Origin of the sequence: Delftia deserti (assembly GCF_042653485.1) — a bacterium.
GTDB lineage: Bacteria > Pseudomonadota > Gammaproteobacteria > Burkholderiales > Burkholderiaceae_C > Comamonas > Comamonas acidovorans.
The window spans coordinates 5,674,903-5,732,573 of record NZ_JBHSIH010000001.1 but is presented as its reverse complement, the minus strand read 5'-3'; the positions used below and the strand labels follow the sequence as shown (position 1 = coordinate 5,732,573).

At 68.1% G+C, this 57,671-nt stretch carries 46 protein-coding genes (2 of these 46 only partly in view); 27 read left to right on the top strand and 19 right to left on the bottom strand.

The annotated features are described in order from the left end of the window. The 4 genes from ACFPFG_RS27050 to ACFPFG_RS27035 all read left to right on the top strand — a co-directional run. Positions 1–1,185, top strand: the 3' portion of a protein-coding gene (locus ACFPFG_RS27050) for a GGDEF domain-containing protein (protein ID WP_380108981.1). The gene continues 414 nt to the left of window position 1, outside the view; 1,185 of the gene's 1,599 nt are visible here — the last part of the coding sequence; its start codon lies off the left edge, out of view; the stop codon is at positions 1,183–1,185. 60 nt (positions 1,186–1,245) lie between these two features. Further along, positions 1,246–2,880 (top strand): alkaline phosphatase D family protein, encoded by a 1,635-nt coding sequence (locus ACFPFG_RS27045; RefSeq protein WP_380108980.1) that lies wholly within the window; start codon positions 1,246–1,248, stop codon positions 2,878–2,880. A gap of 137 nt (positions 2,881–3,017) precedes the next feature. Further along, positions 3,018–4,247, top strand: a complete 1,230-nt coding sequence (gltS, locus tag ACFPFG_RS27040; RefSeq protein WP_380108979.1) for a sodium/glutamate symporter — start codon at positions 3,018–3,020, stop codon at positions 4,245–4,247. 23 nt (positions 4,248–4,270) lie between these two features. Continuing rightward, positions 4,271–5,884, top strand: a complete 1,614-nt coding sequence (locus tag ACFPFG_RS27035) for a phospholipase D family protein (RefSeq protein ID WP_380108977.1) — start codon at positions 4,271–4,273, stop codon at positions 5,882–5,884. Between the two features lie 16 nt (positions 5,885–5,900). Here the strand turns inward: ACFPFG_RS27035 and ACFPFG_RS27030 are convergent, their stop codons facing one another. Next, the gene (locus ACFPFG_RS27030) at positions 5,901–7,223 is read right to left on the bottom strand and encodes an NAD(P)/FAD-dependent oxidoreductase (protein WP_183021620.1); all 1,323 of its coding nucleotides are present in this window, start codon (positions 7,221–7,223) and stop codon (positions 5,901–5,903) included. A gap of 397 nt (positions 7,224–7,620) precedes the next feature. Between ACFPFG_RS27030 and ACFPFG_RS27025 the strand changes: the two genes are divergently transcribed. From ACFPFG_RS27025 to ACFPFG_RS27015, 3 genes are read left to right on the top strand one after another with little or no spacing between them, the layout of a single operon-like run. Next, positions 7,621–7,896: a ParD-like family protein gene (locus ACFPFG_RS27025; RefSeq protein ID WP_183021621.1), complete on the top strand. Its 276-nt coding sequence runs from the start codon at positions 7,621–7,623 to the stop codon at positions 7,894–7,896. Then, complete coding sequence (gene map / locus ACFPFG_RS27020; RefSeq protein WP_046240831.1) at positions 7,893–8,699, top strand: type I methionyl aminopeptidase; 807 nt, start codon at positions 7,893–7,895, stop codon at positions 8,697–8,699. The genes ACFPFG_RS27025 and map overlap by 4 nt, the downstream gene beginning before the upstream one ends. Before the next feature lie 2 nt (positions 8,700–8,701). Next, positions 8,702–9,037, top strand: a complete 336-nt coding sequence (locus ACFPFG_RS27015) for an SMR family transporter (RefSeq protein ID WP_183021623.1) — start codon at positions 8,702–8,704, stop codon at positions 9,035–9,037. Between the two features lie 51 nt (positions 9,038–9,088). Here ACFPFG_RS27015 and ACFPFG_RS27010 read toward each other — a convergent pair whose 3' ends face one another. After that, positions 9,089–10,735 (bottom strand): acyl-CoA synthetase, encoded by a 1,647-nt coding sequence (locus tag ACFPFG_RS27010; protein WP_183021624.1) that lies wholly within the window; start codon positions 10,733–10,735, stop codon positions 9,089–9,091. Positions 10,736–11,371: 636 nt separating this feature from the next. Here ACFPFG_RS27010 and ACFPFG_RS27005 point away from each other — a divergent pair. Next, positions 11,372–12,397: a cytochrome-c peroxidase gene (locus tag ACFPFG_RS27005; protein ID WP_374623569.1), complete on the top strand. Its 1,026-nt coding sequence runs from the start codon at positions 11,372–11,374 to the stop codon at positions 12,395–12,397. A 16-nt stretch (positions 12,398–12,413) separates the two neighbouring features. Here the strand turns inward: ACFPFG_RS27005 and ACFPFG_RS27000 are convergent, their stop codons facing one another. Continuing rightward, entirely contained in the window at positions 12,414–13,886 is a 1,473-nt protein-coding gene (locus ACFPFG_RS27000; RefSeq protein ID WP_183021626.1) for a hypothetical protein, read from the bottom strand. A gap of 3 nt (positions 13,887–13,889) precedes the next feature. After that, positions 13,890–15,227, bottom strand: coding sequence for an SPFH domain-containing protein (locus ACFPFG_RS26995; protein ID WP_380108973.1), 1,338 nt, complete (start codon positions 15,225–15,227; stop codon positions 13,890–13,892). Positions 15,228–15,493: 266 nt separating this feature from the next. On the opposite strand from ACFPFG_RS26995, the gene ACFPFG_RS26990 reads away from it, so the two are divergent. The 5 genes from ACFPFG_RS26990 to ACFPFG_RS26970 all read left to right on the top strand — a co-directional run bounded on the left by ACFPFG_RS26990 (position 15,494) and on the right by ACFPFG_RS26970 (position 24,617). Then, positions 15,494–16,219, top strand: coding sequence for a response regulator transcription factor (locus tag ACFPFG_RS26990; protein ID WP_012206841.1), 726 nt, complete (start codon positions 15,494–15,496; stop codon positions 16,217–16,219). After that, the gene (locus tag ACFPFG_RS26985) at positions 16,216–18,432 is read left to right on the top strand and encodes a sensor histidine kinase (RefSeq protein WP_380108971.1); all 2,217 of its coding nucleotides are present in this window, start codon (positions 16,216–16,218) and stop codon (positions 18,430–18,432) included. The genes ACFPFG_RS26990 and ACFPFG_RS26985 overlap by 4 nt, the downstream gene beginning before the upstream one ends. Before the next feature lie 68 nt (positions 18,433–18,500). After that, on the top strand, positions 18,501–20,507 hold the full coding sequence (gene dnaG / locus ACFPFG_RS26980) for a DNA primase (RefSeq protein WP_374623560.1): 2,007 nt from the start codon (positions 18,501–18,503) through the stop codon (positions 20,505–20,507). A gap of 263 nt (positions 20,508–20,770) precedes the next feature. After that, positions 20,771–23,212, top strand: coding sequence for an RNA polymerase sigma factor RpoD (rpoD, locus tag ACFPFG_RS26975; RefSeq protein ID WP_183021630.1), 2,442 nt, complete (start codon positions 20,771–20,773; stop codon positions 23,210–23,212). Between the two features lie 134 nt (positions 23,213–23,346). Continuing rightward, a protein-coding gene (locus ACFPFG_RS26970; RefSeq protein ID WP_380106692.1) for an IS3 family transposase occupies positions 23,347–24,617 on the top strand; the annotation gives its coding sequence in 2 pieces (ribosomal slippage) (positions 23,347–23,706 and positions 23,709–24,617; 1,269 coding nt in all). Positions 24,618–24,648: 31 nt separating this feature from the next. Here the strand turns inward: ACFPFG_RS26970 and ACFPFG_RS26965 are convergent. The 3 genes from ACFPFG_RS26965 to pdxR are packed head-to-tail and all read right to left on the bottom strand — an operon-like array spanning position 24,649 to position 27,408. Then, positions 24,649–25,152: a GNAT family N-acetyltransferase gene (locus tag ACFPFG_RS26965; RefSeq protein WP_183020858.1), complete on the bottom strand. Its 504-nt coding sequence runs from the start codon at positions 25,150–25,152 to the stop codon at positions 24,649–24,651. Between the two features lie 34 nt (positions 25,153–25,186). Continuing rightward, positions 25,187–25,873, bottom strand: a complete 687-nt coding sequence (locus ACFPFG_RS26960; RefSeq protein WP_183020859.1) for a class I SAM-dependent methyltransferase — start codon at positions 25,871–25,873, stop codon at positions 25,187–25,189. Positions 25,874–25,878: 5 nt separating this feature from the next. Continuing rightward, positions 25,879–27,408, bottom strand: a complete 1,530-nt coding sequence (gene pdxR, locus ACFPFG_RS26955) for a MocR-like pyridoxine biosynthesis transcription factor PdxR (RefSeq protein WP_380108968.1) — start codon at positions 27,406–27,408, stop codon at positions 25,879–25,881. 127 nt (positions 27,409–27,535) lie between these two features. Here pdxR and gabT point away from each other — a divergent pair, with 127 nt between their 5' ends. The 3 genes from gabT (at position 27,536) to ACFPFG_RS26940 (ending at position 31,416) form a co-directional block, all read left to right on the top strand. Continuing rightward, the gene (gene gabT / locus ACFPFG_RS26950; protein ID WP_183020861.1) at positions 27,536–28,846 is read left to right on the top strand and encodes a 4-aminobutyrate--2-oxoglutarate transaminase; all 1,311 of its coding nucleotides are present in this window, start codon (positions 27,536–27,538) and stop codon (positions 28,844–28,846) included. Positions 28,847–28,875: 29 nt separating this feature from the next. Then, entirely contained in the window at positions 28,876–30,333 is a 1,458-nt protein-coding gene (locus ACFPFG_RS26945) for an NAD-dependent succinate-semialdehyde dehydrogenase (protein WP_183020862.1), read from the top strand. Between the two features lie 105 nt (positions 30,334–30,438). Continuing rightward, positions 30,439–31,416: a ketopantoate reductase family protein gene (locus ACFPFG_RS26940; protein WP_380108966.1), complete on the top strand. Its 978-nt coding sequence runs from the start codon at positions 30,439–30,441 to the stop codon at positions 31,414–31,416. Here ACFPFG_RS26940 and ACFPFG_RS26935 read toward each other — a convergent pair. From ACFPFG_RS26935 to ACFPFG_RS26910, 6 genes are all read right to left on the bottom strand, one after another. Next, complete coding sequence (locus tag ACFPFG_RS26935; RefSeq protein WP_380108964.1) at positions 31,404–33,584, bottom strand: TonB-dependent receptor domain-containing protein; 2,181 nt, start codon at positions 33,582–33,584, stop codon at positions 31,404–31,406. The genes ACFPFG_RS26940 and ACFPFG_RS26935 overlap by 13 nt on opposite strands. A 212-nt stretch (positions 33,585–33,796) precedes the next feature. After that, positions 33,797–35,182: a sulfite reductase subunit alpha gene (locus ACFPFG_RS26930; protein ID WP_380108962.1), complete on the bottom strand. Its 1,386-nt coding sequence runs from the start codon at positions 35,180–35,182 to the stop codon at positions 33,797–33,799. Between the two features lie 43 nt (positions 35,183–35,225). Continuing rightward, positions 35,226–36,302, bottom strand: a complete 1,077-nt coding sequence (locus ACFPFG_RS26925) for an FAD:protein FMN transferase (protein WP_312373185.1) — start codon at positions 36,300–36,302, stop codon at positions 35,226–35,228. Between the two features lie 17 nt (positions 36,303–36,319). Further along, entirely contained in the window at positions 36,320–37,138 is an 819-nt protein-coding gene (locus ACFPFG_RS26920; RefSeq protein WP_012206854.1) for a DUF4198 domain-containing protein, read from the bottom strand. A 172-nt stretch (positions 37,139–37,310) separates the two neighbouring features. Continuing rightward, complete coding sequence (locus ACFPFG_RS26915; protein ID WP_183020869.1) at positions 37,311–37,838, bottom strand: DUF2271 domain-containing protein; 528 nt, start codon at positions 37,836–37,838, stop codon at positions 37,311–37,313. A gap of 20 nt (positions 37,839–37,858) precedes the next feature. Further along, positions 37,859–38,497, bottom strand: coding sequence for a PepSY-associated TM helix domain-containing protein (locus ACFPFG_RS26910; RefSeq protein ID WP_380108959.1), 639 nt, complete (start codon positions 38,495–38,497; stop codon positions 37,859–37,861). Positions 38,498–38,687: 190 nt separating this feature from the next. Here ACFPFG_RS26910 and ACFPFG_RS26905 point away from each other — a divergent pair, with 190 nt between their 5' ends. The 9 genes from ACFPFG_RS26905 to ACFPFG_RS26865 all read left to right on the top strand — a co-directional run bounded on the left by ACFPFG_RS26905 (position 38,688) and on the right by ACFPFG_RS26865 (position 49,435). Then, positions 38,688–39,239, top strand: a complete 552-nt coding sequence (locus ACFPFG_RS26905) for a sigma-70 family RNA polymerase sigma factor (RefSeq protein WP_183020871.1) — start codon at positions 38,688–38,690, stop codon at positions 39,237–39,239. Continuing rightward, positions 39,236–40,267 carry a FecR domain-containing protein gene (locus tag ACFPFG_RS26900; protein WP_380108957.1) on the top strand — a complete coding sequence of 344 codons (1,032 nt, stop codon included), beginning with the start codon at positions 39,236–39,238 and terminating at the stop codon, positions 40,265–40,267. Before ACFPFG_RS26905 ends, ACFPFG_RS26900 begins: the two co-directional genes overlap by 4 nt. Positions 40,268–40,393: 126 nt before the next feature. Continuing rightward, positions 40,394–42,910, top strand: coding sequence for a TonB-dependent siderophore receptor (locus tag ACFPFG_RS26895; RefSeq protein ID WP_380108955.1), 2,517 nt, complete (start codon positions 40,394–40,396; stop codon positions 42,908–42,910). A gap of 66 nt (positions 42,911–42,976) precedes the next feature. Continuing rightward, positions 42,977–43,528, top strand: a complete 552-nt coding sequence (locus ACFPFG_RS26890) for a sigma-70 family RNA polymerase sigma factor (protein WP_183020874.1) — start codon at positions 42,977–42,979, stop codon at positions 43,526–43,528. A 4-nt stretch (positions 43,529–43,532) separates the two neighbouring features. After that, positions 43,533–44,546 (top strand): DUF4880 domain-containing protein, encoded by a 1,014-nt coding sequence (locus ACFPFG_RS26885; RefSeq protein ID WP_183020875.1) that lies wholly within the window; start codon positions 43,533–43,535, stop codon positions 44,544–44,546. A 127-nt stretch (positions 44,547–44,673) separates the two neighbouring features. Beyond that, on the top strand, positions 44,674–47,235 hold the full coding sequence (locus ACFPFG_RS26880; protein WP_380108952.1) for a TonB-dependent siderophore receptor: 2,562 nt from the start codon (positions 44,674–44,676) through the stop codon (positions 47,233–47,235). Positions 47,236–47,373: 138 nt separating this feature from the next. Next, positions 47,374–48,447: a Bug family tripartite tricarboxylate transporter substrate binding protein gene (locus ACFPFG_RS26875; protein WP_183020877.1), complete on the top strand. Its 1,074-nt coding sequence runs from the start codon at positions 47,374–47,376 to the stop codon at positions 48,445–48,447. A gap of 220 nt (positions 48,448–48,667) precedes the next feature. Then, positions 48,668–48,973 carry a winged helix-turn-helix transcriptional regulator gene (locus ACFPFG_RS26870; protein WP_012206858.1) on the top strand — a complete coding sequence of 102 codons (306 nt, stop codon included), beginning with the start codon at positions 48,668–48,670 and terminating at the stop codon, positions 48,971–48,973. Between the two features lie 108 nt (positions 48,974–49,081). After that, positions 49,082–49,435, top strand: coding sequence for an FKBP-type peptidyl-prolyl cis-trans isomerase (locus ACFPFG_RS26865; protein WP_012206859.1), 354 nt, complete (start codon positions 49,082–49,084; stop codon positions 49,433–49,435). A gap of 106 nt (positions 49,436–49,541) precedes the next feature. Here the strand turns inward: ACFPFG_RS26865 and ACFPFG_RS26860 are convergent, their stop codons facing one another. The 4 genes from ACFPFG_RS26860 to ppsA all read right to left on the bottom strand — a co-directional run bounded on the left by ACFPFG_RS26860 (position 49,542) and on the right by ppsA (position 55,124). Further along, positions 49,542–50,066: a hypothetical protein gene (locus ACFPFG_RS26860; protein ID WP_183020878.1), complete on the bottom strand. Its 525-nt coding sequence runs from the start codon at positions 50,064–50,066 to the stop codon at positions 49,542–49,544. A 186-nt stretch (positions 50,067–50,252) separates the two neighbouring features. Further along, positions 50,253–52,343, bottom strand: a complete 2,091-nt coding sequence (locus ACFPFG_RS26855; protein WP_312373154.1) for a VC_2705 family sodium/solute symporter — start codon at positions 52,341–52,343, stop codon at positions 50,253–50,255. Next, on the bottom strand, positions 52,336–52,716 hold the full coding sequence (locus tag ACFPFG_RS26850) for a DUF4212 domain-containing protein (RefSeq protein ID WP_012206862.1): 381 nt from the start codon (positions 52,714–52,716) through the stop codon (positions 52,336–52,338). The genes ACFPFG_RS26855 and ACFPFG_RS26850 overlap by 8 nt, the downstream gene beginning before the upstream one ends. A 17-nt stretch (positions 52,717–52,733) precedes the next feature. Further along, positions 52,734–55,124: a phosphoenolpyruvate synthase gene (ppsA, locus tag ACFPFG_RS26845; protein WP_183020880.1), complete on the bottom strand. Its 2,391-nt coding sequence runs from the start codon at positions 55,122–55,124 to the stop codon at positions 52,734–52,736. A gap of 209 nt (positions 55,125–55,333) precedes the next feature. Between ppsA and ppsR the strand changes: the two genes are divergently transcribed. After that, positions 55,334–56,155 (top strand): posphoenolpyruvate synthetase regulatory kinase/phosphorylase PpsR, encoded by an 822-nt coding sequence (ppsR, locus tag ACFPFG_RS26840; RefSeq protein ID WP_012206864.1) that lies wholly within the window; start codon positions 55,334–55,336, stop codon positions 56,153–56,155. Between the two features lie 15 nt (positions 56,156–56,170). Here ppsR and ACFPFG_RS26835 read toward each other — a convergent pair whose 3' ends face one another. Beyond that, on the bottom strand, positions 56,171–57,115 hold the full coding sequence (locus tag ACFPFG_RS26835; RefSeq protein ID WP_380108947.1) for a LysR family transcriptional regulator: 945 nt from the start codon (positions 57,113–57,115) through the stop codon (positions 56,171–56,173). Positions 57,116–57,259: 144 nt separating this feature from the next. Here ACFPFG_RS26835 and ACFPFG_RS26830 point away from each other — a divergent pair, with 144 nt between their 5' ends. Next, complete coding sequence (locus ACFPFG_RS26830) at positions 57,260–57,541, top strand: DUF2798 domain-containing protein (protein ID WP_380108945.1); 282 nt, start codon at positions 57,260–57,262, stop codon at positions 57,539–57,541. A 48-nt stretch (positions 57,542–57,589) separates the two neighbouring features. On the opposite strand, the gene ACFPFG_RS26825 is transcribed toward ACFPFG_RS26830, so the two are convergent. Further along, positions 57,590–57,671: the final stretch of a hemin-degrading factor gene (locus ACFPFG_RS26825; protein ID WP_197955535.1), read on the bottom strand. It continues 1,043 nt past the right edge of the window; only the last 82 of its 1,125 coding nucleotides appear in the window; its start codon lies off the right edge, out of view — the gene reads right to left on this strand; it ends in the stop codon at positions 57,590–57,592.

Genomic DNA, 57,671 nt, shown 5'->3' with positions numbered 1-57,671 from the left:
GACGCCAAAACCGGGCAACTGCACCAGCAGTTGATGGAGCAACTGCAGTCGCCGCCCGTGGATGCCAAGGCCCTGGCGCGGCGCCTGCACGACCAGCACTACCCGCTGACGTTCTCCATCGCCGACCAGCTTCAGGTCCTGCAGCTGATGCAGGAGTTGCTGCAGACCCTGGTGCAGCACCTGGCCCAGGACCCCACGCATGGCAGCTGGCTGGTGCAGCAGCTCACGGCCATCGAGCAGGCCATCACCCCGCCGCTGTCGCCCGCGCCCCTGGCCGATGCACGGCGCGAGCTGCAGACCGTGATCCACCGGCGCCTGCAGTTGCAGGACGGCATGGCCGCCGCGCAGCAGGCGCTCAGGGACATGCTGGGCGGCTTCGTCCAGCACCTGGCGCAGATCACGAGCAGCAACGAAACGCTGGGCACCCGCATGGAAGAGGCGGCACGCCAGCTGGACGGCATCCAGCGCCTGGAAGACGCAGCCCCGCTGCTGCAGCAGGTGCTGGAGGCCACGCGCACCATGGCCGCCGGCAGCCGCGTGGCCCAGGAGGAGCTGCAGGCGCTGCGCACCCATGTCGATGCCTGCGAGGCCCGCATCGAAACACTGCAGCAGGAGCTGGACGAGGCCGCGCGCCGCGCACGCCACGACCCGCTGACCGGCCAGCTCAACCGCCTGGGCGTGAGCGAGGCGCTGGACCGCGAGGTGGCACGCGCACAGCGCCATGGCCAGCCGCTGAGCGTTGCCCTGGTCGATATGGACGGCATGCAGGCCCTCAATGCCGAACTGGGGCATGCCATGGGCGATGCCGCGCTGGTGCATGTGGCCCAGCTGGCACGCCAGGGACTGCGGCCGGAAGACGTGGTGGGCCGCTACGAAGGCCAGGCCTTCGTGCTGCTGCTGCCACAGACCCCGGAGACGGCGGGCGCCCAGGCACTGCAGCGCCTTCTGCAGTTGCTGGAGCAGGCGCCTTTGTCCGCATCTGCGCAGACCCCAGGCCAGCCCGCGCCCCGGCCCCTGAGCTTCAGCGCGGGCGTGGCCCAGTTGCAAAGCCACGAAAACGGCATGGACGTGCTGCGCCGCGCCGACACCGCCATGCTGCAGGCCAAGGAGCGCGGCAAGCGCTGCATTGCCACGGCATCAGGCGCACAATGGCAGTCAGTTGGAAATGCAGGCACCGGCCTTTGATCCACCCCAGGCCAAGCCCCGTCTTTCCCCGCTTTTTTGCGCCACCTGCCCCGAACCGCCATGCACCTGCCCTTCAGCGCCTCCGTCCCTGCACCGCGGCGCCAGTTTCTGGTCGGCTCGGGCCTGGCCACGGCGCTGGGCCAGTTGCCTGCCTGGGCCCGGCTGGGCGAACGGCCTGCGCACAACCCCTTCACGCTGGGCGTGGCCAGCGGCGACCCCGAACCCGACAACGTGCTGCTGTGGACGCGGCTGACGCCGCCGCTGGCCCAGCTGGGCGAGACCGACACCACGGCCATGCCTGCGCTCAAGATCCGCTGGGAGCTGGCGCACGACCCGCTGTTCCGCCAGATCGTGCGCAGCGGCGAGGCCATGGCCCGGCCTGAATGGGGCCACGGCGTGCATGTGCAGGTGGGAGGACTGGCGCCCGACCGCTGGTACCACTACCGCTTCATGCTGGGACAGGCGGTCAGCGGCACGGGCCGCTGCCGCACGGCGCCCGCCCCCGGCAGCATGCCGCAGCGCCTGCGCCTGGCCTATGCCTCCTGCCAGCGCTGGGAGCACGGCTACTACGCAGCCTGGCGCCAGGTGGTGCAGGACGCGCCGGACCTGGTGATCTTCCTGGGCGACTACATCTACGAATACGCCACGCCCGCCATGACGCTGGGCCTGGCACGCACGCACAACCTGCGCGCCGCGCAGACCCTGCAGGACTACCGCGACCGCTACGCGCTGCACAAGAGCGACCCGCTGCTGCAGGCCGCGCACGCCCTGTGCAACTGGTCCGTGGGCTGGGACGACCATGAGGTGGAGAACAACTACGCGGGCGACCAGGGCCAGGGCGATGCCGCGCGTTTCCTGGCCCGGCGCATGGCCGCCTGGCAGGCCTTCTACGAAAACATGCCGCTGCGCGCCAGTGCGCTGACGGGCGCCGGGGCATCGCATGGCGGCGGCGGCCTGCAGCTGTACCGCAGCCTGCAATGGGGCCGGCTGGCCCGGCTGCATCTGCTGGACGGCCGCCAGTACCGCAGCGCCCAGGCCTGCCGTGCCGAGGGCGAGGCAGACAAGGGCAGCGTGCGCCCTGCGCAATGTGCGGCCCTGTCGGACACGGCGCGCAGCTTCCTGGGCTGGACCCAGGAGCAGTGGCTGTACCGCCAATTGGCCGAGGACGCCCGCCACCAGGGCAGCGAGGGGCCGCGCTGGAGCATCCTGGCCCAGCCCACCTTGCTGTCCGCGCACCGGCCGCCCTCGGGATCGCAGGCCACGGACAGCTGGGACGGCTACCCGGCCGCGCGCCAGCGCCTGGTGCGCCACCTCACGCCGGGCGCCCAGCCCACGCCGCGCAACAGCGTGCTGCTGGGCGGCGACCTGCACCAGAACTACGTCTGTGCCGTGCATGCCGATCCCGAGGCCGCGCCCGAACGGCGCAACCCCATCGTGGCCAGCGAGTTCTGCAGCACCTCGATCACCTCGCGCAGCGGCACCACACAGGCCAAGGTCGATGCCATCGCCGCCCACAACCCGCAGGTGCTGTACGCACGCTGCGAGGAACGCGGCTATGGCCTGGCAGACATCACGCCCGAACGCTGGACCAGCGAGCTGCGTGCCGTGGCCAATCCCATGCGCGCCGACAGCCGCATCTACACGCTGGCCCGCTTCACCGTCGAGGACAGGCGGCCCGGCCCCGTAGCCAGCTGACAGGGCACTGACGCAGGGCACGACCGAAGGGCACTTTCAGCAGGCCTGGGAATCAGTGGCTATCCTGACATCGCCCCCCGGCATGCCGCCTATCGTATGGTGAGCTGCCTTGCCCCGCCCACCAGAACACGGAAGCCATGCACCTGACTTTCAGCGCCTACTACACCCTGATCTTCGCCGCCCTCGTCCTTTTGCTGGGCAAATGGCTGGTGCAGCACCTGCGCCTGCTGCGCGAATTCAACATCCCCGAGCCCGTGGCCGGCGGTCTGGTGGTCGCCGTCGCCCTGTTCGTGCTCAACCAGGCCCTGGGCTACACCTTCAGCTTCAGCAGCGAGCTGCAGATGGCCTTCATGCTGGTGTTTTTCTCGTCCATCGGGCTGAGCGCCAATTTCGCCAAGCTGCGCGAAGGCGGCCGTTCGCTGCTGCTGTTCCTGGCCGTGGTCGCCGTCTTCATCGGCCTGCAGGACCTGGTGGGCGTGAGCCTGGCCACGATGCTCGAGCTCGACCCGCTGTTCGGGCTGATCGCAGGCTCCGTCACCCTGACGGGCGGCCATGGCACGGCAGGCGCCTGGGGCCAGGTTTTCGAGCGTGAATACGGTATCCAGGGCGCAGTCACGCTGGGCATTGCCTGTGCCACCTTCGGACTGGTGATCGGCGGCCTGATCGGCGGCCCGCTGGCCAAGGCCCTGATCACGCGCCGAAGGCTTGCCGTGCACGACCCCGCAGCCGCCCCCGAAAAACAGCCCCCGCTGGGCGAAAGTGCAAGCCACGGCGGCTTCGAGAATCCCGAGCAGACGCGCCTGATCACCACCAGCGCGGCCATAGAAACACTGGCCCTGTTCGCAGGCTGCCTGGGCTTTGCCGAGTTCATGGCGCAGTTCACCGCCGGCACCCTGTTCTCCCTGCCCACCTTCGTCTGGGCGCTGGCAGGCGGCGTGGTGATCCGCAATACGCTGGACTATGTCTTCCACTTCCAGGTATTCGACCGGGCCATCGACGTCTTCGGCAATGCCTCGCTGTCCATCTACCTGGCCATGGCCCTGCTGTCGCTCAAGCTGTGGGAGCTGGCCGGGCTGGCGGCGCCGCTGATGGTGATCCTGGCGGCCCAGACCCTGGTGATGGGCCTGTATGCCGCGCTGGTGACCTTCCGCATCATGGGCAGCAACTACGATGCGGCCGTGCTGGCCGCCGGCCACTGCGGTTTCGGCATGGGCGCCACGCCCACGGCCGTGGCCAACATGCAGGCCATCACCAACCAGTACGGCCCCTCGCACAAGGCCTTCCTCATCGTGCCGATGGTGGGAGCCTTCTTCGTCGACATCGTCAATGCCACGGTGATCCAGCTGTTCATCCGCTGGCTGCACTGACCACTGCGAACACCGAACGCACCATGCCCCTGCTGCGCCGCGCCCTTGCCACCACCCAGGCGCTCGTCCTGACCCTGCTGCTGGCAGGCTGCAGCCTGCCGCCGCTGGCCGGCCGCAGCGAATCCACGGCGCTGGCGCCAGAGGCCGCCCAGGCCACGCTGCTGGGCCAGGCGCTGGCACCGCTGCTGGACCAGCATCCGGGGCTCACCGGCATCCACGCGCTTTCCGATGCACGCAACGCCTACGCGGCGCGTGCCCTGCTGGCCCGCGTGGCCCAGCGCACGCTGGATATGCAGTACTACATCTGGCGTGACGACACCACGGGCCACCTGCTGCTTGACGAACTGCGCCAGGCCGCCGACCGGGGCGTACGCGTGCGCCTGCTGCTGGACGACGGCGGCACGGCAGGGCTGGACACGCAGCTCAGCGCGCTGGACCGGCATCCGCAGATCGAGGTGCGGCTGTTCAACCCCTTTGCGCAGCGCACGCCCAAGGCGCTGGGCTATGTGACGGATTTCTCGCGCACGCAGCGGCGCATGCACAACAAGAGCTTCACGGCCGACAGCCAGGCCAGCATCGTGGGTGGACGCAATATCGGCGACGAGTACTTCGCAGCCACCGACGGCGTGCTGTTCGCCGACCTGGACGTGGTCGCCATGGGGCCGGTGGTGGCCGATATCGCGCACTCGTTCGACCAGTACTGGGCCAGCGCCTCGGCCTACCCCGTGGCCAGCCTGCTGCCGCCGCTGCCCGACTATGCGGTGGCGCGCGCCAGCGAGGCCCTGGCCACCGAGGTGCAGCGCCCCGAGGCCCAGGCCTATGTGCGCGCCGTGGCGCAAAGCCCGTTCACGCAAGAGCTGCTGGCCGGCCGCCTGCCACTGCAATGGGCCCGCGCCACCCTGGTCAGCGACGACCCGGCCAAGGTGCTGGGCCAGGCGCCCAGGCAGGGGCTGCTGATCACCCAGCTGGCACCCGCCATCGGCCAGCCGCAGCGCCAGTTGGACCTGGTCTCGCCCTACTTCGTGCCCACCGAGGCCGGTGTGCGCGCCCTGGCCGGCCTGCGCCGCCAGGGCATTGCCGTGCGCGTGCTCACCAACAGCCTGGAGGCGACCGACGTGGCCGTGGTCCACGCCGGCTATGCCCGGTACCGACGCCCGCTGATCGAGGAAGGCGTGCAGCTGTACGAGCTGCGTCGGCAGATCGGCGCAGAGGGCGAGGAACCCAACCCGGGCCCGCGTTCGCCCGCTGCAGCATCGGCAGGGAAAGCGGGGTTGGGTTCGGGCAGCCGCCCTGGCAGCTCTGGCTCCAGCCTGCATGCCAAAACCTTTGCGGTCGATGGCGAGCGCATCTTCGTGGGCTCGTTCAACTTCGACCCGCGCTCGGCCCACCTCAACACCGAAATGGGCCTGCTGATCGACAGCCCCGAGATGGCTTCGCAGATGAGCCGCATGCTCGACCAGAGCCTGCCAGCGGCCGCCTACCATGTGCAGATCGATGCACAGGGCCGCCTGAGCTGGACCACGGAAAGCGGCACGCCGCCTGAGCCACTCACCACCACCACCGAGCCCGGCAGCAGTGCATTCAAGCGCCTGATGCTGCGCGTGCTGGGCTGGCTGCCCATCGAGGGGCTGCTTTGATGCCGGGCCTCGCCGCTCAGTCCAGCCGGATCGACGGGCGCAGGCGCGAATTCATCAAATCGATCAGCCACAGCAGCCCGCCGCGCCAAAAGCCGTAGATGCGGGCCTGGTGCGAGCGGTACAGCATGATGTGGCTCAGCATGGCCATGCGCCCGCGGATCACGCCGCCATTGAACAGGCCGAATTTTCCCAGCGATCCATAGGCGTCGTAGTGGGCCAGCGACACCAGGGCGCCAAAGTCTCGGTAGGCAAAGCCTTCGGGACGAAAACCCGGCTCCTGCAGCAGGCGCGGCAGCGTTTCCACCAGATAGCGGGCCTGCTGGTGCGCCACCTGGGCGGTGGGCGGCAGCGGCACGCTGGCGCCGGGCAGGGTGAAGCTGGCGCAATCCCCCACGGCGTAGACATTCGGGTCGCTGGTCTGCAACTGGCCGTTGACCTTGAGCTGGTTGCCTTGCGTGGTCTCCAGTCCCAGCTGCGCCAGGAAGGCCGGGGCCTTCACGCCCGCCGCCCAGACACGCAGGCCTGCGGGGACGAACTCGCCGCTGGCCAGCACGAACCCCTCTTCGCTGGCCGACTGCACGCGGCCGTTGACGATCACCGAAACGCCCAGGGCCTGCAGCCGCAGGCGCGTGGCTTCGGAAATCTCCTCGGGAAAACCGGGCAGCAGGCGCGGCCCGGCCTCGATCAGCACGATGCCGAAGCGCGCGGCCTCGCCCAGCGCGCCGTAGGCCCGGGCGCTCTCGGCCAGCTGCACCAGCTCGGCCGCCAGCTCCACGCCCGTGGCGCCGCCGCCCACGATGGCCACGCGCAGCTGCTCGCCGCTGGTCATGCAGCGCACCATGCGCAGGCGGATCTCGCTGTTGAAGGCGTCGGCCTTGCGGCGCGAGTCGATCATGAAGCAGTGCTCGTCCACGCCCGGCGTGCCGAAATCATTGGCGCCGCTGCCCACGGCGATCACCAGCCTGTCGTAGGCAATGCGCCGGCCCGGCACGATCTCTCGGCCATCGGGCGCCTCGATGGGGGCCAGCAGCACCTCGCGGGCCTCGCGGTCCAGGCCGCACATTTCGCCGGGCTGGTAGGCAAAGCTGGCGTCGCTGGCCTGGGCCAGGTAGGTGGTCTGCTGCTGGGCCAGGTCACGCGTGCCGGCCGCAATGGTGTGCAGCATGGGCTTCCAGACATGGGCCGAATCGCTGTCCACCAGGGTCACCGAGCCGATGGCCTCCGTGCGCCCCTTGCCCAGCGCCGTGGCAATCTCCAGCCCCGCCACGCCGCCGCCCACGACGACGATGCGCGCCCCGCCCGACCCCGTTGCCGAACCCGCTTCTTGTTCCTTGCCCATTGCTGCTCCCTGCCGGAAGGCCCGGCCGGCCGCACCATGCGCCGGCTTGCAGGCCATTCGCTTCCAGACAGTCTTGATTCTTGTCAGTTTGGGTAGCAGGCGACTTGCTAGGGGTAAGCCCCAGATCTGCAACAGATATCTGATAGAAGACCGGCGATCGCGCAAGGCCGGGTCTTGTACAGGACTGCGCTTCAGAAAAAACCTCATTCCTGCCGTATGGACAGCCGGACCTGGTCACTGCGCTATCAACACAAGAGCATTCGCACCGTCCGTCGCGCAACCTTGCCGACGATACGACGGCCTGCATCTGCAGGCCTGCACGAATTCCCCGCCGCCGGACCCGCGATTTGCGATTGTCAATATACGAAACGTATATTCCCCGTATGATCGCCAACCCATGGGAATCGTCAAAATATCCGACCAATTGCACGACCAGATCCGCCTGTCCAGCGCGGCCCTGGGTCGATCCATCAACGCCCAGGCCGAGCATTGGCTGCGTGTCGGCCAGTTGGCCGAACACCATCCCCATCTCGACTACGCAGGCATCTGCGCCTTGCTGCTGCAAGAGGCTGCGGCCACGCTGAAGCTGGGCGAGCCCGAGGCGGCGCCAGCCCCCACCGATACGGCGGCACGCCGCCCGCGCCCCGTGCGCCTGTCGGGAGGCCTGCAATGAGGGGCGCCAAGCTGCGCAGCGTGCCGCTGCACGATGCCCTCGATATCGGGCAATCACGCAAGGCCGGTGGCCTGGCCGCCCGCGTCCTGCAGATGCTGGTGCCCCACGTGCAGCCGGGCGTCAGCACCGAGCACCTGGACAGGCTCTGCCATGACTTCATCGTCGATGAACTGCGCTGCGTGCCCACCAACGTGGGCTACCACGGCTTTCCGAAGACGGTCTGCACCTCGCCCAACCACGTGGTCTGCCACGGCATCCCCGACGCCCGGCAGATCCTGCGCGAGGGCGACATCCTCAATGTCGATGTGGCCGTGACCACGCCCGAGGGCTGGATCGGCGACACCAGCCGCATGTACTACGTGGGCCAGCCCTCCAACCAGGCGCGCCGCCTGGTGGAGACCACCTACGAGGCCCTGCTGGCGGGCATCCGCGCCGTGCGCCCCGGCGCCACGCTGGGCGACATCGGCCATGCCATCCAGACCGTGGCCCAGCGCGAGCGCTTCAGCGTGGTGCGCGAGTACTGCGGCCACGGCATCGGCAAGGTCTACCACGACGACCCCCAGGTGCTGCATTACGGCCAGCCCGGCCAGGGCATGGTGCTGGAGGCCGGCATGATCTTCACCATCGAGCCCATGCTCAACGCCGGCAAGGCGGCCACGCGCGAACTGGCCGACGGCTGGACGGTGATCACCAACGACAAGTCGCTGTCCGCCCAGTGGGAGCACATGGTGGTGGTGACCGACACGGGCTTCGACGTGCTCACGCGCTGGCCCGAGGGCACGGGCAGCTACGCGGCCATCTGAGCATGGCGTCCAACTACCTGTACCTGGGCCTGGCCATCGTCGCCGAGGTGGCGGCCACCTCCTGCCTCAAGCAGTCCGAAGGCTTCACGCGGCCGTGGCCCAGCGTGGTCACGGTCCTGGGCTACGCGCTGGCCTTCTACTTCCTGTCGCTGACGCTGCGCACCGTGCCCACGGGCGTGGCCTATGCGATCTGGTCGGGCGCGGGCATCGTGCTGATCTCGCTGGTCGGATGGCTCTGGCAGGGCCAGACGCTGGACCTGCCCGCGCTGGCGGGCATGGGCCTGATCGTCGCGGGCGTGCTGGTCATCCAGCTGTTCTCGAAGACGGCGGGGCACTGAGGCGCATCCGCGGCACCAGGGCGCCAGCCCACTGCGCCGCTGCCCCGCCCGTCAGCCCGTGATGGCCTGGACCGATCCGGCCTGCCGGCGCAGCTCGAACTTCTGGATCTTGCCCGTGCTCGTCTTGGGCAGCTCGCCAAAGACCACGGCGCGCGGCACCTTGTAGCCGGCCAGGTGCTTCTTGCAGTGGGCCATGATGTCCTCCGCCGTGGTCTGGGCGCCGGCCTTCAGCTCGATGAAGGCGCAGGGCGTCTCGCCCCACTTGGGATCGGGCTTGGCCACCACGGCGGCGGCCAGCACGGCCGGGTGGCGGTAGAGCACGTCCTCGACCTCGATGGACGAGATGTTCTCGCCGCCAGAGATGATGATGTCCTTGCTGCGGTCCTTGATCTGTATATAGCCGTCCGGATGCTGCACGGCCAGGTCGCCCGTGTGGAACCAGCCGCCGCGGAAGGCCTCGTCCGTGGCCTGCGGGTTTTTCAGATAGCCCTTCATGGCGATGTTGCCCTGGAACATGATCTCGCCCATGGTCTGGCCGTCATGGGGCACGGCCTCCATGGTCTCCGGATCGAGCACGCTGGCCGAGCGCTGCAGGTGGTAGCGCACGCCCTGGCGTGAATTCAGGCGCGCGCGCTCGCCGATCTCCAGCGCCTCCCAGGCCGCATGCTTGGCGCAGACCGTGGCCGGGCCGTAGACCTCGGTCAGGCCGTAGACATGGGTGATGTCGAAGCCCAGCTGCTCCATGCCCTCGATCATCGACGCTGGTGGCGCCGCGCCAGCCACCATGGCCTTGACCCCGGCGGGCACGCCCTCCTTCATGGCGGCCGGCGCGTTGACCAGCAGGCCATGCACGATGGGCGCGCCGCAGTAGTGCGTCACGCCATGGTTGCGGATGGCATCGAAGATGGCCTGGGCCTCCACCCGGCGCAGGCAGACGTTGACGCCGGCGCGCGCCGCCACCGTCCAGGGGAAGCACCAGCCGTTGCAATGGAACATGGGCAGGGTCCACAGATAGACGGCGTGCTTGGGCATGTCCCACTCCAGCACATTGCTGATGGCATTGATGGCCGCGCCCCGGTGGTGGTAGACCACGCCCTTGGGATTGCCCGTGGTGCCGCTGGTGTAGTTCAGCGCAATGGCGTCCCACTCGTCGGCGGGCAGCTGCCAGTCGAAACCGGCATCGCCACCGGCCACGAAGTCGTCGTAGTCCAGGCTGCCCACCTGCTCGGCGGCCGGGCCGTAGAGCGCGTCCTCGACCTGGATCACCAGCAGCGGCGCGCTGCGCTGGCGCAGCTTCAGCGCCCTGGCCACCACGCCCGTGAACTCCGGGTCCACGATCAGCACCTTGGCCTCGCCGTGGTCCAGCATGAAGGCAATGGTTTCCGCATCCAGCCGCGTATTCAGCGCATTGAGCACGGCGCCGGCCATGGGCACGCCGAAATGCGCCTCCACCATGGGCGGCGTATTGGGCAGCATCACGGCCACGGTGTCGTTCTTGCCCACGCCCGCCTTGTGCAGGCTGCTGGCCAGCTGGCGGCAGCGCGCATAGGTCTCGCCCCAGCTGCGGCGCAGCGCGCCGTGGACCACGGCCAGCCGCTCGGGATAGACCTCGGCCGTTCGGGCGATGAAGCCCAAGGGGCTGAGCGGCGCATGGTTGGCACTGTTGCGGTCCAGGTGCTGGTCGTAAATGCTGGTCATCGTGGTCTCCGGTTCGCTGGGGTTCTTGATGTGATGCGGGCCTGCCGCTGCAGGCGGGCGAAACCTGAAGATATAGCAAGACAGGCTTACACAAGCTTGATGCGTGGCCACCTGGCACGCCACCGCACATGCCCGGATAACCAAAGCGGCATGCATGGTCTTTGCAGGCATCACAACTTTCAGAATTCCATGAAAACTGTAAATACCCATGCAGAACAATCACTTGGTCTTTCTGAAAAAGTGCTTTCGGCCGTCTTCAACGCGAGTGCATGGAAGCAGTCCTCTATAAGACATCATTTATCAGATCACTTGGCCGCACGGCCCCGGCTTCACTCTTAGAATCGCCGCTTGGATTCGCCGGCCAGCAACGCTGGAAGGCGCACATGGAGTTCCTAGAGGAGTAGCCTGGCAACGCTCCAGGCATCGTTGGAGACGAGCCTGCACCCCACCGGTGCAGGCTTTTTTTTTGGCTCATCGCTGAATCCTGCTTTCTACGGCTCCCTCGCTTGAGCCAACGCAATGGGCGCAGTGCCTGCCTGGCCTAGATTGAAAGCGGTGCCGCAGTGCGGCAGGCAGCCCCCACCGGCGGCCCATCCGCACACGGCCCGCATCCAATAACAAGCAGCGGGAGCCCCCATGACACGACACGCCTTTTTTTCCGTCCGCCCTCTGGCAGCGGCGCTGATCGCCGCCGCCTGCAGTCTGGGCACGCAGGCCGCCCAGCCGCCCGCATCCTCCGAGCCGATACAGCCGATTGCACCGGCACGGATCACCCACCCGGCCATGGTCGAGCTGGGCAAGAAGCTGTTCTTCGATCCGCGCCTGTCGCGCTCGGGCTTCATTTCCTGCAACTCCTGCCACAACCTGGGCATGGGCGGCAGCGACAACCTCAAGACCTCCATCGGTCACAACTGGCAAAAGGGGCCCATCAACTCGCCCACGGTGCTCAACTCCAGCCTGAACCTGGCCCAGTTCTGGGACGGCCGGGCCAAGGACCTCAAGGAGCAGGCCGGCGGCCCCATCGCCAACCCGGGCGAGATGGCCTTCACGCACGAGCTGGCCGTGGACATGCTGGCCTCCATCCCGGCCTACCGTGCCGAATTCAGGAAGGTGTTCAGCAAGGAGCCGTTGACCATCGACCAGGTCACGGACGCCATCGCCGCGTTTGAGGAAACCCTGGTCACGCCCAATGCACGCTTCGACCAGTGGCTCAAGGGCAACCGCAAGGCACTGAGCCGGGACGAGCTGGCCGGCTACAGGCTGTTCAAGGAAAGCGGCTGCGTGGCCTGCCACAACGGCCCGGCCGTGGGTGGCAATTCCTTCCAGAAGATGGGCATTGTCGAGCCCTACAAGGCCAGCGTGGACGCCCAGGGCCGCTCGGCCGTCACCGGAAACGACACGGATCGCTTCAGCTTCAAGGTGCCCACGCTGCGCAACGTGGAGCTGACCTACCCCTACTTCCACGATGGCGCGGCCGACACGCTGAGCCAGGCCGTGGACGTGATGGGCCGGCTGCAGCTGGGCCGCCAATTCAGCGAGGACGAGAACGCCAAGATCGTGGCCTTTCTCAAGACGCTGACCGGCGACCAGCCTCGCCTGGTCATGCCCATACTGCCGCCGTCCAGCGACACCACGCCGCGCCCCAAGCCGTTCGACAACTGAGGAGGGCAAAGCCTGTTCAGCGCAGGCTCAGGGACTGGCGCTTCCAGGCCGGGTCCTGCCAGCGCTGGAACAGCGGCAGGGCCGATACATCGCCGGTCACGCGCTCGGTGGCCAGGCCGTCCAGCCGCACCACTTCGAAGCTCTTGCGGTAGCGGCCCTGGCCGCGGGCCTCGCGCGCCACCAGCATCAGCTGGCCGCCAGGCACCCAACCCGCCCATTCGGCCACGCCGGTCTCCGGTGCCGTGGCGGCCGGGGGCAGCACATCGGCCAGCCAGCCGGCCTCGGTCTTGCGCAGCACCCACAGTTCGCGCCAGCCTTCCAGCGGCTGCACGGCCAGGGCCACGGCCGTGCCCTCGCGGTTGGTGCTGGCCGATGCGGCCCATACCACGCCATAGGTGCAGCGGCGCAGCAAAGGGGCCTTGGCGCCGTGCTGGGCGTCCACCAGCAGCACGCAGGTTTCGCCGGCAGCACCGGGCTCGGTGAGCAGCGTCGGGCGGGCTCCGGCAGCAGGAGCCGCAGTAGCAACAGGCGACAGCGCCCAGCGCACAGCGCTCACCCGCATGGCCGCGTCGTTGTAGGCGCTCTGGTCTTCATCGGGCAGGTCGGATTTGCTGACGCCCGCGAACTCGGCCAGCGCCCGGGCGGCCGATGCCGCCACGGCAGGGTCGGCCATGCTCTTGCGCGCCTGCTGGAAGGCCAGCGCCGCCCACACGCTGGCGCGGCGCATCTGCACGCGGCCGCGCAGGTAGGGCGGCAGGCCGGTCACATCCACCCGCTCCAGCACATCGGCCTGCCAGGCATGCATGCGGGCGCGCTCATGGGCGGGAAGATCGGGGTCCACGCATTCGGGCCGTGTCAGCGCCAGCGCGGCGCGGGCACGCTGCGGCGCGTCGGCGGCGGGCATGGCCAGCACGCGGCGGAAGAATTCGCCTTCATAGCAGACCTGCATGCGGCCTTCGACCTCATAGGTCGCAAAGCGCAGGCCGTAGCCGTTGGCCACATCCAGGTGGGCCGACAGCGTGGCGCCCGAGGTCTTGCCGGGCGCAGCGGCGGAGGCGCGCCGCGCCAGCCGGTCGGCAAAGCCGCCCAGTGCGTCGAAGGCCTGCGCGCCTTCGGCGCCGGCCAGCGTCCTGGCGGGCGCCGCCTGCAGGTAGGCGGCCGCGAGGCCGATGCCCAGCGCCTCGGCCCCCGGCGTGTCCTGCACGAAGCGCAGCACGGCCAGCAAGGCGGGGGCCTCGGCCTCTGTCATGGCCACGCGGCGCACATCGCTGGCACGGATGAAGCCGCCGCGCTCGCGCTTGTGGTCCCAGACCTGGAGGTAGTCCAGGCGTTCGCCCCTGATCTCCAGCACCTCGCCCTGCCACAGGCTGGCCTGCTGCTGGGCGCCATCGCGCGGCGCGGCGCGCAGGCTGGCCTGGTCCTGCACCACGATGGCGCTGCCCATGCCGGTGGCCAGCGCTGCGGCGGCCAAGGTCGATACGGTCAGCATGGCTTATTGCTCCTGAACGGCTGCGTTGGCATCTTCGGCCGCCACGGAGGCTGCGCCGGCCTGTGCATTGCGGCTGCCGCCCAGCAGGGCCGCGCCTATGAAGTCGCCATTGGTCGGCGGGGGCGCGATGATGACCTGGATCTTGTCCGAGAGCTTGTCGGCCAGCGTCTTCTGGATGAGCAGCGGGTAGCGCGTGACCAGGGTGCCTTCGCGCGCCATCTGCTCGGCGTTGACCTTGCCCAGGCGGTCCATGCGGAAGGCCTCGGCCTCGGCCAGCTTCTGGCGCGCATCGGCTTCGCCATTGGCCTCGATGCGGCGGGCCTGGGCGCTGCCCTCGGCGGCTTTCACGCGGGCCACGCGCTCGGCCTCGGCCTCCAGCTGGCGCTGCTCGATCTGGCGCTGCTTGAAGGGCAGCACATGCTTCATGGCCTCTTCCTGGGCACGCGCCGCGATCACCTGCTCGCGTGCGGCGGCTTCGGCGGCCACTTCGCGGCGCACCTTGTCGGCATTGGCGTCCAGCTCGGTTTCCTTGACGCGCTTGTCCTTGAGCTCCAGCGTGTAGCGCATCTTCTCCGAGGCCAGCTCCTCGGCCAGCAGGCTGTCCATGCCGCGGCGGTACTCGGCGGGCAGGTCCACCTTGCCGATCTGGATGCTGCGCAGCGTGACGCCGTCGGCCGCCAGGCGCGTGCGCAGTTCGGTCTCCATGATCTGGGCGATCTCGGCGCGCTTGGTCGAGAAGATCTCGCGCACGGTATAGCGCGCAAACACCTTGTAGACCAGGCCCTGCACGGCGGGCTCCACGATGTCGCCGCCTATGTCCAGGGGCAGGTTGCCGGCCTTGACGGCGGGCGATGCGGGATCAAGCGCATAGCGCACGTTCAGGTCCAGGCCCAGGGACAGGCCCTCGACCGACTGCAGGGGTGCGCTGCCATTGGCCTGGCGCATGGCCTCCGGGCGGTAGCTCTGGTCGCGCAGGGAGAACACGCGCACCGTGTGCAGGCCCGGCACCACCCACACGCTGCCATCGCGCCACAGGCTGACCGAGCCCGTGAACTGGTTCAGGCGCACGCCCAGCGTGCCCTGCTCCAGGTGCTGCACCGGCGGGTTGCGCACCACCACCAGACCTGCCGCCGCCACCAAGGCGCCGATGGCCAGCCAGCGCACGGTGCGCGCCATGGGCAGCAGCACGGCCCAGTCCACGGGCTGGCGGCGGGGCGCACTGCCTGGCAGCGTGCCGACGTCGGCTGCAGGCTCGAAGGACTCGGCAGTGCCGGCTCCGTCCAGGCGGGCGGACTTGCGGCCCGTCAGGGCCTGCATGATGCGGTTCCAGGTGGCTTTCATGGTGTTCTCTCTCTCGGCTGTGATGGCTGTTGTTGGCTGTTGTTGGCTGTTTCTGAGGCACCGGAATCAGGGGTGGCTCATTGAGGACCGATTGTTCGGATCCACCCCGGAAGCAACAACGCGGCGCGCGGCCCAATGCGTTCACGGCGCCAGCACAAACGCTCCGGCCCCGGAAGAAAAACTCACACCCGGGCCGGCGCAGGGCCGAGATAATCCCGCGAACACCGCCACGGCGGCCTCCCCCGACCCCACCACTGCACAGCCCCATGACCCGTATCGCCGTGATCGAAGACGACCTGCCCACCAGCAACCAGTTGGCGGGATGGATACGCAGTGCGCGCAGCGGCATCGTGATCGACCAGTGGTTCACGCGCGACGAGGCCGAGGCCGCCCTGGCCCGCGAACACTACGACGCCGTGGTGCTGGACATCGAGCTGGGCCGCGAGCGCCACGCGGGCGTGGCCCTGATCAACGCCATCAACAAGCTGGGCCAGGGCACGCCGGTGCTGGTGGTGTCGGCCATGCCGGCCGCCATCTACCGCAGCATCATGAAAGCGCTGGACGCCTGGGACTACCTGCAAAAGACCACGTTCGAGGAGGCGGACTTCATCGAGACCTTCCTGGACATCCTGCGCACCACGCAGCGCGCGGCGCCCGTGGCCGCGCAGGCAGCCGCAGCGCCCGCAGGCGATGCCCTGGTGCTGGACCCGCTGTGGCAGCGCACGCCCACCTGGCGCGGCGAGCGCATCAACCTGCCGCTGACGGCCCAGCGCATCCTGGCCACGCTGCACCAGCGCAGCGGCGAAGTGGTTTCCTACGACGAGCTGTTCGAGGTAGTGAAAAGCGGCCGCAACCGCGACAACGTGCGCAAGCACGTCAGCACCATCCGCGAGGCCCTGCGCGAGGTGGACCCGGGCTTCGAAGGCATAGAGAACGTGCCCATGCGCGGCTTTCGCTGGGTAGGCCAGGCCGGCGCCGCCGTCCGCACATGAAGCGCCTGCTCAACCCCAGGCTGGAGCTGCCCCGGCTGGAAGTTCCGCGCCTGGGCCTGGCCGCCTTCCGCCAGCGCATCCTGCTGCGCGGCGTGTTCGTGCTGCTGGCCGTGGCCACGGTGTCCTTGAGCGTGGTGGTGCTCAAGGACGAGAAGGAACGCGCCTGGCAGGCCTACCAGCACGGCTTTGTGCGCAGCCAGGCCGAGGTCATGGCGCGGCTGCGCCATCCTTCGGGCCGCCTGGCCCTGCTCAACGCCGGCCATCTGGGCCAGGGCGTGACGCCGCTGGCGCCGCTGCTGCTGCCCTACGCGGCCATCGACTTCGACGATCCGCAAAAGTCCCAGCAGGCCGTGGAGATGGCCGGCTGCTCGGTGCAGTATCCCGATGGCGCATCGCTGTGTGCAGCCATCGGCAACAATCCCTACGCAGGCGGCTTCATCTATCTGGTGGGCAGTTTCTTCGCAGGCGAGCTGACACCGCGCGAGCGCGGCTCGCGCGAACCCGCCCAGGCACACCGCGCCCGCATCACGCTGGACATGCGCGGCAGCACCTACCGCTGGATCGCACCCTATGAGGCCATGCCTCAGCAGGGCAACAAGTCAGGCAGCGGTGAACACGGCCGGCTCACCGGCTTCGTGGACAACGGCACGCCCCAGCTTGACGCCCGCGCGCGGCCCGTGCGCGATTTCCGTGGCTGGCTCTGGCAGAACGGCCATTGCCGCGACCTGCCGCCTGGCGTGCAGGGCAATGCGGGCAATGACACGACACCACCTGCAGCCGACTGCCTGCGCCGCACGCACTACTCCATCCGCCTGCCGGTCGAGCTGTTCCGCGAAGCCCTGTTCCGCAGGAACGTGCGCCCGGTCTGGCCGCCCGAAGACCTGGGCAGCATGCGTGTGCGCGTGGAAATGCTGGCCCCAGGGGACACAGAGCCGCCGCTGTTCGACAGCAACTCGCCGGGGGCGCAGCTTGCGGCCTCGCTCAACGACATCTCGCGCAGCCTGCTGCCGGGCGAGCGCGTACAGATCCGCAAGGTGGGCGCCGACGAAGCCAGCGCCATCACCCTCAAGGGCGTGGATGTGCAGGCCGCGCCCTCGGCCCCCTGGCTGCTGCGCCTGATCAGCTGGCTGCCGCTGGATGCTGCCGGCGTCTCCGCCGCCACCATGACCCCGGCCGTGCCCACGGGCCAGGACATTCTGGACACGTCCACGGGCAACTACACCGTCAGCTTCACAGGCCACCCGCGCGATGTGGAGCAGGGCCTGGCCGCCGTGGCCACGCGCCTGTCGTGGTACCTGGGCGCCATGCTGGCCGCCATTGCGCTGGCCTGGCTGATCGTCGAGCTGGGGCTGATCCGCCGCGTGACCGCCCTCACCCGGCGTGCCGCCGCCGTGTCCTACAACGTGCAGGACGGCCATGTCGGCCCGCGCCTGGGCGACCTCGAAGTATCGGACCTTCGTGGTTCCGACGAACTGGGCATCCTGGCCGGCGGCCTGGCCGACCTGCTGCAGCGCGTGAAGGACGACCTGCAGCGCGAACAGCTGCGCGCCCAGCAGGAACGCGACATGTGGCATGCCGTGGGCCACGAAATCATGTCGCCCCTGCAATCGCTGATGGTGCTCTACGGGCCCGACGACCCCGGCCACCGCTACGTGCAGCGCATGCAGCAGGCCGTGCATGTGCTCTACGGCACCGCATCGCCGGCCGAGGCGCTGCAGGCCGCCACCGTGCCGGAGGGCCGGCTGGACCTGGACGCCTTCCTCAGCCACGTGGCCGCCAACGCGCACTTTGCGGGCATTGCCAACGTGGTCTACGAAGGCGGGAGCGAGGGCGGGAACAGGGGCGTCACGGGCGCCGTGATCGTGCGCGCCGACGAGTTTGCGCTGGAAGACGTGGTCACCCACATCCTGCGCAATGCCGACAGCTACCGGCCCGCGGGCACGGCCATCACGCTGTCGCTGTCGGCCTCGGAGTCCGCCGCCAGCGCCACGCTGCACAACCAGGGCGCCACCATTGCGGAGGACCTGCTGGAGCGCATCTTCGAGCTGGGCGTGTCCGCCCCCCAGGAGCCGGTGGCCGCCGGCGGCGCCGAACACCGAGGCCAGGGCCTGTTCGTGGCCAGGACCTACATGGCGAAGATGGGCGGCACGATCAAGGCGCACAACACGCGCGATGGCGTGGCCTTCACGCTGACCTTCCAGCGCCTGGGCTGAGGGCCGGGCGCCACCGGCCAGTGCCCCCGGGGCACGGCCGGACGGCCCCGCGAAGGCACAATACGAGGGTGTCCATTCCCCAATCGTTCATCCAGGAATTGCTCTCGCGCGTCGACGTGGTCGATATCGTGGGACGCTACGTGCAGCTCAGGAAGGGCGGCGCCAACTTCATGGGCCTGTGCCCGTTCCACAGCGAGAAGTCGCCCTCCTTCACCGTCAGTCCCAGCAAGCAGTTCTATCACTGCTTTGGCTGCGGCAAGAATGGCAACGCCATCGGCTTTCTGATGGACCATGCCGGCATGGGCTTCGTCGAAGCCGTGCAGGATCTTGCCGGCCAGGTCGGCCTGCAGGTGCCGCAGGACGACATCAGCCCCGCCGAGCGCGAGCGCCAGGCCGCGCAAAAGCAGAAACAGGCCACCCTCACCGACGTGCTGGAGAAGGCAGGCGACGCCTACCGCAAGCACCTCAAGGCATCGCCCCAGGCCATCGACTACCTCAAGCGCCGCGGCGTCTCGGGCGAGACCGCCAAGCGCTTCGGCCTGGGCTACGCGCCTGCGGGCTGGCGGTCGCTGGCCAGCGTATTCCCGCAGTACGACGATCCGCAGCTCGAAGAATCGGGCCTGGTCATCGTTGGCGAGGGCGACGACAAGCGCTACGACCGCTTCCGCGACCGGCTGATGTTTCCCATCCGCAACGTCAAGGGCGAGTGCATCGGCTTCGGCGGCCGCGTCTTCGGCGACGAGAAGCCCAAATACCTGAATTCGCCCGAAACCCCGGTCTTTCACAAGGGGCGCGAGCTCTACGGCCTCTTCGAGGCCCGCACCGCCTTGCGCGACATGGGCTATGCCCTGGTCACCGAAGGCTATATGGACGTGGTGGCCCTGGCCCAGCTGGGCTTTGCCAACGCCGTCGCCACGCTGGGCACGGCCTGCACGCCCGACCATATTCACAAACTGTTTCGATTTACCGAGGCCGTTGTCTTCAGCTTCGACGGCGACGGCGCGGGCCGGCGCGCCGCGCGCAAGGCGCTCGATGCCGCCCTGCCCTATGCCAGCGACACGCGCAGCGTCAAATTCCTCTTCCTGCCCGCCGAGCACGACCCGGACAGCTTCATCCGTGAGTACGGCAGCGAAGCCTTTGCCCGCTACGTGGGCGACGCGCTGCCGCTGAGCCGCTTTCTCATCGAGGCCGCCAGCGAGGGCTGCGACCTGGGACAGGCCGAAGGCCGCGCCCACATGGCCAGCAATGCCCGCCCGCTGTGGACGGCACTGCCCGACGGCGCGCTCAAGCGCCAGCTGCTGGGCGAGATCGCCGAACTCGTGCAGCTCGATGCGCGCGACCTCTCGGACCTCTGGTCGCAGGAAGCCGCCCGCAGCGGACCGGCACGCGGCGCCATGGCCGGTGGTGCCCACCATCCGGGCCAGGCCGGCCATGCACCGGCCGCGCCCGACTGGGGCCAGCCGGCCGAATACAACGCCCCTTCGGGCTGGCCCGACCGGGCCAGCCAGGGCGGCGGCGCAGGCGGCTGGCGCGGCGGCGAGCCCGGGCGCGGCGGCAAAAAGCCCTGGCCACGCAAGCCCTGGGACAAGAATGGCCGCAGCGACTTCAACCCGCCGCCCATGGGGCCGCGCGGAGCCCCCGCCACGCGCACGGACCAGGCGGCGCGCCTGCTCATGGCGCACATGGAGTTCATGGAAGAACTCACCCACGAGGACTTCGAGGCGCTGGCGCGCTGCGCCGCCGGGCACGGCGCGCTGTTCCGCTGGATGGAAGCACAGTTCCAGGAATCCGGCCCCCGGCCCTTCGCCGTGCTGCGCGAGCAGCTGCGCGGCCTGCCCCATGAAGTGCTGGCCGACAAGCTGATGAGCGGCCCCCACGCCCATCCCGAAGGCGAGCTGCCCGAGCTGCGCCGCGAGCTGCGCGGCGTGCTCAACCGCATCGTCATCGACCACATCAAGGCCCAGATCGACGAAGCCGTGCGCGACATGGCACGGGACCCCAGCGCCGCCCAGCGCTATCGCGATCTCTTTGCCCGACAGCAGGTCCTGGAAAACCAGATGCGCACTTCCTCTTGAAATCGAGGTAAGCAGATATAATTAGGGGCTATCGGCAAGAGCGACAGCAGCACCTCCGGACCGGGCCCCGTGACGAACTCACGTGATTGCAGCAACTGCACGGCCCAATTTCCCGCAAGGACTGCACACCAAATGTTCGCCCAGACATCTTGCCTGGAACGTTTTTCGCTTCCCTGGCGGACCTAGTCCGTCCGCGCGTGCGCCTAGGCGGCGCTTGTTTGAGTTTCCCTTTGTGTGTGTTCGCTCCTGACCGTGAGGTGTTCATGCCCGTTTCAAAGTCCGTGAAGTCCAAGCAGGCCCCCGAAGCTACAGCGAAGCCCAAGACTTCGACAACCTCTTCAGCCCCGGCCAAGGCCGGTGCCGGCAAAGCCGCTGCAGGACCGAAGAGCGCCGCATCTGCGGCCAAAGCAAAGAAAGATACCGACGTGGTAACCAAGTCCCAAGCCGAACTCAAAGCCATGGCCGACGAGCTGCTCGCCGCCGCGACCCCCAAGCGCGGCCGCAAGAAGGCAGCCGAAGGCGACGACGCCCCCGCCCAGACAGAAAAGAAGCCTGCCGCCGCCAAGAAGGCGCCGGCCAAGGCAGCCGCAAGCTCCACCGCCGCGGCCAAGACCCCCGCCAAGCGCGGCCGCAAGCCCAAGGCCAAGGAAGGTGGCGACGACATGGATGACGCCGACCTGTCCGACATCGATGGCGACATCGACGGCGACGGTGAAGGCGAGTCCGAGGTCGAGACCGAAGTGGAAGCCGAAGTCGAGACCACTTCGGCCCCGGCCGAAAAGGTCAAGCCCCTGCGCATGAAGATCAGCAAGGCCAAGGAACGCGCCTTGATGAAGGAATTCGGCCTGGACGAAACCGTCCTGACCGAAGAGGAAATGTCCACCCGCCGCCAGCGCCTGAAGGCGCTGATCAAGCTGGGCAAGACGCGCGGCTACCTGACGCACAGCGAAATCAACGACCACCTGCCCGACAAGCTGGTCGATGCCGAGACGCTGGAAGTCGTGATCTCCATGCTCAACGACATGGGCGTGGCCGTCTACGAGCAGACCCCCGACGCGGAAACCCTGCTGCTGAACAACACGGGCCAGTCCGCCACCACCGAAGAGGAAGCCGAGGAAGAGGCCGAAGCCGCCCTGTCCACGGTGGACTCCGAGTTCGGCCGCACCACCGACCCCGTGCGCATGTACATGCGCGAAATGGGCACGGTCGAGCTACTGACGCGCGAAGGCGAAATCGAGATCGCCAAGCGCATCGAAGGCGGCCTGATGGACATGATGGAGGCCATCTCGGCCTCGCCTGCCACCATCGCCGAGATCCTGGCCATGTCCGAGGAAATCCGCGAAGGCAAGGTCGTCATCTCCACCATCGTCGACGGCTTCGTCAACGCCAATGAGAACGACGACTACGTGGCCGAAGAAGACTTCGACGAATACGACGAAGAGGACGACGACGACGGCAAGGGCGGCTCCAAGGCGCTGACCAAGAAGCTCGAAGAACTCAAGAACGAGGCGCTGCGCCGCTTCGACGCCATGCGCGAGAACTTCGACAAGATGCACAAGGTGTACGACAAGGACGGCTACGGCACGCCCATGTACATGAAGGTGCAGAAGGCACTGACCGAAGAGCTGATGACCATCCGCTTCACGGCCAAGACCATCGAGAAGCTGTGCGACCTCGTGCGCGCCCAGGTGGATGACGTGCGCAAGAAGGAACGCGAACTGCGCAAGATCATCGTGGACAAGTGCGGCATGCCGCAGGAGACCTTCATCGCCCAGTTCCCGCCCAACCTGCTGAACCTGCAGTGGGTGGTGCAGCAGGTCGCGGCCGGCAAGCCCTGGAGCAACGTGCTCGAGCGCAACATCCCGCCCGTGCAGGAGCTGCAGCAGAATCTGATCGACCTGCAGTCGCGCGTGGTCGTGCCGCTGGACGAGCTCAAGCGCATCAACAAGCGCATGAACGATGGCGAGCGCGCCAGCCGTGACGCCAAGAAGGAGATGATCGAGGCCAACCTGCGCCTGGTGATCTCCATCGCCAAGAAGTACACGAACCGCGGCCTGCAGTTCCTGGATCTGATCCAGGAAGGCAACATCGGCCTGATGAAGGCGGTGGACAAGTTCGAGTACCGTCGCGGCTACAAGTTCTCGACCTATGCCACCTGGTGGATCCGCCAGGCCATCACGCGCTCGATCGCCGACCAGGCGCGCACCATCCGTATCCCGGTGCACATGATCGAGACCATCAACAAGATGAACCGCATCTCGCGCCAGCATCTGCAGGAGTTCGGCTTCGAGCCCGATGCGTCCATCCTGGCGGCCAAGATGGAGATCCCCGAGGACAAGATCCGCAAGATCATGAAGATCGCCAAGGAGCCGATCTCCATGGAAACGCCGATCGGCGACGACGACGATTCGCACCTGGGCGACTTCATCGAGGACACCAACAACACCGCCCCCGTGGACGCCGCCATGCAGGCCGGCCTGCGCGACGTGGTCAAGGACATCCTCGACGGCCTCACACCGCGCGAAGCCAAGGTGCTGCGCATGCGCTTCGGCATCGAGATGTCCACCGACCACACGCTGGAAGAAGTGGGCAAGCAGTTCGACGTCACGCGCGAACGCATCCGCCAGATCGAAGCCAAGGCCCTGCGCAAGCTCAAGCACCCGAGCCGCTCGGACAAGCTGCGCAGCTTCATCGACTCGCTGTAAGGCGCTGTGGATGCCGGCTTCCGTGCCGGCAGTCGCTTTCCAAAAAGCCCCGCATGCCCATGCGGGGCTTTTTTTATGCGACTGACCCGTCCTGACCTGGGTTGACACCTTTTCCTCTCAGAAAAGGCAAGTCAATGGAATCAAGGGTCAAACGCACGCAGCGGGACTACACGCTGGCTTTTAAGCTGTCGGTGGTCGATCAGGTGGAAAAAGGCGATCTCACGTACAAACAGGCCCAGGAGCGCTACGGCATCCAGGGCCGTTCGACCGTGTTGGTGTGGCTGCGCAAGCATGGTCGCCAAAACTGGAGTTCGGCATCATCCGGGCTTGCCATGCCAGTACCGATCAAGAAGCCCTCATCTGCACCTGCTGCACCGCTGACTCCCGAGCAGAAGATCAAGGCCCTCGAAGTCCAGCTTCGCGAAGCCAACGAGAAGGCCCAACTGTTCGAGGCGGTGATCGATGTCCTGAAGAAGGACTACGGGGTGCGCATCGTAAAAAAGCCTTTGGGCAAGTCCTCTCGCAAAAGCTCCTCCCGGGGCTGAGCGTGGCGAGGGCTTGCCGCCATTGGGGCGTCAGCCGCCAAGCCTACTACCAGCAGTTGCAGCATCAGCAGCAACGCTGTGCGCGTGCCGACACCGTGATCGAGCTCGTTCGCGACGTGCGCCTGCGTCAGCCCCGGTTGGGCGCGCGCAAGCTGCACCATCTGCTCGCGCAGCCGCTGCAGCACGCCGGCGCGAGCCTGGGGCGCGATGCGTTGCTGGACGTGCTGCGCGAGGCGCGCATGCTGGTGGCGCCGAAGCGGGCGTATCACAAAACCACCGACAGCCATCATCGGTTTCGACGCCATCCCAACTTGCTCAAGGAGGGGCCGCATCAAGTCCGAGCGACTGCCAGCGAGCAGGTGTGGGTGGCCGACATCACGTACTTGCCCACCGACCAGGGGTTCGTCTATCTCAGCCTGGTCACTGATGCGTGGTCGCGCAAGATCGTGGGCCATCATGTGCACGACAGCCTGCACACCGGGCAGGTCAGCCGGGCGCTGAAGGTGGCGCTCAACGGCCGCCAGACGCAGCAAATGCTGGTGCATCACTCGGACAGGGGCATCCAGTACTGCTCGAATGACTATCAGGAGATTCATCGGCGCCACGGCATTGCCTGTTCGATGACTGACGGCTACGACTGCTATCAGAACGCGCTGGCCGAGCGCGTCAACGGGATCTTGAAGATGGAGTTCCTGCTGCATCGGCCTGCCGATCTGGCCCAGGCCAGCCGGATGGTCCAGCAGGCCGTGCAGATCTACAACCAGGAAAGACCGCACCTGTCCCTAAAATTGAAAACGCCCGATGAGGTTCATCGGGCGTCTCTGGCCGGCTGGATTACGCCGGATCGGTGTCCTTCATAGGTGTCAACCTATGGCAGGACGGGTCAGACTGTCAAACGCTCCACTCCAGCACCATGCTCCGCGCCATGAGCGCACTGCCCTCGCGCAAGAGCTCGGGAGCGCCCACGGCCTGAAAACCGTGTGCCTTGTAAAGGCGCATGGCCGGTGAATCGGCATCGGTAACGCCCAACTGCACGCGGCTCACGCCCATGCGCCTTGCCCAGGCGATGGCTTCGGCCAGCAGGGCATGGCCTGCGCCCCGGCCACGTGCAGCGGGAGCCACCCACATCTGAAAGAGATCGGCCACGCCAGGGTCGGTGGCCGACAGCTTGCACCAGACCAGGCCGCAGGCCTTGTCGCCATCCCAGGCCAGGAGCGCGCGGTCCTGGCCGCTGATGGTGGCGGCCGCAATGCGTGCCGACCAGTTCTCGTCCGCTCTTGCCGCCTCCGCCTTCCAGGTGCTGCCGAAGGCGTCAGGCGCATCCTGCAGCGCCTGCAACCGGATGTCGCGGTAGAGGGCCCATTCGGAGGGATCGATCGCGCGGATGGTGATCATGGTGTCTCCGGCACCGGGCATCGATGCAAGGGCCTCAGGCACTGGCCACCCAGCCCCGGAACGCCATGCCCGCATAGAACAGCTGCAGCCCGCCAAAGCCGGCTTCGCGCATCAGCGCCTCATCCTGCGCGGGCGAGAGAACCGGCAGCCGCGCGCCCACGGCCTCGGCCGCCGCCCTGGCCCTGGAGGGCTCCACGCCGGAGGACGCAATAAAGGCGGCATAGCGCGACAGCCAGGTTTCGCGCTCGCCGGGCGTTTGCGAAAAGCTCAGATGGGCCGCCACGAAGGGGGCCCCCGGGCGCAGGCGGCGGCGGATCTCGCGCAAGGTGAACAGGCGCTGGTCCAGGGGCACGAAGTGCAGGGTCAGCAGGCAGGTGGCGGCATCGAAGAGGCCTTGCGGCGCGCCATCCACATAGCCTTCATGCCAGTCCACGCGTTCGGCCAGCGGCCCCAGCGTGGCGCGGGCCAGCTTGAGCATTTCACCTGCCGGGTCCACGCCCGCAAAGCGCCAGCCCGCATGTGCTTCGGCAAAGCGCCTGATTTCCAGCCCGCCGCCTGCGCCGACGACCAGCACCCTGGCATCCTCGGGCGCGCTTTCGGACAACAGCAGGTCGGCCATGCGCATCATGTCGGCCCAGCCGGGCACGTTGCGCGCAGGGCCCTGGGCGTAGCTGGCAACGGCCTGGGGGTCGTTGAAGGGATCGTGTGTCTGGTCTTGCATGGGGGTCATTGTGTCGTGCCGGGCAAATGCCCCCGGCGCCTGGTTGAGTGCAGCACCTCCAGCATCCTGAAGAACGCCGTGCCTATCTCTTGTTCCGTGACGCTGGCATATCCCAGCAGCAGGCCGCGCTGCCGGTCCTGCCCGGCGTAGTAGCGCGACAGGGGCTTGACCCAGATGCCGGCCTGGCCCAGCGCTTCGGCCAGGGCGACGTCGTCATCCCCATCGGGCAGCGGCATGACGAAGTGCAGGCCTGCATCGCTTTCCAGACGGGGCAGGCACTCGGTGCCCAGGTAGCGCTCGATCAGGGCCAGCAGCATGCGGCGGCGCTTGCCGTAGAGCAGGCGCATCTTGCGGATGTGGGCGGCGTAGTGGCCTTCGGTGATCAACTCGGCAATCACCTGCTGGGGCAACTGGTGCCCCTCGCGGTACAGCTCGGAATGGATGCGCCGCAGGGGCTCGGCCAGGGCCGGTGGCAGGACCATGTAGCCCATGCGCAGCCCCGGATAGAGGGTTTTGCTGAAGGTGCCTATGTAGATCACGGGCGCACCTTCCTCCATGCCCTGCATGCTGGGCACGGGACTGCCGGAGAAGCGGAATTCGCTGTCGTAGTCGTCCTCCACGATCCAGGCGCCCACGCGGCGCGCATAGGCAATCAGCGCACGGCGCCGGGCCATGCTCATGACGGCGCCCAAGGGATATTGGTGCGAGGGCGTGACGAAGATCAGCCGGGGCGCGGGCAGGCCTTCGGGCAGTTGCATGCCCTCCGCGTCCACGGGCACGCTGTGCAGGTGCAGCCCGTGCTGCATGCGCAGCACGTTGGCAATGCCCCAGTAGCCGGGCTCCTCCATCCACACGCAGTCGCCGGGATCGGCAAGGCTGCGCACCACCAGGTCGATGGCCTGGTGCACTCCTTCGGTGATCAGCACCTGGCCCGGCCCGCAGTCCACCGAGCGCGCCACGCGCAGGTGCTCGGCCAGGGCCTGCTTGAGCGCGGCCATGCCGCCGCGCGTGCCGTAGGTCAGCAGTTGCGGCCCGGCGTGGCGCAGCAGGCGGTTGTGGATGCGCGCATAGGTGGCGCGCGGAAATTCGGTCACGTCGGGCACGCCGGGCATGAAGGCGCCCCATTGCTGCTCGGAGGCCTGGGCCGTTTTCAGCAGGGCCTGCGCCTGCGCAGACAGGCCGCCGCCCGGGGCGGGCGCCGCGGCGGTGGCGCGGCGTGCGGGCGCACGCCCGCCGCTCAGCAGCAAGGCCGCAGGCAGGGTGTCCACCACATGCGTGCCCCGCCCCACCTGGCTGCGCACATAGCCCTCTACCTGCAGTTGCTCATAGGCGTGGTTGACGGTGTTGCGCGACACACCCAGCTCGCGCGCCAGGTCACGCGACGCAGGCAGACGGCTGCGCGGCAACAGGGCACCGCTGTCAATGGCCTGGCGCAACGCCAGGTACAGGACCCGGTTCAGTCGGGCGCGGCCCCCGCCCAGCGCCCGCCAGTCCATCTGCAGGATGAGGTCTGCGCACACGGAAGGTTTTGCCATGTCTGTCTTGATGGAGCGGAAATGATGGCGCTCGCAATTGGCACCATCATCTTTTCAAAAGATGGATCCATTCATGGAACCAATCGCCACTATAACGGGAAGCCTGCCACATCAACGGAGACCTCCCATGTCCAGCGCCGCCACCCCGTCCCTCAATCAGCAACTCCAGAGCCGGCGCACCGCCGCCATGCCACGCGGCGTGGGCGTGATGTGCGGCTTCCACGCCGTGCAGGCCGACAACGCCCTGCTGACCGATGCCGAGGGCCGGCAGTACATCGATTTCGCGGCCGGCATTGCCGTGCTCAACACGGGCCACCGCCATCCGCGCGTGGTCCAGGCCGTGCAGCAGCAACTGGAGCGCTTCACGCACACGGCCTTCCAGATCGTTCCCTACGAAAGCGCCATTGCGCTGGCCGAGCGCATCAATGCGCTGGCGCCCATCGACGGCCCCGCCAAGACCGCCTTCTTCACCACGGGCGCCGAGGCCGTGGAAAACGCCGTCAAGATCGCGCGCCATGCCACGGGCCGCTCGGCCGTGATCGCCTTCCAGGGTGCCTTCCACGGCCGCACCCAGCTGGGCATGGCGCTGACGGGCAAGGTGGCGCCCTACAAGCAGGGCTTCGGCCCCATGCCGGGCGAAGTCTTCCACGCGCCCTTCCCCGGCGAGCAGACGGGCGTGAGCGTGCAGCAGTCGCTGGACGCCATCGCCATGCTGCTCAAGACCTCGGTGGACCCGCAGCGCGTGGCCGCCATCATCGTGGAGCCCGTCCAGGGCGAAGGGGGCTTCCACCCCGTGCCTGCCGCCCTGTTCACCGGCCTGCGCCAGCTGTGCGACCAGCACGGCATGCTGCTGATCGCCGACGAGGTACAGACCGGCTTCGCTCGCACGGGCAAGCTGTTCGCCATGGAGCACTACGGCGTGCAGCCCGACCTGATCACCATGGCCAAGAGCCTGGGCGGCGGCCTGCCGATCTCCGGCGTGGTGGGCCGCGCGGCCGTCATGGACGCCCCCCACCCCGGCGGCCTGGGCGGCACCTACGCCGCCAACCCGCTGGCCGTGGCTGCGGCCCATGCCGTGCTCGACGTGATCGATGAAGAACGGCTGTGCGAGCGCGCCCACGCGCTGGGCAACCAGTTGCGCGCGCGCCTGCAGGCTCTGCAGACGCACGATGCCGGCATTGCCGACGTGCGCGGCCTGGGCTCGATGCTGGCCGTGGAGTTCCGCCTCCCCGGCAGCGGCGAGCCCGATGCGCAGCGCGTGGCCGCCATCGTCCGGCACGCGCAGGAGCAGGGCCTGCTGCTGCTGACCTGCGGTCTGTACGGCAACGCCATCCGCTTTCTCTATCCGCTGACGATTCCACAGCCGCTGTTCGCCAGGGCGCTGGACATCATCGACAGCGCCATCACCCAGAGCGCGTCCCAGCCGGTCGCCGCCTGAATCCCATCCCAGCCATACCCTGCTGCACCATGAGTCTTTCACTACAACGCCCCGATCTGTTCCGCCAGGCCTGCCTGCTTGCCCAGGGCTGGCACCCCGTGGGCTCCGGCCCCGCCATCGATGTCTTCAATCCCGCCACCGGCGAGCGCCTGGGCCAGGTACCTGCCCTGCAGGCCGGCGAGACCGAAGCCGCCATTGCCGCCGCACAGCGCGCCCTGCCCGCCTGGGCCGCGCTGACAGGCAAGCAGCGCGCCGGCATCCTGCGCCGCTGGTTTGACCTGATGCTGGCCCACCAGGACGATCTGGCGCGCCTGATGACGCTGGAGCAGGGCAAGCCCCTGGCCGAGGCGCGCGGCGAGATCGCCTACGCGGCCTCCTTCATCGAATGGTTTGCCGAGGAAGGCAAGCGCGTGGACGGAGAACTGCTGCAGTCGCCCACGGCCGGCCAGCAACTGCTGACGCTGCGCGAGCCCATTGGCGTGTGCGCAGCCATCACGCCCTGGAACTTCCCGGCGGCCATGATCACGCGCAAGGCCGGCCCGGCGCTGGCCGCCGGCTGCACCATGCTGGTCAAGCCGGCCGAAAGCACGCCCTTTACCGCCCTGGCCCTGGGCGTGCTGGCCCAGGAGGCCGGCATTCCCGCCGGCGTCTTCCAGGTGCTGACCGGCCACCCGCAGGACATCGGCCAGGCGCTGACCCGAAGCCCCGTGGTGCGCAAGCTCAGCTTCACGGGCTCCACGGCCACCGGGCGGCTGCTGATGCGCCAGTGCAGCGACACGGTCAAGAAGCTGTCGCTGGAGCTGGGCGGCAATGCGCCGTTGATCGTGTTTGACGATGCCGATATCGACCAGGCCGTGGCCGGCATCCTGGCCTCCAAGTTCCGCAACGCGGGCCAGACCTGCGTATGCGCCAACCGCATCTATGTGCACGACCGCATCCATGACGAACTGGCCCGCCGCCTGGCGCGGGCCATGGCGGAGTTCAAGGTCGGCAACGGCCTGGAGCCCGGCGTGACGCATGGCCCGCTGATCAACGAGGCCGCCGTGCAGAAGGTGGAAAGCCATGTGGCCGATGCGCTGTCCAAGGGCGCGCGCCTGCTGGCGGGCGGCAGGCGCCCGGTGCCGGGCCAGCTGTTCTTCGAGCCCACGCTGCTGGCCGATGTGAACGACAGCATGCAAGTCTGCGAGGAAGAGACCTTCGGCCCGCTGGCGCCGCTGTTCCGTTTCCACGACGAGGACGAAGTCGTGCGCCGCGCCAACGACACCATCTACGGCCTGGCCGCCTATCTGTTCACCAACGACAACCGCCGCATCTGGCGCGTGTCGCGCGCGCTGGAGTACGGCATGGTGGGCATCAACACCGGACTGATCTCCAACGAGGTCGCGCCCTTCGGTGGCGTCAAGCAGTCAGGCCTGGGCCGCGAGGGCTCACGCCACGGCATCGAGGAATACCTGGAGACCAAGTACCTGTGCCTGCAGACGGCGTGAGGACTGCCTGAAGTCCGCAATGGTCCCCGGCAGGGAGGACGGCATGGGCCTTTGACGGCAGCCTGGCTAGACTGGGCGCCATCAAAGGCCTATCCCATTTGCACCATGGACGCTTCTTCCGCCCGCCCCTCCTCCCCCACCGAGCCGCTGCGCATCGCCGTCATGGGCGCAGGCGCCGTGGGCTGCTATTTCGGCGCGCTGCTGGCACGCGCCGGGCACCAGGTCACGCTGATCGGACGGCCCGCCCATGTGCAGGCCGTGCAGCAGCATGGCCTGCGGCTTGAGACGGCGGCGCTGGACATCCGGGTGCCCATGCAGGCATCGACCGAGGCCAGCGCCGTGCGCGATGCCGACGTGGTGATGTTCTGCGTCAAGTCCACGGCCACCGAGGAGGCAGCCCGCGAGATGCAGCCGCACCTGGCGCCTGGCACCCTGGTGCTGACCATGCAAAACGGCGTGGACAACGACGAGCGCGTGCGCGCCGTGCTGGGCCCGTCCGTGGCCGTGGCCGCCGCCGTGGTCTATGTGGCCACGGCCATGGCCGGTCCCGGCCATGTGCGCCACTTCGGGCGTGGCGAGCTGGTCATCGCGCCCTCTGCACTTAGCGACCAGGTGGCCCTGCAATTTGGCGCGGCGGGCATTGCCGTGCAGGTATCGCCCGATGTGCGCGGCGCGCTGTGGGCCAAGCTGGTGATCAACTGCGCGTACAACGCGCTGTCGGCGCTGTGCCAGCTGCCCTACGGCCCGCTGGTGCAGGCGCCCGGCGTGGCGCACGTGGTGGACGACGTGGTGGCCGAATGCCTGGCCGTGGCCAGGGCCGACGGCGTGGAGCTGCCCGGCGACGTGCTCGCTGCCGTGCATGGCCTGCCGGCCACCATGCCGGGCCAGTTCTCATCCACCGCCCAGGACCTGGCGCTGGGCAAGCCCAGCGAAATCGACCACCTGAACGGCTACGTGGTGCGGCGCGGCCAGGCCCTGGGCGTGCCCACGCCGCTGAACCGCACGCTGCAGGTGCTGGTCAGGCTGGCCCCTTCACGCATGCAGGCCAGCCAGGCGCCCCGGAACCCGCCTCAGAACTCGTAGTTGGCGGACACCCACAGGCGGCGGCCTTCCTGGTTGTTCGCGTAGCGGTTGCCAAAGATCACGGTACCCTGGACCTGGCCCGGTACGTTGTAGGGCTGGTAGTCCACGAAATCCTTGTTGAACAGGTTGTAGATGGCCGCGTTGATGGTGAACTGCTTGCTCACGCGGTAGCTGCCGCCCAGGTGGAACTGGGTATAGGCCTTGTAGTTGCCCAGCGCGGCCTTGGCGGCCTGGGAGCTGGCGCTGGTGCCGGGATCGCGGAAGCGTTCGCTGCGGTATTCGGCACGCAGCCACAGGTTCCACTGGGCACCCGGCTCCCAGTTCAAGCGGGCGTTGAGCGCATGCTTGGGCGTGTCGCTCAGCGGGCGGCCCTGGTTGGGGCCGCTCTTTTGCTCGCTCTTGGTGAAGGTGTAGTTGGCGCTGGCATTCCAGCCGCGCGCCAACGGCATGCGCGCGCTCAGTTCCAGCCCGCGCGTGACGGCCTCGTCCACGTTGATGGACTGGCCGAAGGTATCCACCAGGGGCCAGTTGCCGAAGCTCACGCAGCCGGGCCGGTTGGGCGCTGCCGCGAAGTCGCAGTTGATCAGGCCCGGGCCGCTGGTGATCTTGTCCTTGAACTCGTTGTTGAACACCGTGGCGCTGGCCGCGAAGCCCGTGGGGCTGTCGAAGTACACGCCCAGCTCGGTGGTGCGACTGGTCTCGGGCTTGAGGTTGGGGCTGCCCACCAGCGGCAGGCGGCCCTGCTGGCCAAAGCCGTTGATGCCGGGCGCCAGCTGCTCCACACGCGGCGTCTTGTAGCCGTTGCTGATGCCGCCCTTCACAGTCCACTGCGGCGCGGCATTCCAGACGCCGTAGATGCGCGGGCTGAGCTTGCCGCCGAAGAGGCTGTGGCGGTCATAGCGCGCGCCCATGGTGAGCTTGAAGGCGTCGGTCAGGCTCCATTCGTCCTCGGCAAACAGGGCCTTCTGCGTGAAGGCGAACTTGTTCGGCGCCACGCCGTCCTTCATCTCGGCATCCCACCACTGGCCGCCCAGCGTGGTCAGGTGGGCACCCCAGGGCAGGACCAGCTTGCTGTCCAGCACCTTGCTTTCCACCTCCAGCGTGCGCGCAGCGCCCGGTGTCGCGCCCGGCGTTCCCGGGGGAACGGTGCGGCCCATGGTTTCGGTGCGGTTGACCATGAAGCTGGTGTCCCAGGTACCGAAGCCGAAGCGGCCCGTGTGCGCCAGCGTGAGCTGGTCGCGGTTGTACTTCTGCTCGGGGCCGTAGCCGCCCTGCAGCCCCAGCGTGCCGAGCTGGCCGCGCGAGTTGTCATAGGTCTGGCGGCCCGAGTCCAGGTCCAGCGTGATGTCGTGGTACCTGTTGGGCGTGAGCGCCAGGCGCAGGCCCAGGTTGTTGATCTCGGACTTGACCGGATTGCCGCCCATGATGGGCACGGCAGGCTGGCCGTTGGCGCCCGCATAGGTGATGTCCGAAGCGGCACGGCGCTGCGTGCTGCCGCGGATCGACAGGCCCAGCATGTCCTGCTTGATGGGGCCGCTCAGGTAGAACTTGCCGGACCTGATGTCGCCGAACTCCGACTCTTGCTGCAGCGTGTAGTCGGCGCTGACGCTGCCCGTCCAGGTCTTGCCGACCTTGCGCGTGATGATGTTGATCACGCCGCCCATGGCGTCGGAGCCGTAGAGCGTGGACATGGGACCGCGGATGACCTCGATGCGCTCGATGGCGCCGATGGGCGGCATGAAGCTGGTCTGCGTCTCGCCAAAGCCGTTGGGCGTGACGTTGCCGGCCGAATTCTGGCGGCGGCCGTCGATCAGCACCAGCGTGTAGTCGCTGGGCATGCCGCGGATGCTGATGTTCAGGCCGCCGGTCTTGCCTGCGGGAGCGCCCACGTCGATGCCTTCCACGCTTTCCAGCGCATCGGTCAGGCTGCCGAAGCGGCCCTTGGCCAGTTCCTCACGCGGGATGACGGTGATGGAGGCCGGCGCCTCCTTGATGTCCTGCTCGAAACCCGAGGCGGAGACCACGACTTCGCGCAACTCCGTGGCGAGCGCGGCATTGCCTGTTGCCGTCTGTGCAGAGACGGCACCCGAAGCGCAGACGGCAGCCACCACAAGGGCCAGATGGGAGGGACGCGACGGAAGAACTCCGCGCAGATCGCGATACGACATGCAAACACTCCAGAAACGGAAAACGGGCTGTGGGGCCCGTGAAACTCGCTTTGAAATGTTTGGTTATGCGATGGGATGGGGATATGTAACGAAATTATATGAACATTGAGAATCATTTCCATTCTCACAAGCACAATAGGATTTATCTGTCGTGCCGATGCTACGTTCCCAGGAGCAAACCGTGCCCGTATTTGCGCTGGCGCAAGCTGCGTTCAGTACACATCGCGCCGGTATCGGCCGCTGCGCACCAGCGACTCCATCTGCACCTCGCCCAGCACGGCGTGCAGCGCCTGGTCCACGCCCTGGGCCATTCCCTGCAGGCTGCCGCACACGTAGATGGCCGCGCCCTGCTCCACCCATTGGCGCAAGACATCGCCGGACTGCGCCAGCAGGTCCTGCACATAGGCACGCGGCGCGCCTTGGCTGCGGTCGCGCGAGAAGGCCAGGTCCAGGCGCTGCAGCACGCCGCCATCGCACCATGCCTGAAGCTCGTCGCCGTACAGCCGGTCGTGCGCCGCATTGCGCTCGCCGAACAGCAGCCAGTTGGGACCCAGGCCCGCTGCAGCACGCGCGCGCAGGTGGCTGCGCAGGCCGGCCAGGCCCGTGCCGTTGCCGATCAGCACCAGCGGGCGCTGCAGGTTGTCTTCCAGCCGGAAATTGCGGTGCGCACGCAGCCTCAGGGTGATGGCTGCACCCAGGGGCGCGCCCTGCGTGAGCCAGCCCGAGGCCAGGCCCGGCGAGCCATCCTCGCGCCGCGCCTGGCGCACCAGCAGGTGCACGCAGCCATCCTGGGCGATGGAGGCGATGGAGTACTCGCGCGGATGCTGCGGGTCCGCAGGAATGCAGACCTGCGCCAGGTCGCCGGACTCCCACAGCGCGGGCTCCGACGCGGGGGGCTGCAGCTCGATGTGGAACACCGGCTCGCCTGCGCTGCCCGGGTTCAGGTGCCGACGCGCGGCCAGCGTCCATTCGCTGAAGACCGGCTGCTCCCATGCCGGCATGTCGCCCAGGCTGCTGATCTGGGTCAGCTGGTGCTGCCAGGCGGTCAGTGCCTGCGGCGCGCCGTTGTCCATTTCGATGCGCTCGAACCAGGGCCTGGCGCCACCGGCACGCAGCCAGCTGTCCAGCGCGCGGCCAAAGCCGCAGAACTGCGCGTACTGCCGGTCGCCCAGCGCCAGCAGACCGTACTGCAGATGGGACAGCCGCTGTGCATCGGCCATGGCCTGCACCAGGAACAGCGCCGCATTGTCGGGCGGGTCGCCTTCGCCATAGGTGCTGGCGATGAACAGCGCCCTTTGCGTGCGCGCCAGCAGGTCGGCATCCACAGCGTCCAGGGCGCACAGGTGCACGCTTTCTCCGGCCGTGTGCAGCAGCCGGGCGGTCTCGCGCGCCAATTCCTCGGCCTGGCCGGTCTGGCTGGCATAGGCCACGAGCAGGGGCAGCGCGCCCTCGCGTGCGCTGGTCAGCGCAGCCGCTTCCTGCAGGGTCCGCATGCGCTGGCGGCGCTCGCGCCACCAGATGGCGGCGCACATGGCCGCATAGAACAGGACCAGCACGGCGGCTGCGAGTACGCGCAGCCCGGGTTCGGACAAGGTCATGGCAGGACCGGAAATCTGCACGGCGGGAAAGGGAGGGAAACGCTCACGGCAGCAGCGCGGCAAAAGCCGTTGTCATCGCCATGGCAGGGCCTTGCGCCGTGCGCTCGCACAGCAGCGCCGCCACGCCGCGCTGCTCGGCAAAGTCCAGGCCCTCGCGCGGACCCAGCACGGTGAGCACGGTGGCCAGGGCGTCCGCCTGCATGCACTCGGCATGCAGCACGGTGACGCTGGTCAGGCCATGCGCGACGGGCTCGCCGCTGCGCGGATCGATGGTGTGGGAGTAGCGACGCCCGCCCTGCTCGAAGGCATGCCAGTGGTCGCCCGAGGTGGCGATGGCCATGTCGCGCAGCGGCAGCGCCAGCGGCGTGGACTGGTCCGCCATGCTGGCCACGGCCACGCGCCAGGGCTGGTTGCCAGGGCGTTGACCGCAGGCACGCAGCTCGCCGCCCACCTCGACGAGGAAATCGGTATGGCCCAGCGCCTGCAGGCGCTGGGCGACCAGGTCCACCGAATAGCCTTTGGCAATGCCGCTGAAGTCCACATGCACGGCGCCGGACTGCAGCGCGCGGCGGCCTTCCAGGTCCAGCACGATGCGCTGGTAGCCCACGTGCTCGCGCACCCGCAGCAGCGCATCGGCATCAGGGATGCCGGCGCCCTGCGCCTTTTCCGCACGCGGGCCGAAGCCCCACAGATCGACCAGCGGCCCCACGGTCGGATCCCAGGCACCGCCGCTGGCCTGTGCCCAGTCGAGTGCACAGGTCAGCACGGTGAAGAATTCGGGCGGCAATGCATGCCAGCTGCCGGGCTCGGCGCGGTTGAAGCACGAGATGTCGGAGTCGGCCTCCCAGTTGCTCATCTGGCGCACGACCAGGGCCAGCGCGGCCTCCGTGGCCTGGCGCGCCTCATCGAGCGGGCGGAAATCCGGGTTGTGCAGGCGCACGCTCCAGGTCGTGCCCATGGTCTCGCCGGTGAGTGTTTGCAGTGCGGCGGGGTCTGCCCGCCGCACTGCCTGCGGCGCGTGGCCGGAGACGGCAAAGGACGCCGCGCCCACCGGGGCGGGCGCGGCAGGGCCCCGGCCCGCGCCGCCCTGGAACAGGGCCGGCGCGAAGCGCACGCGCACGGGAGGGGCCGGCGAGGTCAGGGCAGGACCTCGAAGGTGCCGACGTAGGACAGGCGGCGCTCCTTGGCCTGGGGCAGCGATGTCTTGCTGTCCTGGGCATCGGCATCCACCCAGTACATGCCGGCGGTGGGCCAGGTCACGCTGAACTCGCCCTTGGCGTCGGTCGTGGCCTTGATCTCGCCCTTGTTGTCGCGGTAGCGCGTGGCGCCGGGCACCAGCACGACTTCCAGGTTGGCGGCGGGCTTGCCGTCCACATGGAAGGCGAAGGTGGCCTTCTCTCCCTTGACCAGGTCGTTGGGATGGGTCACGGGCACCAGCTCCAGCCCCTTGCCGGAAGGCTTGACGGCGCTGGGTTTGCCCACGGTCACGAAGGTCTCGATGCGGCCCACCGACTGGGTCACCTTCAGGTCCTGCGCGTCGGCGGGCACATCGGCGGCGAACTTCTCGGGCGAGCCGCGCCAGCGGCGGTTCTGGCCCGTGGCCTTGTCCTTCCAGGAGGCAAACAGGCCGTCGTTGACGATGGCCAGGCGGTAGGTGCCGCTTTGCTGCAGGTCCAGGTCGAACACGCTGCGCAGCTTGCCGCGATGGGCATTCTGCGGCGCGACGGCCGAGCCGTCCGGCGCCGAGACGACGAGGTTGTCCAGGCCCAGCGGCACGTGGTTGAAGAAGAACAGGTCGTTGGAGACGGCGGCATCCACCGTGATCCATTCGGCCTTGGACAGCACCGTGGTCGAGGGCAGCAGCCACAGGTTGTGCGCCTGCGCGGCCTGGAAGGCGCCGCAGGCAATGGCGAGGCTGGCAGCCAGACGGACAGCAAAGCGGGTCTTGGACTTCATGAAGAATCTCCTTGGTTCATGGATGGGTCTGGCACGTGGGTACACCGCAAGATGCGTGGCCCACCAACATGCAGGGCCCAGCTCAGGGATGCCGAGCCAGGGCCGCCCCGCAGCGAGGGCGTCGTCCCCCTGGTGAGGGGGAAGGCGCGCAGCGCCTCAGGGGGTTTCAATTTCAAGGCTTGAGTTCGAGCGAAATCTCGCCCAGCTCGCTGCTGCCCTTGGCGCTCAGTTGCTCGGCCTTGGCGGCCGGCCACTTGAAGGGCACGGTGACCACTTCGCGGCCGCCGACTTCGCGCGCGGCCTCGACCACAAGCTTGTATTCACCGGGCGGCAGCTTGGCGAAGGGGTTGGCGCCTTCGGTGAAGCTCAGCTGGTGCTTGCCCACGGGACGCGTGGGGCTGGTCATGCCATCGATCGGCAACGTCAGGTCACGGCCCGTGCGGCGCCACCACTGGCGCATGTCCTTGAGCCACTTCGTGCCTTCGGCATTGCGCATCTTCACGTCGTACCAGACCGACAGCGTGGAGGCCACCGAGGCGTCGGCGCGCTCGATCCACACGGCCACGTAGGGGCGGTGGTATTCGGCGACATCCAGGCGCGGAATTTCCACGCCCACGTTCAGGCCGGCGGCAAAGACCGGGACCGCGCCCAGGCAGGCGCCAAGCGCCATGGTGTAGCGCAGAGAGAAGTGCGGATTCATTGGCAAGGCTCTTTCGGTTCTCAGTGGATCAACAGGAGGGCCAGCAGCATGGGAATCACCAGCCCCATGCCGACCATGGGCCAGGTGAAGGGGCGGTTGCCCGCATGCATCTTCAGGATGAACAGGCCCGTGACGGTGAACACCAGGCAGGCTGCGGCAAAGATGTCGATGAACCAGCTCCAGGCGGCGCCCGTGTTGCGGCCCTTGTGCAGGTCGTTCAGATAGGCGATCCAGCCCCGGTCGGTGCGCTCGTATTCGGCCTCGCCATCGGCCAGGGCAACGCGCACCCAGGCATCGCCGCCGGGGCGCGGCAGGGAGACATAGAGTTCGTCGGCCGTCCATTCGGCCTCGCGGCCCTCGGCCTCGAGGCCCCACTGGCCGCGCACCCAGTCCGCAAACGGCGCAGGCACGGGCGCCCGGTCGCGCGACTGGCTGGCCTGCTGCTGGACCAGTTGCACGCGCAGCGCATCGGGCAAGGCCGCCTCGCCACGCACGATGCGCGGCCTGGACTCGATCTGCCCCGCGTGATTGAGCGTGAACCCCGTGACCGCGAACAGCAGCATGCCGATCAGGCACAGCGCGGAGCTGACCCAATGCCACTCGTGCAGTGTCTTGAGCCAGTAGGAACGGCGCCGAGGGTCCGGTTTGGGGGGTGTCATCGCAACAGGAAAAGGCGGCAGCGCCACGCGGCGCCAACCATCATGGATGGCGGCCACGGGAGCACAGGAAGGGATAGGCCCGGGGATTCTACCGCCCACAAATAAGAATTGATCGCATTTACACAAGCTTTACCGGCTTAATCGTGCGCCACGCCAAGGCCGTGCCAGCATCACCCAAAGTAAAATAAGAATGCTTATCACTTGCATCGCCCCCTCTTCACCCTTCGTGTCCTGTCCCGCCGTGACTCCCCACCAGGCCCTTGCCCATCTCTACCAGCAGCACCATGGCTGGCTGCGCACCTGGCTGCAGCGCCGGCTGGGCCATGCAGGCGATGCGGCAGATTTCGCACAGGACACCTACGTGCGCGTGATGGAGTCCCGCACCGAACTGTCCGAGATCCGGGAGCCCCGCGCCTTCCTCACCACGGTGGCCAAGCGCGTGATGGCCAACCACCTGCGCCGCCGAGAAATTGAACGTGCCTATCTGGACACGCTGGCGCTGCAGCCCGAGCCGCTGGCGCCCTCGCCCGAGGAACGCGCCATCGTGCTGGAGACGCTGTGCGAGCTGGACCGCCTGCTCGACGGCCTGCCGCCCAAGGTGCGTGCGGCCTTTTTGCACGCCCAGCTGGACGGCATGGCCTATGCCGAGATCGCGTTGCTGCTGCAGGTCTCGGTCAGTTCGGTCAAGCAGTACATGGCGCGCGCCATCCGGCATTGCTACTTCCCGGAACATGCGGCATGACACAGCGCTGCGCTGCCGGGCGCGTCCATGGCGCCGATAGTATCGGCCCCGCGCTGCCGCCTGACGTGGTCCACAGCGCCGTGGACTGGCTGGTGCAGCTGTGGTCAGGCGAGTGCACAGAGGAGCAACGCGCGCAATGGCTGGACTGGCGCGCGGCCCATCCGCTGCATGAGCGGGCCTGGCAGCACATCGAGGCCACGAATGCGCGGCTCAGGCTGCCTGACGCACGCTCGAACAGCGGTCCCCTCAATGGACCCCTTGCCACGGCCACGCTGGCGCGCAGCCTCAAGACCGCCCAGTCACGCCGACGCCTGCTGGCCAGCGTCGCTGGCCTGGCCGGCGCAGGTGCTGCGGCATGGACTGCGCATGAGCGCCTGCCCTGGCAGGCCTGGAATGCCGATGTCAGCACCGCCAAGGGCGAGCGGCGCTCCCTGCAGTTGCCCGATGGCACGCAGTTGCTGCTCAACACCGAGACGTCCGTGGACCTTGCCTTCGACGACCGGCTGCGCCGCGTGCTGCTGTTGCGCGGCGAGCTGATGGTCACCACCGCCCATGACACGGCCCAGCCTGCGCGCCCCTTTGTGGTGGACACGCCCGCGGGCAGGCTGCGCGCCCTGGGCACGCGTTTCACGGTGCGCCATGACATGGAGACTGCGGATACGCGCGTGGCCGTTTTCGAGGGCGCGGTCGAGGCCCGCAGCCGCGCGGGCGAGTTGCTGCGCGTCGACAGCGGCGAAGCCGCAAGGCTCAGTGCCACGCTGGCCCTGCCGGCCGGCGCGGCCGGCGAGGGGCCGGGCTGGGACGAAGGCGTGCTCGTGGCCTCGGACATGCGCCTGGACCGCTTCATCGACGAACTGCGCCGCTACCGACCCGGGCTGATCACGCTGGCACCCGAGGTGGCCGGGCTGCGCCTGTCGGGCGTCTTCCCGCTCGCCGATACGGACCGCATCCTGCAGTCCCTGGTACAGGTGCTGCCCGTGCGCATCCATGTGCCGGTGCGCTACTGGGTGCGCATAGGTCCGGCATGAAGAGAAGGCGGCGGGACAACCCGGCCCGGTGACATCGGTCTGTACCTTTTCCCATCTCGCGTGACAAGCAGGGGAGAGGCGCTTTGCGGCGCCATGTTTCCTCCCTGATCCAAAGACCGCATCAACATGTCCGACCTCCATCACCAGCGCCGCCTCGCTACCGCGGCGGCACGCGTCCTCCGCCCCGCGCAGCCTGCGCCCACGTTCCACCGGTCCGCATTGGCCCTGGCCCTGGCCGCCGCACTGGCCAGCCTGTCCGCCCTGCCCTTGCCCGCGCATGCCCAGGCCCAGGCCCAGACAGGTACCGAGCGCGCCCAGGCCTACGACATTCCGGCAGGACCGCTGGAGGCCGCGCTCACGCGCTTCGCCAAGGCCTCGGGCGTGCTGCTGGCCTATACGCCCGAGCTGGTGCGCGATCTGCAAAGCCCGGGCCTGCAGGGCAGCCATGCGCCGGCCGAGGCGCTGACCCGCCTGCTGGCGGGCTCGGGCCTGGCGGCCGCGACCTCGGGCAACGGCGGCTATACGCTGCGCCGCTCGCAGGCATCGCCTGCGTCCTCGACAGCGCCTGCCGCCTCAGCCGTGGGCGCCACCACGCTGGGCGAGGTGCGCGTCACCGCCAAGGCCGAGGTCGGCAGCGCCACGGAAGGCACGGGCGCCTACACCGCGACCGGGCCCAGCAGCACGGCCACGGGCCTGGGCCTGTCGCTGCGCGAGACGCCGCAGTCGGTGAGCGTGATGACGCGCCAGCGCATGGACGACTTCAAGCTGGAGACGCTGACCGACCTGCTGGAGCAGACGCCCGGCGTGGCCGTGGTCCGCCAGAGCGAGATGACCACCTTCAACGTGCGCGGCTCCAGCGTCAACCTGCAGACCGATGGCAGCCGCCAGCTCACCAATGGCTGGGGCTGGAACACGCACATCATGTACTCGCTGGACGATCTGGCCGAGATCGACCGCGTTGAAGTGCTCAAGGGCTCGTCGGGCCTTATCAATGGCGACGGCGCCTACGGAGCCACGGTCAACCTGATCCGCAAGCGCCCCACGCGCGACTTCCAGGCCAGCGCAATGGCCAGCGCGGGCAGCTGGGGCACCTACCGTGCCGATGCCGACATTGCCGGCCCGCTGAACCAGGAAGGCAGCCTGCGCGGCCGCCTGGTGGCCTCGCGCAAGAGCGGCGACAGCTTCCGCGACCACCAGCACAGCAACAGCTCCATGCTGTACGGCACGCTGGAATACGACCTCACCCCCGACACCCTGCTGAGCGCCGGCATCACCTACCGCCAGCGCGAGCTGCGCGGCTCGGGCGGCACCACGCCCATCCAGGGCTACACGGGCGCCGACCAGTTCGTCGGCTGGATGCCGCGCTCGCTGAACATCGCCGCGCCCTGGTCGGGCTACGAGCAGGAGTCGCTCAACAGCTTCGCGCGCCTGGAGCACCGCTTTGCCAGCGGCTGGAAGGCCAAGCTGCAGATGTCGCATGAAGAGGTGAAGACGCCCGACATGCAGATCGGCCTGCTGCGCTACGCCCTGCCCAGCTCGGCCCAGTTCGCGGCCTACAAGGACATCGAGTCCCGCAACCAGAACATCAGCATCGACGTGCAGGGCCCGTTCACGCTGTTCGGCCGCCAGCATGAGTTGCTGGTGGGCGCGGGCGCCGCACGCAACCGCACCACGCTGCTGCGCGGCGCGCGCCCCGGCGTGGACCTGCCGCAGGTGGACTTCAGCCAGGGCGGCGCAGCCATCCCGGCGCCGGCGGACAACATCCCCTATTCCAACGACCTGTTCAGCAACAAGCGCAGCTATCTCTACAGCGCGGCACGCCTCAATCTGGCCGATCCGCTGAAGCTGATCGCCGGCCTGCGCGTGACCAACTACGACCAGAAGGATGTGACCGACATCAGCTGGTACAACTACAACATGCGCGAGCATGGCGTGGTCACGCCCTATGCGGGCCTGGTGTATGACGTCAGCCCGAACATCTCGCTGTATGGCAGCTACGCCAGCATCTTCAAGGCGCAAAGCGCCAAGGATCTGCAGGAACGCACCCTGCCGCCCGAGGAGGGCCTGACCTACGAGATCGGCGCCAAGGGCGAATTCTTCGACAAGCGTTTGAACGCCAGCGTCGCCCATTTCTGGATGCGCACCGACAACACGGCCGTGGAAGACGGGCTCATGCCCAATGGCGACACGGCCTACCGCGCGGTCCAGGGCGCGCGCAGGCGCGGCTTCGAACTGGAACTGTCGGGCGAGCTGGCCAAGGGCTGGCAGGCCCAGGGCAGCTACGTGACCATCAACAGCAATCTGGACAACGCCGCCACCAGCCCGCGCCACCAGTTCAAGCTGGGCACCACCTACCGCTTCGCGCAGGGCGCGCTGTCCGGCCTGACCGTGGGTGGCGCCGCGCGCTGGCAGAGCGCCATCTCCACCAGCCGCGGCGCCGCCACGCTGCGCCAGGATGCCTACTGGGTGATGGACCTGATGGCGCGCTACCAGATCAACCGCCACCTCAGCATCGCGGCCAACGTCAACAACCTGTTCGACAAGCACTACTTCTCTGGCGTGACCAACTTCAATGCCCAGGGCCTGTACTACACCTGGGGCGCGCCACGCAGCGTCAACGTGAGCATGCGTTACGACTTCTGAGTGTGAAAGCGCATGGATGGAGTCACTAGAATAGGAATAATTCTCATTCCTCCAATCTCTCCATCCATGTCGCCTTCCCTGCCTGCCGGCAACGGCAGCGCCGCCACGGCGGCGGCCTCGCCCGAACGCCCGCTGGCCCAGGCCTTCTTCACCGACCACCATCCCTGGCTGCTGGGTCGCCTGCACCAGCGGCTGAGCAACCGTGCAGATGCCGAGGACCTGGCCTCGGAGACCTTTGTGCGCGTGGTGGCCCAGCCCGACCTGAGCGGCGTGGGCACGCCACGCGCCTTTCTGACCACCATCGCCAAGCGCGTGCTGTTCGACTTCTGGCGACGCCGCGATCTGGAGCGCGCCTATCTCGACGCCATCACCCACCTGCCGCAGGCCGTGGCGCCCTCACCCGAAGAACGCGCCCTGCTGCTCGAATCGCTGCAAGGCATAGCGCGCGCCCTCGACGGCCTGCCGGACAAGGCGCAGCGCGCCTTTCTCATGAGCCAGCTCGACGCCATGACCTATGCCGAGATCGGCAAGCAGCTGGGCGTGTCCGCCAGCATGGTGCGCAAATATATGGTCCAGGGCTGGCAGGCCTGCGCACGGGCGCTGGACGAGCAAGGCTGAGCCCATGGACAACGCCCTCCCCCAAGCTCCCGCCAACGCCCCCGGCAACGCGACCGACGAGGCCATCGACTGGCTGGTGCTGCTGCGCTCCGGCGAGGCCACGGCAGCCGAGCGCAGCGCCTTTGACGACTGGCTGAACCTCCATCCCGCGCATCGCCTGGCATGGCAGCGCCTGGCCGCACCCGTGGACGGAGCCTTTGCCGCAGCGCGCGCCTTCAACCAGCGTGCACCGGGCCATGCGGATGCGCTGGCACAGGCGCTGTCGTCGGCACGCAGCAGCGCGCTGCAGCGCAGGCGCCTGCTGCGCGGCGCCCTGGCCGTGGGCGGAGTGGGCACGGCCACGGCCCTGGTCGCGCAGCGCTTCACGCCGCTGCAGGACATGCTGGCCGACCTGCGCACCGGCACGGGTGAGCGCCGCAGCTTCGAGCTGGCCGATGGCAGCCAGTTGCTGCTGAATGCCCGCTCGGCCGTGGACCTGGAATACAGCGCCGGCTCGCGCAGCCTGCGCCTGCGCAGCGGCGAATGCATTGCCAGCGTGCAGCCGGATGCGCTGCGCCCGTTCAGCGTGCATTGCCGTCACGGCCATGTGCAGGTGGCGGCAGGAACGCAGGGCGCGCGCCTGTTGCTGCGCCAGCAGGACGATCGCAGTCTGGCCGTCGCCCTGCAGGGGCAGCTGGTGCTGGTCAGCGTGGGCGGAGCACAGCAGCCGTTGGACACAGGCCAAGCGGCATGGCTGTCGCCTGCTGGCATCACGCCTGCAGCGGCCGATGCCACAGCCGCCAGCTGGCAGCAGGGGCGGCTGGTGGTCAACGACCGCCCGCTGGGCGAGGTGGTTGCAGCGCTTCGCCCCTACCGAGCCGGCCTGCTGCGCATCTCGGACGAAGCGGCCCGCCTGCGCGTGCACGGCATCTACCCTCTGGACGACAGCGACCGCGCCCTGGCCATCATCGGGGACACGCTGCCCGTGGCCGTGCATGTGCATTCGGCGGGCTGGCTGGTGCGGGTGGAGCGGGCCTGAGGCGGACGTCGGGCCTGGCGAACATTTTTCTCGCCACCACTGACGCTTTTCACCGCTCGTTGCACATGAGGGATGAGGGCCTGCATGGGCAGGCCTGCCCCTCATCTGCCATCCGCCAACCTCTGCCATGCAAGCAACACTCCATCGCGCACACCACATACGACCCGTGCTCAACCTGCAGCCCACGGTCGTGGCCGCCACCCTCGCCCTGCTGGGCGCTGCCGTCCACTCACCACAGTCCGCATGGGCCCAGACCAGTCCGGCCCCGCAGGCCTACGACATTCCCTCCCAGCCCCTGGGACAGACGCTCACCCGCATTGCGGCCGAGAGCGGACAGCCGGTATCCATCGATGCGGAGCTGGTGCGCAGCATCACGGCGCCAGCCGTGCGCGGCAGCTACACGCCCGAGCGGGCCGCGCGCGCAGCCCTGGCCGGCAGCGGGCTGGACCTGGTCCGCTCGGGCAGCGGTGCGCTGACCCTGATGCGGCGCCCTGCGGCCTCGGTGTCCAGCGACACGAGCGAGGACGCGGCCGCCGACTACACGCTGCGCGAAGTGCGTGTCTCCGCCCGGCGCCTGGGAGAGACCGAGGGCACGGGCTCCTACACCAGTGATGCCATCACCGTGGGCAAGACCGCACAGGCCATGCGCGAAATGCCGCAGTCGGTGGCCGTGCTCACGCGGCAGCGGCTGGACGACCAGAACATCACCGACCTGGGCAAGGCTGCCGAACAGGCCGTGGGCATCACGGTGACCGACAACAACTACCGCCTGCCCAACATCTATTCGCGCGGCTTCCAGATCAACAGCATCCAGCTGGACGGCGGCGCGCCCATGGACACGGGCCTGTATGCCAACGTGGCCTATGACCTGGCCGAGTACGACCGCATCGAGCTGCTGCGCGGCGCGGCCGGCCTGCTCAACGGCACGGGCAACCCGGGCGGTGCCGTCAACCTGGTGCGCAAGATGCCCACGGCCACGCCGCAGTTCAGCTTCACGGCCAGCGCAGGCCGCTGGGACAACTACCGCACGGAATTCGATGCCTCCGGCCCGCTGGCCTTTGACGGCAAGCTGCGCGGCCGCACCATCGTGGCCTATGAAAAGCGCAACTACTTCACGGACCGGCGCTCCAGCGAGAAGCCCTTCTTCTACGGCGTGCTAGAGACCGATATCGGTCCCGCCGCCACGCTGGCCCTGGGCCTGCGCGACCAGCGCCTGCACGAGAAAGGCAACGGCGCGGGCCTGCCGCGCTACAGCAACGGCGCCGACCTGGGCCTGCCGCGCAACACCGGCCTGACCACGGACTGGGCCCATATGGAAGGCTACTCCAGAGAAGCCTTCGCCAAGCTCACCTGGCGCCTGGCTCCCCAATGGACGCTGCGCGCCAACGCCACCCAGGCGCGCCAGCACGGCATGACCAAGGCCGCCTTCGGCGCCGTGGCCGTGGACCCGCTGACCGGCCAGGGCACGCGCTGGCTGGGCATTCCCACCGAGTACTGGAACCGCCAGAACCTGCTGGACGTGAACCTCAGCGGCGCCTTCAAGCTGCTGGGCCGCACGCACGAGCTGCTGGTGGGCTCGGACATGCAGGACATCAACAGCCGCCAGTACGACTACAGCTACCGCACAAATCCCATAGGCCGCCCCCTGGACGTCTTCAATCCGGGCGCAACGCCCTGGCCCGAGCCACAGCTGAACACCGATCCGCTGCGCAGCTATGGCCCTTACGGGCAAAAGCAGTATGGCCTCTACAGCACGCTGCGCATGGAGCTGACCGAGAGCACCAAGCTCATCGTGGGTGCGCGCTTCAACCGCTACAAGTACAGCGCGGCCTACCGCGAGCGCGAGGCTTCCGGCGCCTGGGCCGGGCAGGAAACCACGGGCTATTCCGAGCCCACCAAGGCCGTGCCCTTTGCCGGGCTGGTCCACGACCTGAACGCCCAATGGACGGCCTATGCCAGCTATGCCGAAATCTTCAAGCCCCAGGCCGAATACAAGGCCGGCCCCGCACCCGGCACGGGCCTGGAACCCATGCATGGCTCCACGGCCGAACTGGGCGTGAAGGGCGAGCTGCTGGAAGGCAGGCTCAACACTGCGTTTGCCCTGTACCGCACCGAGCAGAACGATCAGGCCGTGCTGGACCCCGGCTATCCGCTGCAGGGCATCACCTGGCGCTCGGGGCAGTGCTGCTATGTGTCCAGCGGCAAGGTGCTCAGCCAAGGCCTGGACATGGAGGTCAGCGGCGAGCTGGCGCGCGGCGTCAATCTCCATGCCGGCTATACCTACAACCACAACCGCAACCGGGCGAGCAACACCGCGTTCAGCACGATCACGCCCCGGCACCTGCTCAAGCTCTGGGGCACCTGGCAGCTGCCGGGCCAGGCGTCGCCATGGAAGCTGGGGGCAGGCGCCACCGTGCAGAGCCGGCAATATGTCTCGGGCACGGCCGCCACGTGGAACGACGCCACCGCCAGGTACGACGGCCCCAGCGTCCCCTACAAGTACACGCAGGGCGGCTATGCGGTCTGGAATCTCATGGCCGAGTACAAGATCGATCCGCGCTGGACGCTCGTCGCCCACCTCAACAATGTGCTGGACAAGACCTACTACCGCACCGTGGGCACCTCGGTGTCGGGCAACTACTACGGCGAGCCGCGCAGCATGGCGCTGACGCTGCGCGGCAGGTTCTGATCCGGACAGGCCTTTGGCTGGGCTGGGTCGAACTGCGCGCTACCGTGTTGTGTCAAGTTGCTGACGCATATGCTTACATAATCTGCTTTTCTGATTCATTTGCGCCCACAATGGCGCGCGAACCCGATTGGAGACTGCATGCGCCTTCCGAGCTTTTCGCAAACCGCCGACGCCACCCCCACCGCTGACGGCACGCGCCCGAGCCGCCGCCAGATGCTGGCCCAGGGCGCTGCCCTGGCCATGCTGTGCTCTCCGCTGGCGCATGCCGCGCCGCCCGCTGCAGCGCCTGCAGCCCATGCGCCGCGCGCCGCTGGTGGCGCCCAGCGCGTGGCGAGCAGCCTGCGCATCGTCATTCCAGCCAATGCCGGCGGCGGCTGGGACCAGACCGGCCGCGCATTGGGCGCAGCCCTGGTGGCCAGCGGCGCAGCCGAGCGCGTGGAGTATGAAAACCTGGGCGGCAAGGGAGGCACCATCGGCCTGGCCCAGTTTGCCGAGCGCCATGGCAAGGACTCCGATGCGCTGCTGATCGGTGGCATGGTCATGGTCGGCGCGGTGGCACTGCAAAAGCCGGCCGTCAACATGTCGCATGTGCAGCCGATTGCCCGCCTGACCAGCGACTACCTGGTCGTGGCCGTGCCGGCCGATTCCCCCATCCGCAATGCCAAGGACCTGGTGGCTGCGCTGCGCAGCGACCTGGCCCACCAGTCGTTTGCAGGCGGCTCGGCGGGCGGCGTGGACCACATGTTCGCCGGCCTGCTCACGCGAGCGGCCAAGGCTGCGCCCGAGCAACTGGTCTACAAGCCGTTTCCGGGCGGCGCCCAGGTGGTGGAGGCCCTGCTCAATGGCGATGCGCGCATGGGCGTGTCCGGCTACAGCGAGTTCGGCGAGGCGCTGGCCAGCGGCAAGCTGCGCGCCATCGGCGTGTCCTCGCGCCGCAGCCTGTTCGGCCTGCCCTCGTTCCGCGAGCAGGGGCTGGATGCGGACATGGCCAACTGGCGCGCCGTCTTCACCGGCAAGCAGGTCAGCGCCGCACGTGCCCAGGCCCTGCTTGGCGCCGTGGAGCAGGCCACCCAGCACGAGAGCTGGCAGCGAGCCCTGCGCCAGAACCGCTGGGAGCCTTCCTGGCTGGCGGGCCGCGATTTCAGCGGCTTTCTGGAGCTGGAGCACACCACCGCCAGCGTGATGACCTATCTGCTCAAACTCAAGAGCTGAGAAACCGCCGCGCAGCGGGCAGGCTACGTGGCGGGCCTGCAACACTGGCTTGGTCATACGCGTATTCCTCTAGCGTGGGGCATTGCCGCTGTGGATTTTGAGCTACCAAACTTGTAGCAAAATGGATCCAGAGCTATAGTTCCCCGGGACTTGGCTCGGCGCGCGTTACACCCGGACGCACCCGCCGGCCCACCCACACCATTGCGCAAGGAGAAGCGTCATGAGCTCCAAGGAAAACGCCGCCATCAACCAGCTGTTCGAGAAACTCGAATGCCGCTACGCGTTGCGCGTGCTGTGGGCGTTGCGTGACGGCCATCCTCAGACCTTTCGACTGCTGCAAGACAGCGTGGGCGGCATCACGCCCAACACGCTGAACACCCGCATCAAGGAGTTGCGCGAGTGCGGGCTGCTGGAGCATGGTTCCGACGGCTACACCGTGACGCTGGCCGGCCAGGACCTGCTCAAGCGCCTGTCCGATGTGCAGGCCTTTGCCAACCGCTGGGTGGCCGCGCGCGCCAAGAAGTGATGTCAGGCCGGGCGCGGCACCAGGCGCCACGGCCTCTTCCCGCGCAGGGCATCCGGCCCGCCGGGTCGTCTCCTTTCCCCTACCGTTTCTCTCTCAAGGAATACCACCATGGCTTTCACCACCACCGCATCCGGCCTGCAGTATGAAGACACCGTCGTGGGCGACGGCGCCGAAGCCCAGCGCGGCCGCAGCGTGACCGTGCACTACACGGGCTGGCTCTACAACAACGGCGTGCAGGGCGCCAAGTTCGACTCCAGCAAGGACCGCAACGATCCCTTCGTCTTCCCCCTGGGCGGCGGCATGGTGATCAAGGGCTGGGACGAAGGTGTGCAAGGCATGAAGGTGGGCGGCCAGCGCACCCTGATCATCCCGGCCGAGCTGGGCTATGGCGCCCGCGGCGCCGGCGGCGTGATCCCCCCCAACGCCACGCTGAAGTTCGACGTGGAGCTGCTGGCCGTCTGAGCCTGCACCCACAGGTTCATGCAAGGGCAAGGTGCGAAGGCGCCTTGCCCTTTTTCATTGCCGGGCCGCCCAAGCCCTCTCGGGGCGCGTGGGGGCCATTCCTCGTTCAAGGTGCCTTGCCGAACAGCGCCTCGTGCAGCGGCAGGTAGCTGGCGGGGCTGGCCGCCTCGCGCAGGCGCGGCGCCAGTGCCACCAGCTGGTCGTAGCCCATGGCCGCTTCCACGGCAAGGTTGAGCCGGAACCCCTTCAGGCCCAGGTTGGCCGTGATGGCCACGGCCAGCGGATAGGCGCTGCGATAGCGCGCGGCCAGCGAAGGCTCGGACTGCGCGGGGGCCTCGCCAGCGGAATCGGTGGACAAAGCCGCTGCAGCAGGCGCGGCAGGGACCGACGGCACCGCAACGGCCACCACGCCCAGCCGGGGCTCGGCCGCGTCGCGCGGAGCCAGCCATTCGCGCTCCACCAGCGCCAGGATCTCGTCCTGAGTCACGCCCATTCCGGCGACGGCCTGCAGCACCTGCGCCAGGCTGCGTTGCCCGTCAAACAGCAAAAAGGCCGAGCGCAACCGGGGCGAGAGATCGGCATGGCGTTCCTTGAATGCCTGTTGGCCGGCGGACGTTTTCACAAAATGCATGGCGGACGGGATTCTCTGCAAGGGATCGGATCGGACACGGCTCGCAGCGTGTCATGAGCCTCCGGCTCCCAAAAGCGGGTTTTCCAGCACGCGAGGGCTTCAGTGGGGCCGGCAATGATCCAGATCTGCCATAAGCACAAAAACGGGACAGAAAATGGCCGTCCTCCCGCCCGGCGGCCTCTGCCGTCAGGACGCTTTTGCGGGCACGGAACGCGCCGGCGCCCGGCGGCGCGGGTCCAGGCAGCTGACCAGCCAGGTCACCAGCAGGCCGGCCGGCACGCCGAAGACGCCTGACGAAATCGGCTGTATGCCCCACCACAGGCGCGCGTGCAGCGCTTCGGGCAGCACGGGCTGCAGTGCCGGCACATGCGAGACCATGTAGTACAGCGTGACGCCCAGCCCGGCCAGCATGCCGGCCACGGCGCCCCGGCGCGTGGTGCCACGCCAGAAGATGCCCAGCACCATGGCCGGCACGAAGGCCGAGGCCGCCAGCGAGAACGATGCCGTGACCATGGGCAGGATGTCCGAGGAACGGCGCGAGGCCACGAAGGCGGCCGACAGCGCCATCACCAGCAGCGCGAACTTGGACAGGATCACGCGCTGCTCGGGCGAGGCGCGGCGGCGGCGCTCGCGAAAGTACAGGTCGCGCACCAGCGCGTTGCTGATGGTCAGCAGCAGTCCATCGGCCGTGGACAGCGCCGCAGCCAGGCCGCCGGCCGCCACCAGGCCGGAGACCACGTAGGGCATGCCGCCCAGCTCGGGCGTGGCCAGCATGATGAGGTCGGCGCCCATGCGGATTTCGCCGAACTGCAGCACGCCGTCGCCGTTGACATCCTCCACGGCCAGCAAGGAGGCATCCACCCGGGCCCACTGCGCCATCCAGTTGGGCAACTCATCAAAGCGGATGCCCACGAGGTTGTTCATGACCTCGAACTTGACCAGCACGGCCAGGGCCGGCGCGCTCATGTACAGCACGCCGATGAAGAACAGCGTCCAGCCCACCGAAGCCCGCGCCCCCGACACCGAGGGCGCCGTGTAGTAGCGCGTGAGCAGGTGCGGCAGGCCGGCCGTGCCGGCCATGAGGCAGAACATCAGCGCCAGGAAGTTGCGCCGGCTGTCCTCGTAGATCTGCTGTTCCTGGGGTGATCCGTCGGGATTGCCGGCGAATGGCAGGCTGTGCAGCGGAATGCCGCCCAGCGGCTTCTCGCGCTCGCGCATTTCCAGCAGCTGGCGTGTCCACAGCGCGCGCGCGGCGGCTTCGTCGCGCGGCATGGCGGCCAGTTCGCGGCTGGCGGTCATGATGGCGCCGATATCGCCGCTGCGCGTGCGCAGATCACGTATGCGCTCGGCCAGCTCCTGGCGCTCGGCGGCCAGCACGCGCGCCACGTCCTTGAGCTTGTCCTCCAGCACCTCGGCGCGCAGGCGGTAGGCGGCGATCACCTCCTGCTCGGCCGGCGAGTCCAGCAGGCGCTGCTCCATCTCCGCAATCTGGCTGAGCTGGGCCGTATAGGCCAGCGGCGCCACGGGATTGCCCATCTGCCGGTAGGCCAGCCAGGACACGGGGATCAGAAAGGCCAGCAGGATGACCACGTACTGCGCGACCTGGGTCCAGGTGATGGCACGCATGCCGCCCAGGAACGAGCACAGCAGCACGCCCCCCAGGCCCAGCATGATGCCGATCTCGAACTGCACGCCCGTCAGCCGCGAAGCGATCAGCCCCACGCCGTAGATCTGCGCCACCACATAGGTGAACGAGCAGATCACGGCCGCCAGCGCCGCGATCACGCGCGGCCAGCGCCCGCCGTAGCGCTGCTGGAAGAAATCGGGAATGGTGTAGAGCTGCATCGCCCGCAGGTGCGGCGCGATCAGCATGGCAACCAGGCAAAAGCCGCCCGTCCAGCCCAGCAGGTAGGCCAGCCCGCCGGCCTGGCCCGGCACGCCGGCAAAGCCCTGCAGGTACAGCGCCCCCGACAGGCTGATGAACGAGGCCGCGCTGACCCAGTCCGCCGCAGCCGCCATGCCGTTGTAGAAGGGCGGAATGCGCCGGCCAGCGACGTAGTACTCCTCGGGGTCGCTGGTGCGCAGGTACACGCCGATGGCCGCGTAGACCATGACGGTGAAGAACAGGAAGATGGGGCCTATCCAGTGGCGGGACAGGCCTTGCTGCTCGGCCCAGAACATGAGGGCCAGAAAGCCCAGTACACCAAGCGTGTACAGGGCCACGATGCGGTGCAGCCGCCAGTGGGAGGCCGCCGTCAGCGGTGCGCGCTCAGCCATGGCCGGGAGGCGATGGCGGTGCGGACGGTTGCGTATCGGCCGATGGGGATGCGGGAGCCGGTGCCGTCGCAAAAGCGGCCCGGGCCTCGCGGCGCTCGAAATGGTCCATGGACAGACAATAGACGATGACGATGGCCAGGAACATCAGGACTGCCCCCTGGGCCGCGAACCAGTAGGCCAGCGGCCAGTCGGGCATCAGCGCCTGCAGGTCGCGTGCGTAGTAGCAGGCGCCAAAGGATACGGCGACCCAGACCGCGAACAGCACGGCCTTGAGCCACAGATGGCGGATGTCGTGCAGGTCGGGGGCGAAGGTCTCGCCTTCGGACGGTCCCCCGACCGCGTCGTCATGCAAGTGCGCTTTAGGCGTATGCATGGCGACGCTGCCAGCCCTTACTGCGCCAGGCGCTGCCAGGTGGCGACCACGCTGTCGGGGTTCAGCGAGATGGAGGCAATGCCTTCGTCAGCCAGCCATTGGGCGAAGTCCGGGTGGTCCGAAGGGCCCTGACCGCAGATGCCCACGTACTTGCCCTGGTCCAGGCAGGCCTTGATGGCGCGCGACAGCATCTTGCGCACGGCCGGGTCGCGCTCGTCGAAGTCGGCAGCCAGCAGCTCCAGGCCGGAGTCGCGGTCCAGGCCCAGCGTCAGCTGGGTCAGGTCGTTGGAGCCGATGGAGAAGCCGTCGAAGAACTCGAGGAACTCGTCGGCCAGGATGGCGTTGGAGGGCACCTCGCACATCATGATGAGCTTGAGTTCGTTGTCGCCGCGCTTGAGGCCGTTGGCCGCCAGCAGCTGGGTGACGCGCTCGGCCTGCTTGAGCGTGCGCACGAAGGGGATCATGATCTGCACGTTGGTCAGGCCCATGTCCTCGCGCACGCGGCGCAGTGCCTCGCACTCCATGCGGAAGGCCTCGCCGAAGTCCTCGGAGATGTAGCGCGCGGCGCCACGGAAGCCCAGCATGGGGTTCTCTTCCTCGGGCTCGTAGCGGCTGCCGCCGATGAGCTTGCGGTACTCGTTGGACTTGAAGTCCGACATGCGCACGATGACGGGCTTGGGCCAGAAGGCCGCGGCGATCGTTGCCACGCCTTCGGCGACCTTGTCCACGTAGAAGGCGCGCGGCGAGGCATGGCCGCGGGCCACGGACTCGACGGCCTTCTTGAGGTCGGCATCGACGGCCGGGTAGTCCAGGATGGCCTTGGGGTGCACGCCGATGTTGTTGTTGATGATGAACTCCAGGCGGGCCAGGCCCACACCCTCGTTGGGCAGCTGGGCGAAGTCGAAGGCCAGCTGGGGGTTGCCCACGTTCATCATGATCTTGGTCTTGATGGCGGGCATCTCGCCACGCTGCACCTCGGTGACCTCGGTCTCGATCAGGCCGTCATAGATCTTGCCGGTATCGCCTTCGGCGCAGCTCACGGTGACCAGGGTGCCGTCCTTGAGCAGGTCGGTGGCGTTGCCGCAGCCGACCACGGCCGGAATGCCCAGTTCGCGCGCAATGATGGCCGCGTGGCAGGTACGGCCGCCACGGTTGGTGACGATGGCCGAGGCGCGCTTCATCACCGGCTCCCAGTTGGGATCGGTCATGTCGGTCACCAGCACATCGCCGGGCTGGACCTGGTCCATGTTGGCGATGTCATTGACCAGGCGCACGGGGCCCGTGCCGATCTTCTGGCCAATGGCGCGGCCTTCGGCCAGCACATTGCCCGTGCCCTTGAGCGCGTAGCGCTGCTCGGCCTGGCCCTTGGCCTGGCTCTTCACGGTCTCGGGGCGGGCCTGCAGGATGTAGAGCTGGCCGTCCGTGCCGTCCTTGCCCCACTCGATGTCCATGGGGCGGCCATAGTGCTGCTCGATGACCAGGGCATAGTGGGCCAGCTGCTGCACGTCCTCATCGGAAAGCGAGTAGCGGTTGCGCAGCTCATGGGCCACGTCGGTGGTCTTGACCAGGCGGCCGCTGGCGGCCTTTTCCTCGGGCGAGGCAAAGACCATCTGGATCAGCTTGGAGCCCAGGTTGCGGCGGATCAGGGCCTTCTTGCCGGCCTTGAGCATGGGCTTGTGCACATAGAACTCGTCAGGATTGACGGCGCCCTGCACCACGGTCTCGCCCAGGCCGTAGCTGGAGGTGATGAAGACGACTTCCTCGAAGCCCGATTCGGTGTCGATGGTGAACATCACGCCGGCCGCGCCCAGGTCGGAGCGCACCATGCGCTGCACGCCGGCCGACAGGGCCACCACGTCGTGGGCAAAGCCCTTGTGCACGCGGTAGGAGATGGCGCGGTCGTTGTACAGCGAGGCGAAGACTTCCTTCATCTTGTGCAGCACCGACTCGATGCCCACCACGTTCAGGAAGGTTTCCTGCTGGCCTGCGAACGAGGCGTCGGGCAGGTCTTCGGCCGTGGCCGAGGAGCGCACGGCGAACGAGGCCGCCTCGTTGCCACCTTGCAGGCGCACGAATTCCTCGCGGATGGCCTGCTCCAGATCGGCCGGGAAGGGCTGGTTCTCGACCAGGGCACGGATTTCGGCACCGACCTGGGCCAGGGCGCGGACATCTTCCACATCCAGGGCGGCCAGCTTGGCGCTGATCTTGTCGGCCAGGCCGTCATGGGCCAGGAACTGGCGGAAGGCGTGGGCCGTGGTGGCAAAGCCCGTGGGAACGCGCACGCCCTGCGGCAGCTGCGAGATCATTTCGCCGAGCGAGGCGTTCTTGCCGCCTACGGACTCGACATCGGTCATCCTCAGTTGTTCAAACGGAACGACGAGGGCGGTGGCCTCGAACAGTTGAGACATGGGAAAGCTCCAGAAGTTGAAAACCGTCGTGCGCCGCCCCGGCTGCCAAAGCCGGGCACGGTCGATCCACCCACGCAGGCATGCGCGAGGCTTTGCTGTTCTGGTTGGAGGCCGGCAGCGAGCATGGATGGGAAATTGGGAATAATGGGCGCCATTGTAGGCGTTTGCCGTGAACCGACGGCAGCCCCCCTGTCCAGAGTCCGACCACCATGCACACCCACACCATCTTCGTCATCTCCGATGGCACTGGCATTACAGCCGAGACCTTCGGCACGGCCATCATGGCCCAGTTCGACACCAAGTCGCGCCTGGTCCGCATCCCCTTCGTGGATACCATGGACAAGGTCCACCAGGCCGTGCGCCAGATCAACCATGTGGCCGAGTCGGAAAGCCACAAGCCCATCGTCTTCACCACCCTGGTCAACCAGGACATGCTCGACCTGATCGAGAGCCAGTGCAAGGGCAAGGTGTTCGACATGTTCGGCACCTTCGTGCGGCCGCTGGAGCTGGAGCTGGGCCAGAAATCGCTGCACCGCGTGGGCCGCTTCGCCGACATCAGCGAGAGCAAGGAATACCTGGAGCGCATGGAGGCCATCAACTACACGCTGGCCCATGACGACGGCCAGACCCACCAGGACCTGACGGGCGCCGACGTGATCCTGGTCGGCGTCTCGCGCAGCGGCAAGACCCCCACCAGCCTGTACCTGGCCATGCAGTTCGGCCTCAAGGTGGCCAACTACCCGCTGATCCCCGAGGATTTCGAGCGCAAGCAGCTGCCGCCCGCCCTGGTGCCCTCGCGCAAGAAGCTGTTCGGCCTGACCATCGATCCGCAGCGCCTGTCCAGCATCCGCAACGAACGCCGGCCCGACTCCAAGTACGCCAGCCTCGTCAATTGCCGCTACGAGGTGGCCGAGGCCGAATCCATGATGCGCCGCAGCGGCATACCGTGGCTGTCGAGCACGACCAAGTCCATCGAGGAAATCGCCACCACCATCCTGCAGGAGGTGCTGCCCCAGCACCTGGGGCACTAGCCTCCCCTGCGCTGCTCAGGCCGGGACGTTCCAGCGCAGCATGGGCTGCTGCGGCAGCGTCTCGACCAGGTAGTCCACCAGGGCACGCACCTTGGTCGGCACGTACTGGCGATCGCGAAAGCAGGCGAAGAAATCCAGCGTGGTGTCCTCGAAATGCAGCTGCCCCTTGCGCGCCGGGCACAGGGCCAGCGGCTGCAGCAGCCCCTCGCGCATGTAGCGGTGGGCGATGAAGCTGCCGATCCAGACAATGCCGCCCCCGGCCACGGCCATCTCGGTCAGGGCATCCACGTCGCTGGCGATGGCGGTCACGCGCAGCTGCGGGTCCACGCGCTTGCCATCGCGCGAAAACGGCCAGCGCATGAAACGGCCATCGGCCTCGCGCCGGTACAGCAGGCAGGCATGGCCGAGCAGGTCCTGCGCGGCCTGCGGCCTGCCGTGGGCCTGCAGGTAGGCCGGCGAGGCGCACAGCACGCGCGGCACGGCCGCCAGTTGGCGCACGGCCATGCCGGGCTCCAGCACATCGCGGTAACGCACGCTGATGTCCACGTCCTCCTTGAGCACATCCACCTGCCGATCCACCACCAGCAATTCCAGCTCCAGCCGGGGATGCTGGGCGGCAAAGGCCGGCAGCAGCGGCGCCAGCACATGGCGGCCAAAGGCTGCCATGCAGGCGATGCGCAGCCGGCCCTGCAACTGGCCGTGCAGCTGGGAGAGGTCGGACTGCGCTTTTTCCAGCTCCTGCAGCACGGGGCCCACGCGCGCCAGATAGCGCTCGCCCGCCTCGGTCAACGCCATGGAACGCGTGGTGCGAGTGATCAGCCGCGTCCCCAGCTCGCGCTCCAGCCGGGCGATGTTCTGGCTGGCCGCCGCCGGAGAAATGCCCAGCTGGCGCGCGGCCGAGGCAATGGAGCCGCCTTCAAGGGCTTTGACGAAGGTTTCGATGGAGCGCAGATTAGGCACAAAAACCTATGGATGAAAAATCAATTCATCAATATAGCTTACGAGTACACCAAGCTGCGGCCCTCTACACGGCGGCCCGGGCCTTGCCTACAGTTGCGCACTTGCCGCGCCGAATCGACGAGCGGCCCGACCGGACCTGCCTTCATGCCAGATACCTCTGCCTCCATCGCTCCCGCAACCCCATCAGCGCCGAGCCGCCGCAAGCTGCACCGCCGCTTCGCTCCCATCGTCTTTGCCTTCTACATGTCGGCAATCATGGCGTTTCTGATGTGCTGCGCCATCGTCGGCGCCAGCAGCGGCCTGGGCGCCGACTATCTGCAGCGCGTGATACAGGCCTATGTGCTGGCCATGCCCGTGGCCTTTGTCTGCGTGATGGTGGTGCGTCCGCTGGTGGGCAAGCTGGTGGCCGCCACCGTGCATCCCTGATGCGGCCGGGCGCTGGGCTGGATCTTTGTTTTCAGGGCCTGGGTGCGCTCAGGCCAGCGCCTGCGCTGCCAGGCGCGGCAGGCCCGCCACCAGTTCGCGCCAGCCGGGCAGCTCGGCCCGGCCCGGCTTG

Coding starts and splice junctions, on each gene's coding strand:
- ACFPFG_RS26940 (WP_380108966.1), top strand. CDS start 30,439: ATGGACGCTTCTTCCGCCCGCCCCTCCTCCCCCACCGAGCCGCTGCGC.
- ACFPFG_RS27000 (WP_183021626.1), bottom strand. CDS start 13,886: ATGCTGACCGTATCGACCTTGGCCGCCGCAGCGCTGGCCACCGGCATG.
- ACFPFG_RS26880 (WP_380108952.1), top strand. CDS start 44,674: ATGCAAGCAACACTCCATCGCGCACACCACATACGACCCGTGCTCAAC.
- ACFPFG_RS26930 (WP_380108962.1), bottom strand. CDS start 35,182: ATGACCTTGTCCGAACCCGGGCTGCGCGTACTCGCAGCCGCCGTGCTG.
- ACFPFG_RS27015 (WP_183021623.1), top strand. CDS start 8,702: ATGGCGTCCAACTACCTGTACCTGGGCCTGGCCATCGTCGCCGAGGTG.
- ACFPFG_RS26990 (WP_012206841.1), top strand. CDS start 15,494: ATGACCCGTATCGCCGTGATCGAAGACGACCTGCCCACCAGCAACCAG.
- ACFPFG_RS26945 (WP_183020862.1), top strand. CDS start 28,876: ATGAGTCTTTCACTACAACGCCCCGATCTGTTCCGCCAGGCCTGCCTG.
- ACFPFG_RS27045 (WP_380108980.1), top strand. CDS start 1,246: ATGCACCTGCCCTTCAGCGCCTCCGTCCCTGCACCGCGGCGCCAGTTT.
- rpoD (WP_183021630.1), top strand. CDS start 20,771: ATGCCCGTTTCAAAGTCCGTGAAGTCCAAGCAGGCCCCCGAAGCTACA.
- ACFPFG_RS26920 (WP_012206854.1), bottom strand. CDS start 37,138: ATGAAGTCCAAGACCCGCTTTGCTGTCCGTCTGGCTGCCAGCCTCGCC.
- ACFPFG_RS26960 (WP_183020859.1), bottom strand. CDS start 25,873: ATGCAAGACCAGACACACGATCCCTTCAACGACCCCCAGGCCGTTGCC.
- ACFPFG_RS26965 (WP_183020858.1), bottom strand. CDS start 25,152: ATGATCACCATCCGCGCGATCGATCCCTCCGAATGGGCCCTCTACCGC.
- ACFPFG_RS26915 (WP_183020869.1), bottom strand. CDS start 37,838: ATGAATCCGCACTTCTCTCTGCGCTACACCATGGCGCTTGGCGCCTGC.
- ppsR (WP_012206864.1), top strand. CDS start 55,334: ATGCACACCCACACCATCTTCGTCATCTCCGATGGCACTGGCATTACA.
- ACFPFG_RS26865 (WP_012206859.1), top strand. CDS start 49,082: ATGGCTTTCACCACCACCGCATCCGGCCTGCAGTATGAAGACACCGTC.
- ACFPFG_RS26860 (WP_183020878.1), bottom strand. CDS start 50,066: ATGCATTTTGTGAAAACGTCCGCCGGCCAACAGGCATTCAAGGAACGC.
- ACFPFG_RS26850 (WP_012206862.1), bottom strand. CDS start 52,716: ATGCATACGCCTAAAGCGCACTTGCATGACGACGCGGTCGGGGGACCG.
- ACFPFG_RS27025 (WP_183021621.1), top strand. CDS start 7,621: ATGGGAATCGTCAAAATATCCGACCAATTGCACGACCAGATCCGCCTG.
- ACFPFG_RS26910 (WP_380108959.1), bottom strand. CDS start 38,497: ATGACACCCCCCAAACCGGACCCTCGGCGCCGTTCCTACTGGCTCAAG.
- gltS (WP_380108979.1), top strand. CDS start 3,018: ATGCACCTGACTTTCAGCGCCTACTACACCCTGATCTTCGCCGCCCTC.
- ppsA (WP_183020880.1), bottom strand. CDS start 55,124: ATGTCTCAACTGTTCGAGGCCACCGCCCTCGTCGTTCCGTTTGAACAA.
- ACFPFG_RS27030 (WP_183021620.1), bottom strand. CDS start 7,223: ATGGGCAAGGAACAAGAAGCGGGTTCGGCAACGGGGTCGGGCGGGGCG.
- ACFPFG_RS26905 (WP_183020871.1), top strand. CDS start 38,688: ATGCTTATCACTTGCATCGCCCCCTCTTCACCCTTCGTGTCCTGTCCC.
- ACFPFG_RS26995 (WP_380108973.1), bottom strand. CDS start 15,227: ATGAAAGCCACCTGGAACCGCATCATGCAGGCCCTGACGGGCCGCAAG.
- ACFPFG_RS26935 (WP_380108964.1), bottom strand. CDS start 33,584: ATGTCGTATCGCGATCTGCGCGGAGTTCTTCCGTCGCGTCCCTCCCAT.
- ACFPFG_RS26830 (WP_380108945.1), top strand. CDS start 57,260: ATGCCAGATACCTCTGCCTCCATCGCTCCCGCAACCCCATCAGCGCCG.
- ACFPFG_RS26875 (WP_183020877.1), top strand. CDS start 47,374: ATGCGCCTTCCGAGCTTTTCGCAAACCGCCGACGCCACCCCCACCGCT.
- pdxR (WP_380108968.1), bottom strand. CDS start 27,408: ATGGCAAAACCTTCCGTGTGCGCAGACCTCATCCTGCAGATGGACTGG.
- ACFPFG_RS26890 (WP_183020874.1), top strand. CDS start 42,977: ATGTCGCCTTCCCTGCCTGCCGGCAACGGCAGCGCCGCCACGGCGGCG.
- ACFPFG_RS27010 (WP_183021624.1), bottom strand. CDS start 10,735: ATGACCAGCATTTACGACCAGCACCTGGACCGCAACAGTGCCAACCAT.
- ACFPFG_RS26900 (WP_380108957.1), top strand. CDS start 39,236: ATGACACAGCGCTGCGCTGCCGGGCGCGTCCATGGCGCCGATAGTATC.
- gabT (WP_183020861.1), top strand. CDS start 27,536: ATGTCCAGCGCCGCCACCCCGTCCCTCAATCAGCAACTCCAGAGCCGG.
- ACFPFG_RS27005 (WP_374623569.1), top strand. CDS start 11,372: ATGACACGACACGCCTTTTTTTCCGTCCGCCCTCTGGCAGCGGCGCTG.
- ACFPFG_RS26870 (WP_012206858.1), top strand. CDS start 48,668: ATGAGCTCCAAGGAAAACGCCGCCATCAACCAGCTGTTCGAGAAACTC.
- map (WP_046240831.1), top strand. CDS start 7,893: ATGAGGGGCGCCAAGCTGCGCAGCGTGCCGCTGCACGATGCCCTCGAT.
- ACFPFG_RS26885 (WP_183020875.1), top strand. CDS start 43,533: ATGGACAACGCCCTCCCCCAAGCTCCCGCCAACGCCCCCGGCAACGCG.
- ACFPFG_RS26855 (WP_312373154.1), bottom strand. CDS start 52,343: ATGGCTGAGCGCGCACCGCTGACGGCGGCCTCCCACTGGCGGCTGCAC.
- ACFPFG_RS27035 (WP_380108977.1), top strand. CDS start 4,271: ATGCCCCTGCTGCGCCGCGCCCTTGCCACCACCCAGGCGCTCGTCCTG.
- ACFPFG_RS26985 (WP_380108971.1), top strand. CDS start 16,216: ATGAAGCGCCTGCTCAACCCCAGGCTGGAGCTGCCCCGGCTGGAAGTT.
- ACFPFG_RS26895 (WP_380108955.1), top strand. CDS start 40,394: ATGTCCGACCTCCATCACCAGCGCCGCCTCGCTACCGCGGCGGCACGC.